Annotated in this window: 60 protein-coding genes (2 of these 60 running past the window's edge); 41 read left to right on the top strand and 19 right to left on the bottom strand. The window is 72.8% G+C overall.

Annotated features, from left to right (window positions below):
* Positions 1-1,029, bottom strand: partial view of an MFS transporter gene (locus ACKUB9_RS18630; RefSeq protein ID WP_407525244.1) — the 5' portion only. Its footprint begins 168 nt before the window's first position; only the first 1,029 of its 1,197 coding nucleotides appear in the window; its start codon is at positions 1,027-1,029; its stop codon lies beyond the left edge, outside the window.
* Positions 1,030-1,154: 125 nt separating this feature from the next.
* On the opposite strand from ACKUB9_RS18630, the gene ACKUB9_RS18625 reads away from it, so the two are divergent.
* On the top strand, positions 1,155-1,898 hold the full coding sequence (locus ACKUB9_RS18625) for an AraC family transcriptional regulator (RefSeq protein ID WP_407525242.1): 744 nt from the start codon (positions 1,155-1,157) through the stop codon (positions 1,896-1,898).
* Positions 1,899-1,936: 38 nt separating this feature from the next.
* Here the strand turns inward: ACKUB9_RS18625 and ACKUB9_RS18620 are convergent, their stop codons facing one another.
* Positions 1,937-2,209 (bottom strand): DUF2312 domain-containing protein, encoded by a 273-nt coding sequence (locus tag ACKUB9_RS18620; protein WP_407525239.1) that lies wholly within the window; start codon positions 2,207-2,209, stop codon positions 1,937-1,939.
* A gap of 179 nt (positions 2,210-2,388) precedes the next feature.
* Between ACKUB9_RS18620 and ACKUB9_RS18615 the strand changes: the two genes are divergently transcribed.
* Complete coding sequence (locus ACKUB9_RS18615) at positions 2,389-2,754, top strand: DUF1476 domain-containing protein (protein WP_407525236.1); 366 nt, start codon at positions 2,389-2,391, stop codon at positions 2,752-2,754.
* A 78-nt stretch (positions 2,755-2,832) separates the two neighbouring features.
* Positions 2,833-3,153, top strand: a complete 321-nt coding sequence (locus tag ACKUB9_RS18610; RefSeq protein ID WP_407525233.1) for a GYD domain-containing protein — start codon at positions 2,833-2,835, stop codon at positions 3,151-3,153.
* Positions 3,154-3,178: 25 nt separating this feature from the next.
* Here ACKUB9_RS18610 and ACKUB9_RS18605 read toward each other — a convergent pair whose 3' ends face one another.
* From ACKUB9_RS18605 to ACKUB9_RS18590, 4 genes are all read right to left on the bottom strand, one after another.
* The gene (locus ACKUB9_RS18605; RefSeq protein WP_407525230.1) at positions 3,179-3,337 is read right to left on the bottom strand and encodes a hypothetical protein; all 159 of its coding nucleotides are present in this window, start codon (positions 3,335-3,337) and stop codon (positions 3,179-3,181) included.
* A 17-nt stretch (positions 3,338-3,354) separates the two neighbouring features.
* Positions 3,355-3,555: a hypothetical protein gene (locus ACKUB9_RS18600; protein ID WP_407525228.1), complete on the bottom strand. Its 201-nt coding sequence runs from the start codon at positions 3,553-3,555 to the stop codon at positions 3,355-3,357.
* A 433-nt stretch (positions 3,556-3,988) separates the two neighbouring features.
* Positions 3,989-4,264 carry a hypothetical protein gene (locus tag ACKUB9_RS18595; protein ID WP_407525225.1) on the bottom strand — a complete coding sequence of 92 codons (276 nt, stop codon included), beginning with the start codon at positions 4,262-4,264 and terminating at the stop codon, positions 3,989-3,991.
* A gap of 106 nt (positions 4,265-4,370) precedes the next feature.
* Positions 4,371-5,132: a CDP-diacylglycerol diphosphatase gene (locus ACKUB9_RS18590; protein WP_407525222.1), complete on the bottom strand. Its 762-nt coding sequence runs from the start codon at positions 5,130-5,132 to the stop codon at positions 4,371-4,373.
* A 263-nt stretch (positions 5,133-5,395) separates the two neighbouring features.
* Between ACKUB9_RS18590 and ACKUB9_RS18585 the strand changes: the two genes are divergently transcribed.
* From ACKUB9_RS18585 to ACKUB9_RS18555, 7 genes are all read left to right on the top strand, one after another.
* Entirely contained in the window at positions 5,396-6,163 is a 768-nt protein-coding gene (locus ACKUB9_RS18585) for a GntR family transcriptional regulator (RefSeq protein ID WP_407525288.1), read from the top strand.
* 20 nt (positions 6,164-6,183) lie between these two features.
* Positions 6,184-7,020 carry a 5-dehydro-4-deoxy-D-glucuronate isomerase gene (gene kduI / locus ACKUB9_RS18580; protein ID WP_407525285.1) on the top strand — a complete coding sequence of 279 codons (837 nt, stop codon included), beginning with the start codon at positions 6,184-6,186 and terminating at the stop codon, positions 7,018-7,020.
* A gap of 11 nt (positions 7,021-7,031) precedes the next feature.
* Positions 7,032-7,787, top strand: a complete 756-nt coding sequence (gene kduD / locus ACKUB9_RS18575; RefSeq protein WP_407525219.1) for a 2-dehydro-3-deoxy-D-gluconate 5-dehydrogenase KduD — start codon at positions 7,032-7,034, stop codon at positions 7,785-7,787.
* Between the two features lie 11 nt (positions 7,788-7,798).
* A complete protein-coding gene (locus ACKUB9_RS18570; RefSeq protein ID WP_407525217.1) occupies positions 7,799-8,482 on the top strand; it encodes an amino acid ABC transporter permease in 684 nt (227 codons plus the stop codon).
* An 11-nt stretch (positions 8,483-8,493) separates the two neighbouring features.
* A complete protein-coding gene (locus tag ACKUB9_RS18565) occupies positions 8,494-9,153 on the top strand; it encodes an amino acid ABC transporter permease (protein ID WP_407525214.1) in 660 nt (219 codons plus the stop codon).
* Positions 9,128-9,856, top strand: coding sequence for an amino acid ABC transporter ATP-binding protein (locus ACKUB9_RS18560; RefSeq protein WP_407525210.1), 729 nt, complete (start codon positions 9,128-9,130; stop codon positions 9,854-9,856). The genes ACKUB9_RS18565 and ACKUB9_RS18560 overlap by 26 nt, the downstream gene beginning before the upstream one ends.
* 80 nt (positions 9,857-9,936) lie before the next feature.
* Positions 9,937-10,737: a transporter substrate-binding domain-containing protein gene (locus tag ACKUB9_RS18555; protein WP_407525207.1), complete on the top strand. Its 801-nt coding sequence runs from the start codon at positions 9,937-9,939 to the stop codon at positions 10,735-10,737.
* Between the two features lie 40 nt (positions 10,738-10,777).
* Here the strand turns inward: ACKUB9_RS18555 and ACKUB9_RS18550 are convergent, their stop codons facing one another.
* Positions 10,778-13,153 (bottom strand): penicillin acylase family protein, encoded by a 2,376-nt coding sequence (locus tag ACKUB9_RS18550; protein WP_407525204.1) that lies wholly within the window; start codon positions 13,151-13,153, stop codon positions 10,778-10,780.
* Between the two features lie 187 nt (positions 13,154-13,340).
* Between ACKUB9_RS18550 and ACKUB9_RS18545 the strand changes: the two genes are divergently transcribed.
* Positions 13,341-13,520: a hypothetical protein gene (locus ACKUB9_RS18545; RefSeq protein ID WP_407525201.1), complete on the top strand. Its 180-nt coding sequence runs from the start codon at positions 13,341-13,343 to the stop codon at positions 13,518-13,520.
* Here ACKUB9_RS18545 and ACKUB9_RS18540 read toward each other — a convergent pair whose 3' ends face one another.
* Positions 13,521-13,778, bottom strand: a complete 258-nt coding sequence (locus ACKUB9_RS18540; RefSeq protein ID WP_407525198.1) for a hypothetical protein — start codon at positions 13,776-13,778, stop codon at positions 13,521-13,523. It lies immediately after the preceding gene.
* A gap of 148 nt (positions 13,779-13,926) precedes the next feature.
* Here ACKUB9_RS18540 and ACKUB9_RS18535 point away from each other — a divergent pair, with 148 nt between their 5' ends.
* The 7 genes from ACKUB9_RS18535 (at position 13,927) to coaE (ending at position 21,388) form a co-directional block, all read left to right on the top strand.
* A complete protein-coding gene (locus ACKUB9_RS18535) occupies positions 13,927-15,549 on the top strand; it encodes an ABC-F family ATP-binding cassette domain-containing protein (protein ID WP_407525196.1) in 1,623 nt (540 codons plus the stop codon).
* A 206-nt stretch (positions 15,550-15,755) separates the two neighbouring features.
* On the top strand, positions 15,756-17,324 hold the full coding sequence (locus ACKUB9_RS18530; RefSeq protein ID WP_407525193.1) for a hybrid sensor histidine kinase/response regulator: 1,569 nt from the start codon (positions 15,756-15,758) through the stop codon (positions 17,322-17,324).
* Positions 17,325-17,807: 483 nt separating this feature from the next.
* A complete protein-coding gene (locus ACKUB9_RS18525; protein WP_407525190.1) occupies positions 17,808-18,638 on the top strand; it encodes a pyruvate, water dikinase regulatory protein in 831 nt (276 codons plus the stop codon).
* A 209-nt stretch (positions 18,639-18,847) separates the two neighbouring features.
* Positions 18,848-19,120 carry a hypothetical protein gene (locus ACKUB9_RS18520; RefSeq protein WP_407525188.1) on the top strand — a complete coding sequence of 91 codons (273 nt, stop codon included), beginning with the start codon at positions 18,848-18,850 and terminating at the stop codon, positions 19,118-19,120.
* Positions 19,121-19,260: 140 nt separating this feature from the next.
* Positions 19,261-19,875, top strand: a complete 615-nt coding sequence (locus ACKUB9_RS18515; protein WP_407525185.1) for a Maf family protein — start codon at positions 19,261-19,263, stop codon at positions 19,873-19,875.
* 17 nt (positions 19,876-19,892) lie between these two features.
* Positions 19,893-20,756, top strand: a complete 864-nt coding sequence (locus ACKUB9_RS18510) for a shikimate dehydrogenase (protein ID WP_407525182.1) — start codon at positions 19,893-19,895, stop codon at positions 20,754-20,756.
* Entirely contained in the window at positions 20,753-21,388 is a 636-nt protein-coding gene (gene coaE / locus ACKUB9_RS18505; RefSeq protein ID WP_407525180.1) for a dephospho-CoA kinase, read from the top strand. Before ACKUB9_RS18510 ends, coaE begins: the two co-directional genes overlap by 4 nt.
* Here the strand turns inward: coaE and ACKUB9_RS18500 are convergent.
* Both ACKUB9_RS18500 and dnaQ read right to left on the bottom strand, forming a co-directional pair.
* Positions 21,361-21,486, bottom strand: coding sequence for a hypothetical protein (locus ACKUB9_RS18500; protein ID WP_407525177.1), 126 nt, complete (start codon positions 21,484-21,486; stop codon positions 21,361-21,363). The two genes, coaE and ACKUB9_RS18500, sit on opposite strands and share 28 nt — an antisense overlap.
* A gap of 60 nt (positions 21,487-21,546) precedes the next feature.
* Positions 21,547-22,263, bottom strand: coding sequence for a DNA polymerase III subunit epsilon (gene dnaQ, locus ACKUB9_RS18495; RefSeq protein ID WP_407525175.1), 717 nt, complete (start codon positions 22,261-22,263; stop codon positions 21,547-21,549).
* Positions 22,264-22,400: 137 nt separating this feature from the next.
* On the opposite strand from dnaQ, the gene ACKUB9_RS18490 reads away from it, so the two are divergent.
* Positions 22,401-23,201 (top strand): GPP34 family phosphoprotein, encoded by an 801-nt coding sequence (locus tag ACKUB9_RS18490; RefSeq protein ID WP_407525172.1) that lies wholly within the window; start codon positions 22,401-22,403, stop codon positions 23,199-23,201.
* Positions 23,202-23,208: 7 nt separating this feature from the next.
* Here ACKUB9_RS18490 and ACKUB9_RS18485 read toward each other — a convergent pair whose 3' ends face one another.
* Positions 23,209-23,949 carry an SDR family NAD(P)-dependent oxidoreductase gene (locus ACKUB9_RS18485; protein WP_407525170.1) on the bottom strand — a complete coding sequence of 247 codons (741 nt, stop codon included), beginning with the start codon at positions 23,947-23,949 and terminating at the stop codon, positions 23,209-23,211.
* A gap of 225 nt (positions 23,950-24,174) precedes the next feature.
* On the opposite strand from ACKUB9_RS18485, the gene ACKUB9_RS18480 reads away from it, so the two are divergent.
* Entirely contained in the window at positions 24,175-25,107 is a 933-nt protein-coding gene (locus ACKUB9_RS18480; RefSeq protein WP_407525167.1) for an aldo/keto reductase, read from the top strand.
* Positions 25,097-25,807 carry an NADPH-dependent F420 reductase gene (locus ACKUB9_RS18475; RefSeq protein ID WP_407525164.1) on the top strand — a complete coding sequence of 237 codons (711 nt, stop codon included), beginning with the start codon at positions 25,097-25,099 and terminating at the stop codon, positions 25,805-25,807. The genes ACKUB9_RS18480 and ACKUB9_RS18475 overlap by 11 nt, the downstream gene beginning before the upstream one ends.
* A gap of 24 nt (positions 25,808-25,831) precedes the next feature.
* Here the strand turns inward: ACKUB9_RS18475 and ACKUB9_RS18470 are convergent, their stop codons facing one another.
* Positions 25,832-26,809 (bottom strand): Bug family tripartite tricarboxylate transporter substrate binding protein, encoded by a 978-nt coding sequence (locus ACKUB9_RS18470; RefSeq protein ID WP_407525161.1) that lies wholly within the window; start codon positions 26,807-26,809, stop codon positions 25,832-25,834.
* A 188-nt stretch (positions 26,810-26,997) separates the two neighbouring features.
* Here ACKUB9_RS18470 and ACKUB9_RS18465 point away from each other — a divergent pair, with 188 nt between their 5' ends.
* The 15 genes from ACKUB9_RS18465 (at position 26,998) to panC (ending at position 41,464) form a co-directional block, all read left to right on the top strand.
* Positions 26,998-27,654 carry a tripartite tricarboxylate transporter TctB family protein gene (locus tag ACKUB9_RS18465; protein ID WP_407525158.1) on the top strand — a complete coding sequence of 219 codons (657 nt, stop codon included), beginning with the start codon at positions 26,998-27,000 and terminating at the stop codon, positions 27,652-27,654.
* Positions 27,654-29,198: a tripartite tricarboxylate transporter permease gene (locus ACKUB9_RS18460; RefSeq protein ID WP_407525155.1), complete on the top strand. Its 1,545-nt coding sequence runs from the start codon at positions 27,654-27,656 to the stop codon at positions 29,196-29,198. Before ACKUB9_RS18465 ends, ACKUB9_RS18460 begins: the two co-directional genes overlap by 1 nt.
* A 120-nt stretch (positions 29,199-29,318) precedes the next feature.
* On the top strand, positions 29,319-30,659 hold the full coding sequence (locus ACKUB9_RS18455; RefSeq protein WP_407525152.1) for an NTP/NDP exchange transporter: 1,341 nt from the start codon (positions 29,319-29,321) through the stop codon (positions 30,657-30,659).
* A gap of 41 nt (positions 30,660-30,700) precedes the next feature.
* Positions 30,701-31,144, top strand: a complete 444-nt coding sequence (locus tag ACKUB9_RS18450; RefSeq protein ID WP_407525150.1) for a response regulator — start codon at positions 30,701-30,703, stop codon at positions 31,142-31,144.
* Positions 31,145-31,861: 717 nt separating this feature from the next.
* Positions 31,862-32,869 (top strand): AAA family ATPase, encoded by a 1,008-nt coding sequence (locus tag ACKUB9_RS18445; protein ID WP_410823550.1) that lies wholly within the window; start codon positions 31,862-31,864, stop codon positions 32,867-32,869.
* A gap of 101 nt (positions 32,870-32,970) precedes the next feature.
* Positions 32,971-33,819 (top strand): DUF58 domain-containing protein, encoded by an 849-nt coding sequence (locus ACKUB9_RS18440; RefSeq protein ID WP_407525283.1) that lies wholly within the window; start codon positions 32,971-32,973, stop codon positions 33,817-33,819.
* Complete coding sequence (locus tag ACKUB9_RS18435) at positions 33,806-34,267, top strand: DUF4381 family protein (protein WP_407525145.1); 462 nt, start codon at positions 33,806-33,808, stop codon at positions 34,265-34,267. The genes ACKUB9_RS18440 and ACKUB9_RS18435 overlap by 14 nt, the downstream gene beginning before the upstream one ends.
* A gap of 2 nt (positions 34,268-34,269) precedes the next feature.
* Positions 34,270-35,247, top strand: coding sequence for a VWA domain-containing protein (locus ACKUB9_RS18430; protein WP_407525142.1), 978 nt, complete (start codon positions 34,270-34,272; stop codon positions 35,245-35,247).
* A complete protein-coding gene (locus ACKUB9_RS18425; protein WP_407525139.1) occupies positions 35,244-36,164 on the top strand; it encodes a vWA domain-containing protein in 921 nt (306 codons plus the stop codon). The genes ACKUB9_RS18430 and ACKUB9_RS18425 overlap by 4 nt, the downstream gene beginning before the upstream one ends.
* The gene (locus ACKUB9_RS18420) at positions 36,164-37,063 is read left to right on the top strand and encodes a tetratricopeptide repeat protein (RefSeq protein ID WP_407525136.1); all 900 of its coding nucleotides are present in this window, start codon (positions 36,164-36,166) and stop codon (positions 37,061-37,063) included. The genes ACKUB9_RS18425 and ACKUB9_RS18420 overlap by 1 nt, the downstream gene beginning before the upstream one ends.
* Positions 37,064-37,326: 263 nt before the next feature.
* Positions 37,327-38,541, top strand: coding sequence for a hypothetical protein (locus ACKUB9_RS18415; RefSeq protein ID WP_407525134.1), 1,215 nt, complete (start codon positions 37,327-37,329; stop codon positions 38,539-38,541).
* A gap of 91 nt (positions 38,542-38,632) precedes the next feature.
* Positions 38,633-39,505: a class A beta-lactamase gene (gene bla, locus ACKUB9_RS18410; RefSeq protein WP_407525131.1), complete on the top strand. Its 873-nt coding sequence runs from the start codon at positions 38,633-38,635 to the stop codon at positions 39,503-39,505.
* A gap of 12 nt (positions 39,506-39,517) precedes the next feature.
* Complete coding sequence (gene ybaK / locus ACKUB9_RS18405) at positions 39,518-39,991, top strand: Cys-tRNA(Pro) deacylase (RefSeq protein WP_407525128.1); 474 nt, start codon at positions 39,518-39,520, stop codon at positions 39,989-39,991.
* 120 nt (positions 39,992-40,111) lie between these two features.
* On the top strand, positions 40,112-40,444 hold the full coding sequence (locus ACKUB9_RS18400; protein ID WP_407525126.1) for a hypothetical protein: 333 nt from the start codon (positions 40,112-40,114) through the stop codon (positions 40,442-40,444).
* A 159-nt stretch (positions 40,445-40,603) separates the two neighbouring features.
* Positions 40,604-41,464 (top strand): pantoate--beta-alanine ligase, encoded by an 861-nt coding sequence (gene panC, locus ACKUB9_RS18395; RefSeq protein ID WP_407525124.1) that lies wholly within the window; start codon positions 40,604-40,606, stop codon positions 41,462-41,464.
* A gap of 7 nt (positions 41,465-41,471) precedes the next feature.
* Here panC and dapD read toward each other — a convergent pair whose 3' ends face one another.
* From dapD to ACKUB9_RS18375, 4 genes are all read right to left on the bottom strand, one after another.
* Positions 41,472-42,317, bottom strand: coding sequence for a 2,3,4,5-tetrahydropyridine-2,6-dicarboxylate N-succinyltransferase (dapD, locus tag ACKUB9_RS18390; RefSeq protein WP_407525121.1), 846 nt, complete (start codon positions 42,315-42,317; stop codon positions 41,472-41,474).
* A gap of 116 nt (positions 42,318-42,433) precedes the next feature.
* Entirely contained in the window at positions 42,434-42,892 is a 459-nt protein-coding gene (locus ACKUB9_RS18385; protein WP_407525119.1) for a cyclic nucleotide-binding domain-containing protein, read from the bottom strand.
* An 86-nt stretch (positions 42,893-42,978) separates the two neighbouring features.
* Positions 42,979-43,665 carry a response regulator transcription factor gene (locus ACKUB9_RS18380; RefSeq protein ID WP_407525116.1) on the bottom strand — a complete coding sequence of 229 codons (687 nt, stop codon included), beginning with the start codon at positions 43,663-43,665 and terminating at the stop codon, positions 42,979-42,981.
* Positions 43,666-43,973: 308 nt separating this feature from the next.
* A complete protein-coding gene (locus ACKUB9_RS18375) occupies positions 43,974-44,636 on the bottom strand; it encodes a 3'-5' exonuclease (RefSeq protein WP_407525114.1) in 663 nt (220 codons plus the stop codon).
* 189 nt (positions 44,637-44,825) lie between these two features.
* Between ACKUB9_RS18375 and ACKUB9_RS18370 the strand changes: the two genes are divergently transcribed.
* Both ACKUB9_RS18370 and ACKUB9_RS18365 read left to right on the top strand, forming a co-directional pair.
* Positions 44,826-45,359 (top strand): L,D-transpeptidase family protein, encoded by a 534-nt coding sequence (locus tag ACKUB9_RS18370; RefSeq protein ID WP_407525111.1) that lies wholly within the window; start codon positions 44,826-44,828, stop codon positions 45,357-45,359.
* A 191-nt stretch (positions 45,360-45,550) separates the two neighbouring features.
* Positions 45,551-45,751, top strand: a complete 201-nt coding sequence (locus ACKUB9_RS18365) for a hypothetical protein (RefSeq protein WP_407525108.1) — start codon at positions 45,551-45,553, stop codon at positions 45,749-45,751.
* A 33-nt stretch (positions 45,752-45,784) separates the two neighbouring features.
* On the opposite strand, the gene ACKUB9_RS18360 is transcribed toward ACKUB9_RS18365, so the two are convergent.
* Entirely contained in the window at positions 45,785-46,468 is a 684-nt protein-coding gene (locus ACKUB9_RS18360) for a YggS family pyridoxal phosphate-dependent enzyme (RefSeq protein WP_407525105.1), read from the bottom strand.
* A 217-nt stretch (positions 46,469-46,685) separates the two neighbouring features.
* Here ACKUB9_RS18360 and leuS point away from each other — a divergent pair, with 217 nt between their 5' ends.
* The 3 genes from leuS (at position 46,686) to holA (ending at position 51,010) form a co-directional block, all read left to right on the top strand.
* The gene (gene leuS / locus ACKUB9_RS18355) at positions 46,686-49,268 is read left to right on the top strand and encodes a leucine--tRNA ligase (protein WP_407525102.1); all 2,583 of its coding nucleotides are present in this window, start codon (positions 46,686-46,688) and stop codon (positions 49,266-49,268) included.
* 169 nt (positions 49,269-49,437) lie between these two features.
* Positions 49,438-49,974 carry an LPS assembly lipoprotein LptE gene (locus ACKUB9_RS18350; RefSeq protein ID WP_407525099.1) on the top strand — a complete coding sequence of 179 codons (537 nt, stop codon included), beginning with the start codon at positions 49,438-49,440 and terminating at the stop codon, positions 49,972-49,974.
* A 7-nt stretch (positions 49,975-49,981) separates the two neighbouring features.
* Positions 49,982-51,010 (top strand): DNA polymerase III subunit delta, encoded by a 1,029-nt coding sequence (holA, locus tag ACKUB9_RS18345; RefSeq protein WP_407525097.1) that lies wholly within the window; start codon positions 49,982-49,984, stop codon positions 51,008-51,010.
* 10 nt (positions 51,011-51,020) lie between these two features.
* Here the strand turns inward: holA and ACKUB9_RS18340 are convergent, their stop codons facing one another.
* Positions 51,021-51,911 (bottom strand): ParB/RepB/Spo0J family partition protein, encoded by an 891-nt coding sequence (locus ACKUB9_RS18340; RefSeq protein ID WP_407525095.1) that lies wholly within the window; start codon positions 51,909-51,911, stop codon positions 51,021-51,023.
* A 39-nt stretch (positions 51,912-51,950) separates the two neighbouring features.
* Positions 51,951-52,591: the 3' portion of a ParA family protein gene (locus ACKUB9_RS18335; RefSeq protein WP_407525092.1), read on the bottom strand. 208 nt of this gene lie beyond the right edge of the window; only the last 641 of its 849 coding nucleotides appear in the window; its start codon lies beyond the right edge, outside the window — the gene reads right to left on this strand; it ends in the stop codon at positions 51,951-51,953.

Genomic DNA, 52,591 nt, shown 5'->3' with positions numbered 1-52,591 from the left:
CGTGAAGCCCAGGAAGTAGCGCACGCTGAACGCCTTGGCCCGGTGCCGGGCCGGCACGTAGCGCGCCACCATGGCGTCGTTCACGACGACCTGCCCGTAGATCGCCGCGGTGATCAGCACGAGGCCGGCCACGAGCGGCACCCCGGTCGCCGCCGCGGCCAGCCCCAGGCCGACCGGCTGGAGCACGGACAGCCCGACGAAGATCGTCGGCAGGCTGAACCGGTCGACGAGGCGGCCCATCAGCAGCTGCGTCAGCGCGCCGAACACGAAGACCAGCGTGGCGAGCGAGCCGGTCAGCACCAGGGGCAGGTCGAGCCCGAGCCGCTCGTCGAGAACCTTGGGCAGCGCGATCGTGGTCACGTTGAAGGTCATGCCGCCCGCGACCACCGCCATGGCGAACACCGCGAGCAGCACGAGCGGGCGCGCCACCGGGATGAGGGGCGCGCCGCCCGCCTTCTGCGCCGTCCCCTCCCCGTCGCCCGGCACCAGGGCGACGAACGCGGCCCCGGCGGCGAGGCAGACGAGGCCCGGCAGGATGAAGGCCGCCCGCCAGCCCAAGGCAGCGGCCACCAGGGCGGTGACGCCCGAGGCGGAGGCGGCGCCGAGATTGCCCCAGACGCCGTTGATGCCGAGGTCGCGCCCCAGGCGGCGCGCGTGCGTCACCAGCATGGTCGAGCCGACCGGGTGATAGATCGCCGAGGCCACGCCCAGCACCAGCAGCCACACCGCGAAGGCGGTGCGGCTTCCCGCCGAGGCGACGCCCAGGCACGACAGGCCGTAGCCGAAGAAGAACACCGCCAGCAGCGTGCGGCGCCCGAACCGGTCGGCGAGCCAGCCCATCGGCAGCGAGCAGAGCCCGAAGGCCACGAAGGCGCCCGTGGCGAGCCCGATCAGCGTGGCGTAGTCGAGCCCCGTCTCGGCCGCGATGGCGATCACCGCGGTCGGATAGATCAGCAGCACGAAGTGATCGAGCGCGTGCGCGATGTTGACGAACAGCAGCGTGCGGCGGGAGAGGCGGTCGGGACTCATCGAAAAAACTCGTCTGGGCCTTCGCGGGCGTCCGGACCCGCGTCGTGCGCCATCCTACCTTGACCCGTCCGCGCGGTCGGGCCGAAATTGCGCGCGATCGGGCCAAGGAGGAGGCTGAGGAGGCGATGCGCTCGGACTGCTCGGCGGATTATCAGGACGTGCCGCGCCCATTGGCGGTGATGCCCAAGACCTACCCGGCCGGCGCGACGACGGGCCCGCACAGCCATCCCCGCGCGCAGCTGCTCTACGCGACGGCCGGGCTGATGGTGGCCAGCACCGGGCTCGGCACCTGGGTGGTGCCATCGGGCCATGCCCTGTGGATTCCCCCGAACCTCCTCCACGACGTGACGATGTGCGGCCCGGTCGCGATGTCCTCCGCCTACATCGCGGTCGAGGGCACGGCGGCGGCGGAGATGGCGTGCCGGGTGCTGCGGGTCTCGCGGCTGCTGGCGGCGGCGCTGGCGGCCATCGCCGAGGAGCCGGTCCTGTACGACGAGGCCGGGCGCGGCGGCCTGCTCGCCGCGCTGGTGCTGGACGAGATCCGGCGCGCGCCCGAGACGCCGCTGACCCTGCCGATGCCGCAGGACCCGCGGCTGCGGCGGGTCTGCGCGGAGATCGTCGCCGATCCCTGCACGTCCCGCGACCTCGATGCCTGGGCGGGGCTCGCCGGCGCCAGCCGCCGCACGCTGACGCGGCGTTTCCGGGCCGAGACCGGCCTGAGCTTCGGCACGTGGCGGGCGCGGGCACGGGTGGCGCGGGCGCTCGCGCTCGGCGCGGAGGGCACCGCGCCGCACGCGGTCGCGGCGGCGGTCGGCTACGCGAACCCGCAGGTGCTGCGCACCGTCATGCGGCGCACCCTCGGGTCCTGAGCGGCCGCCCGCCGGCCGCGCCACATCATGCTGGCGAACTAGGCGGCCTGGGCGCTCGGCGCCGGCACCGGCGCGTCCATGGCCCGGAGATAGACGTCGAGCAGCGTCTCGTGCTCGTCGCGCTCGTCTTGGTCCTGCTTGCGCAGCTTGATGATCTCCTTGAGGATCTTCACGTCGAGCCCGTCGCTCTTGGCCTCCAGGAAGATCTCCTTCTTGGCCTCGGTGAGGTCCTTGATCTCCTCGTCGAGCTTCTCCACGCGCTCGATGATGGTGCGGATCCGGTCGCCCGGGATGCCGGCCGTGTCGCTCATGGTTGCTCCTTCCTCACAGCGGACGCGCAGGGTCGGGCATCGCGCTTAGCGAGGCGTTAAGCCGGCGCGGGCGGCGGCCCGCCGCACCCGTCCGGCCGAACCAATCAGCCCTCAGCCTAACAAATGTCATTGTAGAACCTTGTCGCGATCCTGAAGTCTGTCGTTCCAAGGAGGAAAGAATGATCAAAGCTTTTGAAGAGCGTGAGCGCGCCGCCGAGCTTTTGTTCGCCCGTTCCGAAGAAATGCGATTCGCTGCACACTGCTATGCGGTGCGGGCGCTGGCGGCTTATGCTGTTCGACAGCTCGGTGTGGACGATCAGACCTCCGAAGCCTATGCCCGAGTGCTGATCGCCGCGATGATCGGCGGCGTCGACGACGAGGCCTTGCTGGCGCGCGTCCGGGCCGATCTCGCGGCGAACGGGGTCGATGTCTCCCTGGCCGACCTCCGCACCGAGATGCTGCGCTCCACCGCCCAGGCCGCCGGCACGGCCGGCCTCGTGGCCGCGCGCATGACCCGCCGGCTCGCGGCCCGGGCGGCGGCCTGACGGCCGCGCCGGTCATCGACGTCCGTGCCTAGTCGTGGCAGACTGGCGCCCGGTCATTCCGTTCCGCGGAGGCTGGCGATGACCACCTACATCATGCTGGCGAACTGGACCGATCAGGGCGCGCGCGCGGCCAAGGATTCGCCCGAACGGCTCGACGCCGCCAAGGCGATGCTGGCCGCGATGGGCGGGCGCTTCCAGCAGGTCTTCCTGACCATGGGCGGCTACGACATCATCGCCGTCTACGAGGCGCCGGACGACGCGGTCGCGGCGCGGTTCAACCTGCAGCTCGGGATGCTGGGCAATGTCCGCACCCAGACGCTGAAGGCCTTTCCGGAAGCGGCCTTCCGGCAGATCGTGGCGTCCCTCAGCTACGAAGGGGCGCCGCGCTGGCGGAGCTGAGGATCGCCGCGCGCAGGCGTCCGCCTCACCCGGCCTCGTCGTCCCTCTCCAGGCAGTCGCGGCAGAGGCCGATGCGGTAGACGTCCCGCTGCTCCTCCTCGTCCTCCGGCGTGGCGCCGCACGCCTCGCACACGGCCGCCGGCGACGGACCGGAGCCGGCATGGCCCGGTCCGGCGCGGCCCATGGCGGGCGTCCTCGGCCTCAGGAAGGCCAGGACGTGCTTGGCGAGGGAGGAAATGGGTCGGCCTCGTCGTCGAGATAGTCCTCGAGCCATGCGGGCGTGAGGATCAGCCCGCCCGCGGTGATGATCCACGGGCTCGCCACCGGATCGCTCAGGGCGGCCGCCGCGGCCGCGAGCGCCTCGCGCACCGTCGCGAACTCGACCGGCAGCACGGCCTTCATGCAGTCCGGCCGGGACTGCCAGACGGTCAAGCTGGCAGGTCCGTCAAGGTCAAGGTTCGACAGGCGAGCGCGAGCCAAGATGGCGCCTCACGGTGGTGCCCCGGAGCGGTCCATCGCCAAGCACAGGCCATGCCAAACCGGAGAAAATCCCGTGTTCGGGCGCGTCCGAATAGTGCTGCGCCGAGCGGAAACTGTCGCACGCACCGCTTGAGCGCAGTCGAGACTGGCCTGTCGCAGGCGGCTGCGACGTGGGGAGCGGGCAGCGCCATGAACCGGCGGAGCTTCGGCGCGGCTTCCCCGGCCGTCGCCGCATCGTCAGGCAGGTTCTGTTGTCTCGGAGTTCAGGATCGTGCCTGCGCGACGGGCGCGGGAGCGCAGTGTTGCGGCCATAAGGATCGGGCAAGCAGGCCGCCAGCCCGCACAGGCCGGGCGGTCAATGCCGGGTCGGGCGCAGCCCCATCAGGTCGGTCCTGTGGCGCTCGTGCAGCTCGGCCAGCCGCAGCACGAGGGATTGGCGCTCGGCCCTGTAGCGCAGGTCGAGGAGGGCCAGGATCCGGTGCTTCAGCGCGTCGTCGGCATGGCTCTCACGGATGCGGCCACGCTCCACGTCGTAGCGCGTCTCCAGGTCGGCGAGACGCGCGAGCATGATCTGAAGGGGTTCAAGATCGCCGGGGTTCGACGGGTGATCGAGCAGCGCCTGAGCCTTCATGAGATCCTCCCTTCTTGTACCTTAGTACAAGACATCGGCCGACGGGCCGAAAACTGGAAGGGGCTAACGGTTAGCGCGAGGGCCGGGCCGGCGCTCCCGGCGCCCGTCAGCGCGCGGCGACCTGCGAGGCGATCTCGCAGCCATGGTCGAGGAGGGCCTCCGCGTGGGCGCGAGGAGCCTGCCGGGCGAGCACGAGGAAGCCCGGACGCGGGTCGTCCGCGGCCGTGGCCACAACGGCGACGCTCATCGCGCGCAGGCCGCCTCGCGTCGCCGGAAGGCGGGCCAGGGCCGCGAAGGGGTTGAAGTCCCGTGCGGACGCCGCGTCGATGCGCAGGGCGTCGTAGCGCCCGCCCTTGAGCGTGACGGGCAGCCGGGTCCAGGTGCTGCCGATGGCGCGCGCATGGGCATCGAGCGCGGCCCGCACGCCCGGATCCACGCAATCGAGGTGGATGTGGAGCTGGTCCTGCGAGCGACCGCCCTTCGAGTTCACCGCCATCGCGACGTCGTTCAGCGGCAGCCGGCCCTTCAGCGCCTCGACGACGAGGGGGCGGGCATCCAGGGCCGCGCGCCAATAGGCGCGGCCCGCCTCGCCCTGGAGCACCGGAGCCTCGATACCCGAGACGGGGGTGGTTGGCACCACGAGCAGGTGGCTGCGCGCTCCGGGCGGTCGCACCAGCGCGGTGCCGGGATCGGCCGCGCTCCCCGGGCTCACCCGGACGCAGGGAAAGGGCGAGCCCACCAGCCGCTCGGCACCGACGCAGGAGCGGACCACCAGCCAGAGCGCGTCGCGCGGCAGCGCCTCGACCGCGGTGGCGAGCGCCGCCAGCGCGGGCACGGACAGGAGCGTGGCGCGGATGTCGACGGGCACGCAGCCTCTCCGGTGAGCGGGGGCGCGTGATCGCTGCCGATCGCAGCGGCCACGCCGGACCATCCTGTCACCCGGGGGCCCTGCGCGTCCACTCCGGGCCGGGGCCGCCGCGGCGCCTGCCGCGACGGAGCCCGTCGAGAAGGGCGATCGCGGAGGCGCACGAAACGACCGCTTGCAAATCTAATATATCAGTTTACGGTGCGGATCAGGGAGGCCCTCCGGGACCGGCGCGCTGCAGCGTCGGCGGGAGAGGGACGATGGCGATGCCGGGCCGATCCACGCCGACGATGCGCAAGGCGCCGAACCGCATCCCATCCGCGCCGCGGCCGGGGCGGGCGCCGTCCGCCGCCACGGTGATCCGCCAGGAGCTGCGCGCCGAGATAGCCGCCCTCGCCCTGCTGCCGGGCCAGCCGATCAACGAGAAGGAGATCGCCGCCCGCTACGGCGTCAGCCGCACGCCGGTGCACGAGGCGGTGCTGCGGCTCGCCGACGAGGGGCTGGTGGAGATTTTTCCGCAGGCCGGCACCTACGTGGCGCGCATCCCCTATCGGGACCTGCCGGAGGTGATCGTCATCCGCCGCGCCCTGGAGGAGGCCAGCGCGCGGCTCGCCGCCGAGAACGCGGCGGCCGCCGATCTCGCGGCGCTCGACCGCAGCATGGCCGCGCTCGGCGAGGCGGCCCGCACCCAGGACCGCGCGGCGTTCCACCAGCACGACGAGGATTTCCACGCCGCCGTCGCCGCGGCGGCGGGCTATCCCGGCCTGTGGCGGCTCACCCAGCAGGTGAAGATCCAGGTCGACCGCTTCCGCCGCCTCACCCTGCCGCAGCCCGGCCGGTTCGCCCGCGTGCTCGACGAGCACGCGGCGGTGCTCGACGCGATCCGCGGGCGGGACGCCTCCCGGGCGGGGGCGGCGATGAGCGCGCATCTCGACGGCCTGCTCGCCGATCTCGGCGGCATCGCCGGACTGAACCCCGACTACTTCGACATGTCCGGGAGCGCCCCGCGCCCCGGCCCCGCGGAGGCCTCATGAGCACCGAGCCGACCAGCGACATCGCCATCGAGATCCGGCAGGTCGCCCATCCGGAGGCCGTGCGCGGCTTCGACACCGCGGCGCTGCGCCGCCACTTCCTGATCGAGCGCCTCTTCGCCCCGGGCGAGGTGCTGCTGACCTACAGCCACATCGACCGGCTCGTCGTCGGCGGCGCCATGCCGGTCGGCGGCCCCCTCGTCCTGCCGACCCCCCGCGCGGTCGGGACCGACGCCTTCCTGGCCCGGCGGGAACTCGGCACCATCAACGTCGGCGGCCCCGGCCGCGTGCGGGTCGCCGGACGCGCCCACGAGGTGGGGCCGCGGGACGCGCTCTACGTCGGGATGGGCGCGGGCGAGGTCGCGTTCGAGAGCCTGGATCCGGCCCGGCCGGCGAAGTTCTACCTCGTCAGCACCCCGGCGCACGCCGCCCACGAGACGGTGCTGATCCCGCAGGACCGCGCCCGGACCATGCAGGTCGGCGCGCAGGAGACCAGCAACCGCCGCACCATCCGCCAGTACATCCTGCCGGGCGTCTGCACCTCCTGCCAGCTCGTGATGGGCCTGACCCAGCTCGAACCCGGCAGCACGTGGAACACCATGCCCTGCCACACCCACGACCGGCGCTCGGAGGTCTACCTCTACTTCGACCTCGCGCCGGAGGCCCGCGTCTTCCACCTGATGGGCGAGCCGCAGGAGACCCGCCACCTCGTGGTGGCGGACGGGCAGGCGATCCTGTCACCCGGCTGGTCGATCCACTCGGGGGTCGGCACCAGCCACTACGCTTTCATCTGGGCGATGGGCGGCGACAACCAGGACTACACGGACATGGACATGGTCGCGATGGGCGACCTGCGCTGAGGGAGGGGACGATGACGCATCTCTTCGACCTCACCGGCCGCAAGGCGGTCGTCACCGGAGCCAATACCGGGCTCGGCCGGGGCATCGCGGTGGCGCTGGCTGAGGCCGGCGCCGAGATCGTCGCGGTCGGCCGCTCCGACATGGGCGAGACGAAGGAGGCGGTGGCGGCGACGGGCGCGCGCTTCCGGACGGTCGCCGCCGACCTGTCGAGCCTCGAACCCGTCCCCCGCATCGTCGCGGAGGCGAGCGAGGGCGGGCGCGTCGACATCCTCGTCAACAACGCCGGCACCATCCGGCGCGGGGCGGCGGTCGATTTCACCGAGGCCGACTGGGACGCGGTGCTCGATGTCAACCTGAAGGGGGTGTTCTTCCTCTCGCAGGCCTTCGCCCGCCCGATGCTGGCGGACGGAGCCGGCGGCAAGATCATCCACATCGCCTCGATGATGTCGTTCCAGGGCGGCATCCGCATCGCCTCCTACACGGCGTCCAAGAGCGGGCTGGCCGGCCTCACGCGCCTGATGGCGAACGAGTGGTCGGGCCACGGCATCAACGTCAACGCCATCGCGCCGGGCTACTTCGCCACCAACAACACCGCGCCCCTGCGGGCGGACCCGGAGCGCAACGGGCAGATCCTCGCCCGCATCCCGGCCGGGCGCTGGGGCGAGCCGCGGGATCTCGGGGGCGCGGCGGTCTTCCTCGCCTCGCCGGCCGCCGACTACGTGCACGGCATCCTGCTGCCCGTCGACGGCGGCTGGCTCGCGCGCTGAGGAGCGGATCCATGCGCTACCGCTTCGACTTCGAGGCCCTGGCCGAGTACTGGCCGGACTTCCTGATGGGGGCGCTGACCACGCTGGAGATGACGGCGGTCGCCACCGTGCTCGGCCTCGTCATCGGCATCCTGTGCGCCATCGGGCGGCGCAGCCCGCGCGCGTGGCTGTCGGCGGCCTGCGGCGCCTACGTCGAGGCGGTGCGCAACACCCCCTACCTGATCCAGATCTTCTTCATCTACTTCGGGCTCTCCAGCGTCGGCGTGCGGCTGCCGGTGCTCGCCGCGGCGATCCTCACCCTCGTCATCAACGTCGGAGCCTACACGGGCGAGATCGTGCGGGCCGGCATGGACACGATTCCCCACGGCCAGATCGAGGCCGCGGAATCGCTCGGGCTCACCCGCGCGCAGATCTACTGGGACATCATCCTGCGCCCGGCCCTGGAGCGGGTCTACCCGGCGCTCACCAGCCAGTTCGTGCTGATGATGCTCGCCTCCTCGGTCACCTCGCAGATCTCCGCCGAGGAGCTGACGGCGGTGGCCAACAACATCACGTCGATCACCTTCCGCAGCTTCGAGACCTACCTCGTGGTGGCGGTGCTCTACCTGCTGCTCGCGCTCCTCCTGAAGCTCGCCTTCCACGCCCTGGCGCAGGTGCTGTTTCCGCGCCGCCGCCGGCTCGGCACGGCGCTCTGAGGGAGGGACGGATGGACGGCTTCTCCCTCACCTACCTCGTCTTCATGCTGCAGGGCGTCGGCTGGACCATCGTGCTGTCGGCCCTCGCCTTCCTGCTCGGCAGCGTCGCGGGCTTCGGCGTGATGCTCCTGCGCACCGCCCGCTCCCGCTGGCTGCGCCGGCTCTCCTTCGCGTACGTGCAGGTGATCCAGGGCCTGCCGCTGCTGATCGTGCTGTTCCTGGTCTATTTCGGCCTCGGCGTCGTCGGGGTGGAGCTCCCCCCGCTCGCCGCGGCCGCGCTCTCGCTGATGATCTACTGCAGCGCCTTCCTGGGCGAGATCTGGCGCGGCTGCGTCGAGGCGGTGCCGCGCACGCAGAGCGAGGCGGCAGAATGCCTCGCGCTGTCGCGCTGGCAGGTGCTCGTGGACGTGATCCTGCCCCAGGCGGCCCGCATCGCCGTGCCGCCGACCGTCGGCTTCTTCGTGCAGGTGCTCAAGAGCACCTCGCTCGCCTCGGTGGTCGGCTTCGTCGAGCTGACGCGGGCGAGCCAGCTCATCAACAACTCGCTGTTCCAGCCCTTCCTGGTCTTCGGCCTCGCGGGCTGCCTGTACTTCGCCCTCTGCTACCCGCTCTCGCGCTGGAGCCGCAGGCTCGAAAGGAGGCTCAATGTCGGCCGTCGTCAGCCTGCGTGAGGTGCACAAGAGCTTCGGCGCCGTCGAGGTGCTGAAGGGCGTCAGCTTCGACGTCGCGGCCGGCGAGGTCGTCGCGGTGATCGGCCCGAGCGGATCGGGCAAGAGCACGGCGCTGCGCTGCATCAACCGGCTGGAGGTCATCCAGTCCGGCGCCATCGAGGTCTGCGGGCGGCGGGTCGACGATCCCGCGCTCGATCTGCGCGCGCTGCGCCGCGACGTCGGCATGGTGTTTCAGAGCTACAACCTCTTCCCGCACCTGACGGTGGCCGAGAACATCACGCTCGCGCCCCGCCGGGTGAAGCGCACGCCGACCGGCGAGGCGCGCCGCCTCGCCGAGGAGGCGCTGGCGAAGGTCGGGCTGTCGGAGAAGATCGACGCCTACCCCGAGCAGCTCTCGGGCGGCCAGCAGCAGCGGGTGGCGATCGCCCGCTCGCTCGCCATGCAGCCCAAGGTGATGCTGTTCGACGAGGTCACCTCCGCGCTCGACCCGCACCTCACCGGCGAGGTGCTGAAGGTGATGGAGGCGCTCGCCCGCGGCGGCATGACGATGATCTGCGTCACGCACGAGATGGGTTTCGCCCGCCGCGTCGCCGACCGGGTGATCTTCATGCACACCGGCCGGGTCTGGGAGACCGGCCCCGGCGCGATGCTGACCGCGCCGCAGACGCCGGAGCTGCAGACCTTCCTGGCCTCGGAGCTGTGAGGAGGGCGCATGGCCGAAAACCGCGCCGGCGCCCCATCCAGTCCACCACAGTCCCAACCACGATACGAGGAGGAACGCCGATGACCAAAATGACCCGCCGCACCGCCACGCTGGCGCTGGCCGCCGCCTGCCTGACCGCCACCACGCCGCTCGCCCGCGCGGATTCCCTCGCCGACATCCGCAAGGCGAAGAAGGTCCGCATCGCGGTGGCGATCGGCATCCCGCGCTTCGCCTTCATCGACCGGGACCTCAAGCCCACCGGCTCCGACGTCGAGACCGCGCGGCTCATCGCCCAGGATCTCGGGGCCGACCTCGACCTCGTCCAGATCACCAACGCGGCGCGGGTGCCGACCATCCAGACCGGCAAGGCCGACATCCTCGTCGCCAGCCTCGCGGTCACGCCCGAGCGCAAGAAGGTCATCGACTTCACGGTGCCTTACGCCACGCTCAACATCATCGTGGCGGGCGTGCCCGGCCTCGCCGTGAAGGGCTATCCCGACATCGTCGGCAAGCGCATCGGCGTGACCCGGGCCACCGTCAACGACATGCTGGTGAGCCAGAACGCCAAGGGCGCCGAGATCGTGCGCTTCGAGGACGATGCCACGCTCATCACCGCCGCGGTCTCGGGGCAGGTCGATCTCGTCTCGACCCAGGAGGCCGTGGTCGGCGTGATGAACGAGAAGCGCCCCGACCGGCCCTTCGAGACCAAGTTCGTGCAGAGCGAGCTGAACCTCGGCATCGCCCTGCCGAAGGGCGAGGACGCGTTGAAGCAGTGGCTCAACGACTGGGTGCGCAAGAACATGCAGGACGGGCGCCTCAACGCCGTCTTCCGCAAGTTCCACGGCCGCGACCTGCCGGCGGATCTCGTCGAGCGGAGCTGACCGGCCCTCGTCCTCGCCCGCGACCGCCGCGCGGCGAGACTCAGGCGGAGCGCAGGCGGATGACCTGCGCGCTCGCCGCATCGACCGCCTCGCGCGTGAAGAGGAGCGGCACGTAGCCCCGCTTCGCCCAGGTCCCGGCGAGGTCGTCGTAGTGCGGCGAACGCGGGTCGCCGGACTGGCCGGGGGCGTTGACGAACACGCTGGCGTCCCAGTTGCCGACATCCACCACCATCCGGAACGAGGCCCCGACCGTGAGGCGGAAGCTGTCGGGCCGGTAGGTGGTGTTCATCACCGTCGCGCCCGAGCCCCCGACCGGGAGCGGGCCGACGTCGGGCAGGCCTTGGCGCAGGCCTTGCGCGACGCCGGAGAGCGGGTGGGCGAACAGGGCGTGGTGCAGCCGGCCCCAGGCCCAGGCCGCCGGATCGTCGCCGAGGCGGACCCGGCAGTCGCGCTCGGCCGCCGCCAGGGTCTCGGCGAGGAGGCGGTCGCGGGTCCCGGCGTCGAGGGGCGGGCGCGGCGCCGTCAGGAGGTCGAGGAGCGCCTCCGGATCGCCGGGGGCGAGCAGCGCGCGCAAGGGCGCCGCGGGCGCGAGGTGCCGCATCAGCGCCGGGCGCAGGTGGTGCATCCACCACACCTCGACGAGGGCGGCGGCCGGGCTGTTTTCGTGCAGGCGGCCGTCGAACTCCGCGAGCAGGCGGACCGCCTCCCCGGACAATGCGAGTCCGGCGGCGAGCCCGGCGGCGAGGCGGGCGAGGCGCGCAGCCGGCAGCGAGAGGTCGTCGCCCTGCAGCGCCATCGAATCCGCGAGGGTGTGGCGCGGCTGCGCCTCCAGCACCGCCTGGATGCGCTCGGCCCGCCACGGCTCCAGCCACTCGAAGCCGAGGCCGCGCTCCTGCGCCGGATAGTCCGGCGGCAGGTTCATCTCGTTGGCGGTGGCGACGAAGCCCCGCGGCGGATCGATCGCCCGGGGCAGATCCTCGGCCGGGTGGAAGCCGTCCCAGTCGTATCGCCCGTCGCCCGGCACCGGCATCAGCCCGTCGCCGGCTCTCCGCCGCGGCGCCTTGCCGGCCATGAACCACGCGATGCGGCCGTTCGCGTCCGCGTAGACTTGGTTCACGGAGGGGGCGGACCAGTGCCGCAGCGCCGCTCCGAAGGCCTCCGGCGTGGCGGCGTCGAGGTAGGCGAGGCTCGCGAGGTAGGCCGCACTGCCGGGCTCGCTCCAGACGCTGCGCAGCGCGAAGGCGCGCCGCGCCGCCCGGTCCTCCCGGATCACCGGCCCGTGGCGGCTGAAGGCCAGAGACACCGGCTCGTCCGGGCCGCCGCGGACCGGAATTACCTCCGTGACGCGGCGCATCCGCTCCCAGGCCCCGCCGTAGCGATAGAGGTCGGGATCGTCCGGATGGGTCTCGTAGACGCAGAGATCCTCCTGATCGATCGGCGCGATGGTGAGCGAGAAGGCGGCGCGGCCGTTATGCCCGATGGAGATGCCGGGGATCGCCGGCTCGCCCGCCCCGATCACGTCGAGGCCCGGCGCGGTGAGGTGGACGACGTAGCGCAGGGACGGCAGCCCGTAGGCGCGGTGAGGATCGCTCGCCAGGATCGGCCGCCCGGTCGCGGTGCGCCCCGGCCCGACCGCCCAGTTGTTCGAGCCCTCCGGCAAGGCCTGCGGCGGGGCGGGCTGCCGGGCCTGGGTCACCACCTCGCCGTGCTCCGTGACCTTGCCCCAGCGCCACGCCTCGCTCCGCGGGGCGGCCAGCCGCTCGGCCGTGAAGCCGACGCCCGCAGTCCCCAGGCGCACCAGATCGAGCACGTCGGCCGGGATCACCGCCGGATCGAGGCCCTCGGGCACGCGCAGGGGATGCGGGGGCGCCAGCACCTTGCGGATCGGGTCGAGGGCGAGCGCCCCCTCGGCCGCCACCCGGGCGCGGGCCACCTCCGAGAGGGCGTTGCGCACGAGCGCGTGGCTGCGGATGCGCACAACGTCCTCGGCCTGCCACCGCTCCGGCCGTGTTTCCATCCGGACGAACTCGGGCGGCAGCCGGGCCGGCTCGGCCTCGGTCAGCGCCACGAAGGCGTTCAGGCCGGCGACGAAGGCCTCCACGATCGCCCGCGTCTCGGGATGCCCGTAGGCCGCCCATTCCGCCGCCATGTCGCCGCGGTAGAGGAAGAGGCGCGCGGCGCGGTCCTGCGCGAGGTAGCCCGGCCCGAAATCGCCCGCGAGCCGCCCGAGGCCGCGCTTGCGCCAGAGATCGAGCTGCCAGAGCCGGTCGCGGGCCGCGTTGAAGCCCTGGACCCGGAAGGCGTCGAGGCGGGTGCCGGCCCGGATATGCGCGACACCCCAGCGGTCGATGCGGATCTCGGCAGGCGCCGTGAGCCCGGGCAGGGCGAAGGTGAGGTCACCGGGCGGTGTCGTCATGCTGGCTCCTCCGCGGGCGCCGGCCCTGCCTCGCCGGGCGGGAAGGCCGGAACGGCTACGTCGAACCGCCTGGCCTTGCAATAAATATCTTCACGAAGGCGTGAACATTGCCCCCACTCACCAGTTGACGCCATCAGATCGGCAGCTCACGCCCTCCATGCGGCGTTGCTGTTGCGCCGCGGGGGGCATGATGGATGACAGGATCCGCCTGAAAGAGCAGAAGAATGGGACGTATGTGCTGATCAGCAGCGGCCGTAAACTTGTCTATGGCCTGTCTCCCACGCAGGCCCGGCGTCTGGCCGGCAGCCTCGACGGCGAGATCGAGCCGGCCGTCCGGCCCGAGCGCTCCGGCCCGGATCGGCATTGACTAATCGGGCGGAGTGCGGTCGCCGCGGCGGCCCGACACGAAGACCCTGACGGCGTCGAGCACCTGCGCGGTGGTCTCCCGCGCGATCGCCAGCGCCTCCTGCGCCTGGTGGTAGGCCTGCCGGGCCGCCTGCAGGTCGCGCGCGTTCGCGGCGGCGGACGCTGACCGGTAGAGGTCGAGAATCCTGTCGTTGTGCGCCCGGCACGCCTGGGTGACGCGCTCACTCAGCTCGACCGCATCGGCGATCCGGTCCTTCATCGCGGCGGCTCCGACCTCACGGCCCGATCGTCGCCGCTGGCGGCGGATCTGGCAACCGTCGCCGTTGCCCCTCAGGGCTCGCCGCCCTTCCGTTGGCGCGCCCGATGGCCTAAGGGCGCGGGGACTTCCCCGACGCCCCCGCGGACGCATGATACGCCTCGACAGAATCAGCAAGCAGAACGGCAAGCAGATCCTCTTCATCGAGGCCTCCGCATCGCTCCAGCGCGGCGAAAAAGTCGGGCTCGTCGGCCCGAACGGCGCCGGCAAGACGACGCTCTTCCGGATGATCACCGGCGAGGATCAGCCCGACGAGGGTCAGGTCGCGACGGATCGCGGCGTCGTCATCGGCTACTTCAGCCAGGATGTGGGCGAGATGTCCGGCCGGAGCGTCGCCGCCGAGGTCATGGACGGCGCCGGCGCCGTGAGCGCGGTGGCGACCGAGCTGCATGCGCTGGAGACGGCCCTCGCCGATCCGGACCGGGCGGACGAGCTCGATGCGCTGGTGGCCCGCTACGGCGAGGTGCAGGCGCGCTTCGAGGAACTCGACGGCTACGCGCTCGAAGGCCGGGCGCAGGAGGTGCTGGCGGGCCTCAGCTTCAGTCGGGAGATGATCGAAGGCGACGTCGGCGCCCTGTCGGGGGGCTGGAAGATGCGCGTGGCCCTCGCCCGCATCCTCCTGATGAACCCGGACGTGATGCTGCTCGACGAGCCGAGCAACCACCTCGACCTCGAGAGCCTGATCTGGCTGGAGGCCTTTCTCAAGAACTACGAGGGCGCGCTGCTGATGACCTCGCACGACCGCGAGTTCATGAACCGCATCGTCGGCAAGGTGGTGGAGATCGACGGCGGCACCCTCACGACCTATTCGGGCGACTACGCCTTCTACGAGCAGCAGCGCGCGCTGAACGAGACCCAGCAGCAGGCGCAGTTCGAGCGCCAGCAGGCGATGCTCGCCAAGGAGATCAAGTTCATCGAGCGCTTCAAGGCGCGCGCTTCGCACGCCGCCCAGGTGCAGAGCCGGGTGAAGAAGCTCGACAAGATCGAGCGCGTGGAGCCGCCGCGGCGGCGCCAGAGCGTGGCGTTCGAGTTCCAGCCCGCGCCGCGCTCGGGCGACGACGTCGTGAGCCTCAAGGGCGTGCACAAGCGCTACGGCAGCCGGTCGATCTACGCCGGGCTCGACTTCGCGGTGCGCCGCAAGGAGCGCTGGTGCGTGATGGGCGTCAACGGGGCGGGCAAGTCGACGCTGCTGAAGCTGGTGACCGGCACGACGCCGCCCGACGACGGCACGGTGGCGCTCGGCGGCAGCGTCAAGCTCGGCTACTTCGCGCAGCACGCCATGGACCTCCTCGACGGCGAGCGCACGATCTTCCAGTCCCTGGAGGAGGCCTTCCCGCAGGCGGGCCAGGGTTCGCTGCGGGCGCTGGCCGGCTGCTTCGGCTTCTCGGGCGACGACGTCGAGAAGCGCTGCCGGGTGCTCTCGGGGGGCGAGAAGGCCCGGCTGGTGATGGCCATGATGCTCTACGACCCGCCGAACTTCCTGGTGCTGGACGAGCCCACCAACCACCTCGACATGGACACCAAGGCGATGCTGATCGCGGCCCTCTCGCGCTACGAGGGCACGATGCTGTTCGTCTCCCACGACCGCCACTTCCTTGCCGCCCTGTCCAACCGCCTGCTCGAACTCACGCCCGAGGGCATCCACCAGTACGGCGGCGGCTACACGGAGTACGTGGCGCGGACCGGCCGGGAGGCGCCCGGCCTGCGCGGCTGAGCGGGGGCGTGCGGGGCGAGGCGCCCCGCTTCCGCCCCCGGTGCGCGGCCCGACCGTTGCCCGGCACGGTTCCGATTGTGCACGTTCCAGTTGATATTCGTGCCGTTTGTGAGTGAGATCGCCCCAACCCGGCCGCGGCACGACGATGCCCTCAGCGAGGCCGGACAGGCGGTGATCGTGCCCGCGCGCCGCCGGGGAGGACGGCGATGCTGGGTGATCTCGGCAGGATCTTCGACGGCGGCGGCCTGTCCCCGCGCGGAGCCTGTCTGCTCTGGCGACCGGAGCTGGTCTGGACCAACGCCCTCTCGGACGCGGTCACCGGACTGTGCCTCCTCTCGCTCCTCGTCGCCTTCGCGATCCTGGCGGCCACGCGCCGCGACCTCGGGCTCCGGGGAACGCCGCTGGGGGTCGCGGCCTTCCTCGCCGCGGGCACTGCCGCCCACCTCCTGGCGGTCTGGGGCCTCTGGGAGCCCGTCCAGGGGCTCGAGACGGCCGCCAGGGCCGTGACCGCGGTCGCGGCGGTCGCGGCCGCCGCGCTGCTCTGGCGGCGCCTGCCGCTCGCCGTCGCGCTGCCCTCGCCGACGGGGTGGCTGCGGCTGCGGCGCGAGCTTGCCGCCCGCACCCGGGAGCGGGACGCGGCGGTCACGGCGAGCGCGGCCAAGAGCGCCTTCATGGGCCGGATGAGCCGCGAGATCCGCACGTCGCTGAGCAGCATCCTCGGCTACACAGACCTTCTGCTCGACGCCAAGACTCGCAGGCCGGACGAGCAGCGCCGGCTCGACCTGATCCACGCCTCCGGCTCCTCGCTGCTCGCGGTGGTCGACGGCATCCTCGACATCGCCACGATGGAGGCCGGGCAGCTCGTACTGAACCCGGTGGTCTTCTCGCCGCGCCGCCTCGCGGAGACGAGCGTGGCCACGGTGCGGCCCGCCGCCGAGGAGAACGGCACGGCGGTGAGCGTCGCGGTCGATCCGGAGGTGCCTGCGCGCCTGCGCGGGGACGAGGCGCGGATCGGCCAGGTGCTCCTCAACCTCCTCACCAACGCGATCAGGGCGGCCGGGGCGGGCACCGTGACGGTGCACCTCCAGGCCGAGGAGGAGGCCGGCCGGCCATGGCTGCGGGTCGCCGTCAGGGATTCGGGGCCGGGTATTTCCCGCGCACAGCAGGACCGGCTGCGCGAGCGGCTCGGCCGCGCCGAGGCAGCCCGGCCCGTCGATGGCGGCGGCCTGGGCCTCGCCCTCTGCCGCCGGCTCGTGGCGCTCATGGACGGGGAGATCGGTTTCGAGAGCTTCGAGGGCCACGGCGCGACCTTCTGGGTCCGCCTGCCCCTGGAGCGGGTCCCGGAGGAGGCGCCCGCCCCGTCCCGCCCGGCCGCCGAGGCGGTGTCCGCCACCCCGCGCATCCTGCTCGTCGAGGACATGCCGGCGAACCAGGAACTGGTGCGCCTGATCCTGGAGGAGGAGGGGTTTGCGGTCGACACCGCCTCGGACGACGCCGAGGCGGTGGCGAAGGTCCGCACCGCCCCCTACCGGGTCGTCCTGATGGACGCGCAGATGCCCACGATGGACGGGCTCACGGCCACCCGCCGGATCCGCGCGCTGGAGGGCGCCGCGGGGCGCGTCCCGATCATCGCCATGACGGCGAACGTCATGCCCGACCAGCTCGACACCTACCGCGAGGCCGGGATGGACGACGTGATCGCCAAGCCGTTCCGGCGCGCGCAGCTCATGGACGTGATCGCCCATTGGACGCTGATCGAGGCCGCGGGCGGCTGAGCCTCAGGGAGGCGTCGTCCGGTTCGCCCGCGATCCGGTCCGGCGGCCGGACGGAGCTCATCCCGTCCCGCGCCCAAAGATAAGGAAAGAGAGATTCTTAGATCTGTTTTTTCTGCTGGAGGGCCGAATCCCGGGGCCGCAGGCGCGTCCACAGCCCGTCCCCACGGCCACGGCGTTAAGAGGGCTTTAACGGGTTCGCTCTAGTTTCGGGTTTCACCCTGAGGGGCGAAGCGCTTGGCGCTCATGCCCCCGTCGGCCGGGCATCCGCGTCCTGGATTCCCCCACCGGCCCGTGCCGGCGCCGCGCGCCCGCACGCCTGTTGAGGGCGGAGTCGATGGATCGACCCGCCGCGGCGCCTGGACCTCGTGCGCCGGCAAGGTTATCCACATTCGTCGACTCCTCAGGGGCGCCCGCCGTGGACAAGCCCTCCGGGGTCCGCATGCCGGGCCGGCCCTGCGCCGTCGGCCCGGCCGGGGAGCCACCGTGGTCCGCAGCTACTTCCACCTCCATCTCGTCTCGGATTCGACGGGCGAGACCCTGATCAACGTCGGGCGCGCCGCCGCCGCGCAGTACGAGGGCGTCTCGGCGATCGAGCACGTCTACCCGCTGGTCCGCTCCTCGGCGCAGCTCGAACGCGTGATCAGCGAGATCGAGCAGGCGCCCGGCATCGTGCTCTACACCCTGGTGGAGCAGGACCTCACCGAGCGTCTGGAGGTGGCCTGCCGGGCCACCGGCTCGCCCGCCCTCTCGGTGCTCCAGCCGGTGCACAGCCTGCTGCAATCCTATCTCGGCGCGCACTCGACCGCCCGGCCGGGGGCGCAGCACATGCTGAACGCCGAGTACTTCAAGCGCATCGACGCCATGAACTTCACGCTCGCCCACGACGACGGCAACCTGCCGCTCGACCTCGACGAGGCGGACGTGATCCTGCTCGGCGTCAGCCGCTCGTCGAAGACCCCGACCTCGATCTACCTCGCCAACCGCGGCCTCAAGACCGCGAACATCCCGCTCGTGCCCGGCATGCCGCTGCCGCCCGCGGTGGAGCGCGCGCGCAAGCCCCTCGTCGTCGGCCTGCTCGCCTCGCCGGAGCGGATCGTGCAGATCCGCCAGAACCGCCTGCTCAGCCTCAAGGCCGACGATTCGTCCTCCTACGTCGACCGCGAGGCGGTGGCCAACGAGGTCGCGGCCTCGCGAAAACTCTTCGCCAAGCACCGCTGGCCGGTGATCGACGTCACCCGCCGCTCCATCGAAGAAACCGCCGCGGCGATCGTCGAACTGCATCGCGAGCACCGCCTCAAGTTCATCGCCGTCTGATACGGTCTTCGCTTGATCAAAGCGGAGACCGTATCAGCAAGCCGGCGCGGCGATTGAGCGAAGCCCAAATCCGCCATCCCGAAGGGATCAAGCGGATTTGGTATGAGCGTGGCCGTAAGGCGAGGTGATCCGTCGGGGGGCGGTTGCCATCGGGCGGCCATCTTCGGCATGTTCCGTCGCGGTGAACCACTGCACGGGATCGTCGCGCGATGACCGTCCTCACCGGCACCCTGTTCTCACCCGCCCTTCGCACCTCCGGCCGGGCGGGCTGCCCGGCGCAACTGCGCAGCGTCGAGGAGGCGCGCGCCTTCGTGGAGCGCGAGCGGCTCCCGGTGGTGCGCTCCGGCTACCACTGGCTCGACGTCCACAAGCGCCTCGTCCTCGCGCAGGCGACCCGGACGGCGCCCGACGTGGCCGCGGCCCGCGCGGCGCTGGCCGAGGCCCTCGCGCGCGACGGAGAGGCGGGCTCGCTCGCGGCCTGACCGGGTCCGGGTCGGCGCCCGCCCCGGTCTTGCCAGTCCCAGTCTTGCGCCCCCAGTCTTGCGCGGCGCGGCGAAACCGGCATTGGTGCGGGCATGGCCCAGCTCTTGGCCCGGCCCTCGGCCCAGCCCCTTTCCGCCGCATGACCGCTTCGCTCTGGCGCGCGCCGGCGCCGCTCCTCCTCGCCTCGGCGAGCCCGACCCGGCGCGCCCTGCTCGAAGCCGCGGGCCTGCCCGTCGAGACGCGCTCGCCCGGCATCGACGAGCGCGCCCTGGAGGCGGAGGCGGGGGCCGAGCGCCCGCAGGATCTGGCCCGACGGCTCGCGGCCGCGAAGGCCCTGGCGGTCGCCGCCGCGGCGCCCGAACGGGTGGTGATCGGGGCCGATCAGGTGCTCGACCTCGACGGGGAGGTGTTTCACAAGCCGGCCGACCTGCGCGGCGCGCAGGCCCACCTCGCCCGGCTCCAGGGCCGCACCCACGCGCTGCACGCGGCGGTGGCCGTGGCGGTGGACGGGCGCCTCGCCGACAGCTTCGTCGAGACCGCCCGGCTCGCCATGCGCCCGCTCGACGCGCCCGCCATCGAGGCCTACCTCGCGGTGGCGGGGGCGCGGGTGCTGGGCAGCGTCGGCGCCTACCAGCTCGAAAGTGTCGGTATCCACCTGTTCGCCCGCATCGAGGGCGACCACACGACGATCCTGGGCCTGCCGCTGCTCCCGCTGCTGGCGCGCCTGCGCGCGCACGACCTTCTGGCCTTCTGACGACCGGACCCGCGACCATGACCTCCCCGCGCAAGGCCTTCGTGGTCGGGCATCCCATCGCGCATTCGCGCTCGCCGCTGATCCACGGCCACTGGCTGTCCGTCCACGGCCTGCCCGGGTCCTACGAGCGCATCGACGTGGCGCCCGAGGCTTTTCCGGCCTTCCTGCGGGGCCTGAGCGAGGCCGGGTTCGTCGGCGGCAACGTGACGATCCCGCACAAGGAAGAGGCCTTCCGCCTCGTCGATCGGCGCACCCCCCGGGCCGAGCGGATCGGGGCCGTGAACACGCTGAGCTTCGACGAGGCCGGCCGGCTCGTCGGCGACAACACCGACGCGCCGGGCTTCGTCGCCCATCTCGACGCCACGCTCGGCGCGGACTGGCTCGACACGACCGGGATCGCGGCGGGGCGCCCCGCGCTCCTCCTCGGCGCGGGCGGCGCGGCGCGCGCCGTCGCGGTGGGGCTGCTCGACCGCGGCGTGCCACGGCTCCTGATCGCCAACCGCACGGCGGAGCGCGCCGAGGCGCTGCGCGCCCTCGACCCGCAGCGCATCGAGACCCTGGCCCTCGCGGCCGTGCCCGGCCGCCTCGCCGAGGTCGGGCTCCTCGTCAACACCACCTCCCTCGGCATGGCCGGCGCGTCCGATCTCCCCGTCGACCCCGCCCCGCTGCCGCCCGAGGCGGCGGTGGCCGACATCGTCTACGTGCCCCTCGACACGCGGCTCCTCGCCGCGTCCCGCGCCCGGCATCTGCGGACGGTGGACGGGCTCGGCATGCTGCTGCACCAGGCGGTGCCGGGTTTCGCCCGCTGGTTCGGGGTGACGCCGCAGGTCACGCCGGAGCTGCGCGCCCTGATCGTCGCCGACATCGAGGGGCGGCGATGAGCCGGCCGTTCATCCTCGGCCTCACCGGCTCGATCGGCATGGGCAAGAGCGCCACCGCGGCGATGTTCCGCGCCCGCGGGGTGCCGGTGCACGATGCCGACGCCTGCGTGCACGCCCTCTACGGCCCCGGGGGCGCCGCGGCGGCGCGGATCGGGGCGGCCTTCCCGGGCACGCTCGCCCCCGACGGTTCGGTCGACCGCGACCGTCTGCGCGCCGCGGTGATCGGCGATCCCGAGCGCCTGGCGCGCCTGGAGGGCCTGGTCCACCCGCTGGTGCGCGAGGCCGAACAGGCCTTTCTCGCCGCGCACGCGGAGGCGCCGCTGGTGGTGCTCGACGTGCCGCTGCTGTTCGAGACCGGCGGCGAGGCACGCTGCGACGCGGTCGCGGTGGTGACAGCCCCGGCCGAGGTGCAGCGCGCCCGCGTGCTGGCGCGGCCCGGCATGACCGAGCCGACCTTCGCGGCGATCCTCGCCAAGCAGATGCCGGACGCCGAGAAGCGCCGCCGGGCGGACGCGCTGATCGAGACCGGCCGCGGCTTCCCCCATGCCGAGGCGCAGGTGGAGGCGCTGATCGCTGCGGCGCGGCGTGGCGCGCTGCCGGGGGCTCAGCGCGGGAAGAAGCCGACCGCGTAGGCCAGCAGCGCGACGGCGAGCACCAGGAGGGCGATGCCGAACAGCGCCGGGCGCAGGGTATTGGTGGTTCTCTCGGGCTTGTGGCTGGGCGGGGCCATGACAGGTCTCCGGCAGGGGGACCGGCCCAACGCCCCGCGCGTCCCCGGGGTTCACGCCGCTCAGCCGGCCGTCTCGTCCGAGACGTAGTCGCGCCAGATCGCCGAGGCGCCGAGGCTCGCCGTGAAGGCCGCGTGCGCGGCCCGCTCGGCCTCGCTCAGGCGGCTCCTCACCGCCCGCGGTCCGATCGCCGCGGGGGCCGCGTGGCTCGCCACCCGCACCGGGCTCGCGCTCTCCAGGGTGAGCCCGAGGGTGGTCTGTTTGCCGCCGAGCAGCTCGATGTAGACCTCGGCCAGGATCTGCGCGTCGAGGAGCGCCCCGTGCTTGACGCGCTTGGTGTTGTCGATGCCGTAGCGGGCGCAGAGCGCGTCGAGGTTGTTGGCCGCGCCCGGATGCTTGCGGCGGGCGAGCGCCAGCGTGTCGACCACCCCCGCGAGGTCGATGGACGGCGGCGCCCGCTCGCCGAGCCGCGCGTACTCGGCGTTGAGGAAGCCCACGTCGAAGGCCGCGTTGTGGATCACCAGGGTGGCGTCGCCGCAGAAGTCGAGGAAGTCCGGCAGCACCGCCGCGAAGACCGGCTTGTCGGCCAGGAAGGCGTCCGAGAGCCCGTGCACCGCGAAGGCCCCCTGCGAGACCGCCCGCTGCGGGTTGATGTAGCGGTGGAACTCGTGGCCCGTGGGGATGTGGTTGAGCAGCTCGATGCCGCCGATCTCGATCAGCCGGTCGGTCTTGGCGTCCGTGCCGGTGGTCTCGGTGTCGAGGACGATCTCGCGCAGCACGCCGGCGGCTCCCTGGCGGTTGAAGGCGGGCCGATCCCGCCCTCTCTCGTTAAGATGGAAACCGTTAACCGGCCCTGAGCCCGCGATGAAGGGCGCAGGGTTGCCGATTCCCCGAAAATTCCGTCGAGGCCGTGCCCATGCCGCCCGCCCCGCCCCTCTCCGCCGCGGAAGCCCTGGTGCTCCTCGATCCCGGGGGCGCCCAGGGCCGCGAGGCGCTGAAGCTCACCCTGATGACGCTGATCCTGCAGGGCTACGTCCGGATCGTCCCATCGCCGCCTAGCTGGTTCGGGGGCCGGCGGCCTCCCAACCTCGTCGCGGCCGGGCGGGACGAGGCCGGCCTCCCGCCCCCCGCCGCCGCCGCGATGCGCTTCGTGCGCGAGGCGAGCGGCCGGCAGGGCCGGCTGCAGGAGGTGGTGCGGCTCGCGCGCCTCGATCACGGCGCCGGCCTCAAGGGCTTCGTCCGGGATCTGGTGCGGCCCGCCCTGATGCGCCGCGGCCTTCTGGAGCCCACCCGGGAGCGCGTGCTGTTCGTCCCGGTGGAGCGCCATCGCCCGACGCCGGCGGGCGAGGCCGAGCGGCGGCGCCTCGCCGACCTGATGGCGCGCGCCGCCGACATCCCGACGTGGCTCGACCGCGATCCGGCCCAGGCCGCCGCCCTCGCGGTCGCGCTCGGCGGCGCGATCCTGCTCGTGCCCGCCCTGCGCCCGCATCTCGATCAGATCGCCGGAATGCTGCGGATGCAGCGGGATGCGGGCGGCGACGGCGGGTCCGGCGGCACCGGCGACGAGGCCGCCTGCCGGGATGGCGATCTCGCGGGCTTCGATGCCGCGCTATCGGACGCTTTCGACGGCCTCGACGCCTTCGAATCCGGCTTCGACGGCGCCGCCGACGGCGGCCGGGGCGACGGCGGGGGCGACGGGGGCGGAGGCGGCGACTGAGCCGTCGTCAGAACGGCTCCCGGAACGGCCGCAGGTCGATCTCCTGCGTCCAGGCGGAGCGGTGCTGGCGGTGGAGCTGCCAGTAGGTCTCGGCGATGGCCTCGAGCGACAGGAGCCCGTCCTCGCCGCGGGCCTCGGCCAGGGCGGGGGCGCGGGTGAACTGGCGCTCGCCCGCGATGCCGCCGTCGATCACCACGTGGGCGACGTGCAGGCCCTGGGGGCCGAACTCGCGCGCCATGCTCTGGGCCACCATGCGCAGGCCCGCCTTGGCGGCCGCGAACTGGGCGAAGCCGGGCTTGCCGCGCAGGCTCGCCGAGGCGCCCGTGAACAGGATCGTGCCGCGCCCGCGCGGGGCCATCAGACGCGCGGCCTCGCGGCCGACGAGGAAGCCCGCGAGGCAGCCGACCCGCCAAAAATCCTCGAACTCGGCCCCCGCGAGGTCGAGGAAATCGATGCGGCGGTTGTTGCCGGCGTTGAACGCCACGAGGTCCGTGGGCTCCCGTCCGGGGCCGGGCGCCGCCGCGCGGGCGAAAAGCCGCGCCACCTCCGCCTCGACGGTCGCGTCGGTGGGTACCGCCTCGGCGCTCCCGCCGGAAGCCGAGATGCCGGCCGCGATCCCCTCGATGCGCGCCGCCGTGCGGCCGGCGACCAGCACGTGGTGGCCGCCCCGCGCGAAGCGGCGGCAGAGGGCGGCGCCGAGGCCCAGCTCGGCTCCGACTCCCACGACGACGGCGGTGGGTGTGGTCATGCGCGTCTCCCGGTCGGCCCGCCGCATCGTTCGGTGTTTCGCCAAGGTCGGTATGTCACCAAGCGATGCGGGATCGATCAGATGAAGGTGGACCGACACGGTTGAGCCGCGCCGATCCCACTGCGCGAGATAGCGCCTCAAGCAGATTTGTCCGCGAAGCGCCGGTTCGCCGCCGAAGACTGCCCTAGATCGACCCTGCTGCCCGGAACCCGGAGGAGACCGCCGATGAGTTTGACCCGCCGCGCCGTCCTGGCCGGAGCGACGGCCGCGTCGCTGAGCCCCCTGGCCGGCCGCGCTCAAGGACCGGACCCCCGAGGATCCGACTCCAAGGACCTGCTGCAGCGCCCGATCCCGTCCTCGGGCGAGCAGGTGCCGGTGATCGGGATCGGCACCTCGCGCCGCTACAACGTCGAGCCCGGCTCGGAAGGGTTCGCGCCCCTGCGGGAGGCGGTGGTGCGCTTCCTCGACCTCGGCGGGCGCGTCATCGACACCGCGCCCGATTACGGCCGCGCCGAGGAGGTGACGGGCGCGATCATGGCCGAGGGCGACCTGCGCAAGCGGGTTTTTCTCTGCACCAAGGTGGCGGCGCAGGGGCGGGAGGCCGGGCAGGCGCAGATCGCGCAGTCCTTCCGCCGCCTGCGCACCGACCGCATCGACCTGATCGCGGTCCACAACCTCATCGACACGGACACGCAGCTCGCCGCGCTCAAGGCCCTGAAGGAGGCCGGGCGGATCCGCTACCTCGGCGCCACCACCTGGGTCGAGCGCCAGTACGGCGACCTCGAGGACCTGATGCGGCGCGAGCGCCTCGACGTCATCCAGGTCAACTACGCCCTCGACGCGCGCGAAGCGGCGGCGCGCATCCTGCCGCTCGCCCGCGACCGCGGCACGGCTGTGATGGTCAACGTGCCGTTCGGGCGCGAGCGCCTGTTCAACCTCGTGAAGGGCAAGGACCTGCCTCCCTTCGCGGCGGAGTTCGACTGCGCGACCTGGCCGCAATTCTTCCTGAAATACGTCCTCTCGCACGAGGCCGTGACCTGTCCGGTCCCCGGCATGGCCCAGCGCCGCTACGTGGAGGACAACCTGGGCGCCGCCCGCGGGCGCCTGCCCGACGCCGCGCAACGCCGCAAGATGGAGGAATGGATCGATGGCCTCTGATCTCACCCGCCGCACCCTGCTGGTGGCCGGCGCCGCCCTCGCGCTGCCCGCCCGCGCCCAACCCTCGGGCAAGATTCCGGTGGGGGTGATTGGGGCGGGCAACATCGGCAGCACCCTCGGGGGGCTGTGGGTGAAGGCCGGGCACCCGGTGCTGTTCGCCTCGCGCCACCCGGAAGAACTCGCCGGGCTCGTCGCGGGGCTGGGCCCCCTCGCCAAGGCCGGCCGCGTCGCCGAGGCGCTGGCCTTCGGCGAGGCGGTGCTGATCGCGGTCCCCTACAAGGCCTATCCGGAGATCGGGCGCGAGCACGCCGCCGCGCTCAAGGGCAAGATCGTGCTCGATGCCGGCAACGCCACGAAGGCCCGCGACGGCGACCTCGCGGCGGAGGCGGAGGCCGCCGGCATCGGCGCGGTCTCGGCCAAGTACCTGCCCGGAGCGCGCCTCGTGCGGGCGTTCAACGCGGCCAATTACCGGGTCTTCCAGAAGAACGCCCACCGTGAGGGCGCCCGCATGGCGGTGCCGCTCGCGGGCGACGACCCGCAGGCGGTCGCGGTGGCGGAGGGGCTGGTGCGCGACGCCGGCTTCGATCCGGTGGTGGTCGGACCGCTCGACGCCGCGCGCCGCTTCGCCATGGGCAGCCCCGGCTTCGGGCTCGACGTCACGGCGCCCGAGGCGCGCAAGGCCTTCGGACTGTCGCCGTGACGGGCTTGCCCGTCACGGGACGGATCAATCGAGCTTCGCGCCCGAGAACTCGACCACCTTCTTCCACTTCTCGGTCTCGTCGACGATCACCTTGCCGAACTCCTCGGGCGTGAGGCGCAGCGGCGTGCCGCCGAGGTTGGCGAGCTTCTTGCCGGTCTCCGGGTCGGACAGGACCTCGTTGATCTCCCGGTTCAGGCGCGCGATCAGTTCGGGCGGGGTGCGTTTGGGCGCCCCGACCCCGAACCACGCGCTCGCCTCGTAGCCCGGCACGGTCTCGGCGACCGTCGGCACGTCGGGCAGCGCCGGGGAGCGCTCGGCCGTGGTGACGGCCAGCGCCCGCAGGCCGCCCGCGCGGACGTGCTCGATCGAGGAGGGCAGGTTGTCGAACAGCACGTGGGCCTGCCCCGAGAGCATGTCGGTCAGCGCGGGGCCCGCCCCGCGATAGGGCACGTGCACCATGTCGACGCCGGTCATCTTCTTGAACAGCTCGCCCGACATGTGCACCGAGGTGCCCAAGCCCGAGGAGGCCATGTTCACCTTGCCGGGATTGGCCTTGCAGTAGGCGATGAACTCCGCGACCGTCTTCACCGGCAGGCTCGGCGTCACCTCCATGATGTTGGGCGAGCGCGTGATGCCCGCCACGGGGGCGATGTCCTCCACGAAGTTGAAGTTCAGCTTCTTGTAGAGCGTCGCGTTGATGCCGTTCGCCGGGTTGACGAGCAGGATCGTGTAGCCGTCCGGATCGGCCTTCACCACGGCGTCGGTGCCGATGTTGTTGCCGGCCCCGGGCCGGTTCTCGATGTAGACCTGCTGGCCGAGGCGGCGGCTCAGCGGCTCGGCGATGAGGCGGGCCAGGACGTCGGTGGTTCCACCCGGCGGGTAGCCGACCACCCAGCGGATCGGCCGCGTCGGGTAGCCCTGCTGGGCGCGCGGAAGGCGGCTTCCCAGGGGTGCGAGCGCGGCGGCGCCGAGCAGCGCACGTCGTGACAGACCGAACGTCATCCAAGAGCCCTCCCTCGGCCGGCCATCCTGTCCGTGGCCTGTTACCGGTGCCGCATTCTAGGCAGAAACCCAGGGGCATGGCGAGACGAGGACGGCGGACCCGCTTGATCGTTCGCCGAGCCATCGTGCACAAACGTCGGCAAGGCGGGATCCGGAACCATCGGCCCGACAGCCAGGGAGGACCCGCCATGCCGGCCAGTTCCGACACCGCTACGCGCGGGCCGATCCGCGGTCCGCGCAGCCTCGTGGGCGGCCTGCTCCTCGTCGGGCTGGCGGCGCTCGCGCTCTACCTCACCCGCGACCTGAGCCACGGCACCCTGCGCAGCATGGGGCCGGGCATGGTGCCGCGCGCGCTGGCAATCGGCCTCGGCCTGAGCGGCCTCGCCCTCGTGGGCGTGGGCCTCGTGCGCAGCGGCCACCCGCTCGAACGGTTCTCCTTGCGCGGCCCCGTGGTGATCCTGCTCGCGATCGCCACCTTCGCGCTCACGATCCGGCCCTTTCCGCTCGGCGGGATCACCACCCCGGGGCTCGGCCTGCTCGGCGCCGGCCCGCTCACCGTGCTGATCGGCGGCTTCGCCTCGCCGGAGGCGCGGCTGCGCGAGAACCTCGCCCTCGGGCTCGGCCTCACCGCCTTCGCCATGCTGCTGTTCGGCGACCTCCTCAACCTGCCGATCCCGATGTTCCCGGAGGCCTACGCGGCCCTTTTTCCGGCCGGCTGGTCGCAGGACGGGCGCCTGCGCGCCACCGCCGGGCTGCTGGCCGGAATCGCCGTCGCGCTGCTCCTCATCGGGCCGCGCCGGTCGACCGCCCGCATCGACGTCGCCGGCCATTCCGGGGGCGCCTGATGGGTGATCTTCTCGCCAACCTCGCTCTCGGCTTCGGCACCGTCCTGCAGGTCGTGCCCGTGGAGGTGCCGGGCCTCGGCCCCGTGCCGCTGCCGATGAACGTCGTGCTCTGCTTCGTCGGCTGCCTCGTCGGCACCCTGATCGGGGTCCTGCCGGGGGTGGGACCGGTCGCGACGATCGCGATGCTCCTGCCCATCACCTTCAAGTTCGACCCCACCGGCGCGCTCATCATGCTGGCGGGCATCTATTACGGGGCGCAGTACGGCGGCTCCACCACGGCGATCCTCGTCAACATCCCGGGCGAGGCGACCTCCGTGGTCACCACGCTCGACGGCCACCAGATGGCCCGCCAGGGCCGCGCCGGGGTGGCGCTCGGGATCGCGGCGATCGGCTCCTTCGTGGCGGGCTGCGTCGCCACCGTGCTGATCGCGGCTCTGGGCGCGCCGCTCACCCGCCTCGCCCTGGTGTTCGGGCCGGCGGAATATTTCTCGCTCATGGTCATGGGCCTCGTCTTCGCGGTGGTCCTCGCCCGCGGCTCGATCCTCAAGGCCGTGGCGATGATCCTGCTCGGCATCCTGCTCTCGACGGTGGGCGCCGACCTGGAGACCGGCCAGGAGCGCATGACCTTCGGGCTGCCGTTCCTCTCCGACGGGATCGACTTCCCGGTGCTGGCGATGGGGCTGTTCGGCATCGCCGAGATCCTGCGCAACCTCGACCACACCGAGGCCCGGGACGTGGTCCGGCAGAAGATCGGGCGGCTGCTGCCGGGCCGGGACGACCTGCGCCAGTCGGGCCTGCCGATCCTGCGCGGCACGGTGATCGGCGCGGTGCTCGGCATCCTGCCGGGCAACGGCGCGGTCCTCGGCCCCTTCGCCTCCTACACGCTGGAGAAGCGGCTGGCGCGCGACCCGCGCCGCTTCGGCACCGGCGCGATCGAGGGCGTGGCGGGGCCGGAGAGCGCCAACAATGCCGGGGCGCAGACCTCGTTCATCCCGCTCCTCACCCTCGGCATCCCGCCGAACGCCGTCATGGCGCTGATGGTGGGCGCCATGACGATCCACGGCATCGTGCCGGGGCCGCAGGTGATGACCAAGAACGCCGGCCTGTTCTGGGGCATGATCGCCTCGATGTGGGTCGGCAACGTCATGCTGCTCGTCATCAACCTGCCGCTGATCGGGCTCTGGGTGCGGCTCCTGAAGGTGCCCTACCGGCTGATGTTCCCGGCGATCCTGCTGCTCTGCTGCGTCGGCATCTACTCCATCAACTCGCTGCCGACCGACATCCTGTTCATCGGCCTGTTCGGCGCGGTGGGGTACGCGCTGATCCGGCTCGACTTCGAGCCCGCCCCGCTCCTGCTCGGCTTCGTGCTCGGCAAGCTGATGGAGGAGAACCTGCGCCGGGCGCTCATCATCTCGCGCGGGGAGATGACCACCTTCATCGAGCGGCCGATCTCCGCGGGCCTCCTGCTGGTCGCGGTGATGCTGCTCGTCGTCGCCCTGCTGCCGGCGATCCGCCGGAGCCGCGACGAGGTCTTCGTCGAGTAGCGGTCGCGGGACGGTGATCGGACGGCCGATCCGCGCGTCTTGCGGGCGGCGCGCGCCTCCGCCAAGCACAGCGCACGTCCCGGTTGCGGGCGCCGGGGTTGCGGGCGCGAGGAGTGGCGGATGAGCGAGAGTGAGGCCATTCCGGCCGCGCGGGAGGCCGGGCTGCGGGTCCCGGCCTGGCTGCGGCGCCTGATCGACGTGCGGCCCGAGGAGGTGCCGGCGCTCGGCTGGTCCTGGCTCTACATCTTCTCGATCCTGTCCGCGTACTACGTGATGCGGCCGATCCGCGACCAGATGGGCCTCGCGGGCGGGCTGGAGAACCTGCCCTGGCTGTTCACCGCCACGCTCGTCGGCATGCTGCTCATCAACCTGCCGTTCGGCTGGCTGGTGCGCACCCTGCCGCGCGCCCGCTTCGTGCCCCTCACCTACCGCTTCTTCTCGGCCAACATCCTGCTGTTCGCGGGCGCCATCGCGCTCTCGGAGGGCGAGCAGACCGTGTGGATCGGGCGGGTCTTCTTCGTCTGGCTCTCGATCTTCAACCTGTTCGTGGTGTCGATCTTCTGGGCCACCATCGTCGACGTGTTCGACACCGAGCAGGGCAAGCGGCTGTTCGGCTTCATCGCGGCGGGCGCGACGCTCGGGGCCATCACCGGCTCGGCCTTCACGGCGGTGCTGGCGCGGAGCGTCCCGACCGCCTTGCTCCTCATCGCGGCGGCCCTCCTGCTGGAGGTCGCGGTGTTCAGCATGCGCGGCCTCGCCCGGCTCTCGGACGCGCTGCGGCGCGAGCCGGGGGCGAGCACGGAGGCGATCGGCGGCAGCATGGTCGCGGGCATCACCCGGACCCTGCGGTCGCCCTACCTTCTCGGCATCAGCCTCTTCCTGGTGCTTTTCTCCATCACCTCGACCTTCCTGTACTTCGAGCAGGCGGCGATCGCCAAGCGCAGCTTCCCCGACCGGGGCGCCCAGACGGCGTTCTTCGCCAGCGTCGATCTCGCGGTGAACGTGCTGACGCTCGGGGTGCAGCTCTTCCTCACCGGGCGGATCGTGCGCAGCCTCGGGGTCGGCCTCACGCTGGCGATCCTGCCGCTCGTGAGCGTGCTCGGCTTCGGGCTGCTCGCGGCCACGCCGACCATCGCGGCCGTGGTGGTGTTCGGGGTGCTGCGCCGGGCCGGCAACTTCGCCATCGCGCGGCCGGTGCGCGAGGTGCTGTTTACGGTGCTGCCGCGGGAGGACCGCTACAAGGCCAAGAGCTTCATCGACACGGTGATGTACCGCCTCGGCGACCAGGTCGGCGCGTGGTCCTACGCGCTCGCCGGATTCCTCGGCCTCGGTCCCACCGCGCTGCCGGTCGTGGCGGTGCCGCTCTCCGTCGCGTGGCTCCTCAATGCCCTCTGGCTCGGCCGCCGCCAGGAGGCCCTGGCGAAGGCCGCGAAGGCGCGGGAGGGCGGCCTGGCCGCCTGACCGAACGGAACCTCGGCCGCACCCGCTCGTTGGCCTGCAGCATGAGCACGCCCTCGCCCGACGCCGAAGACCGCACGATCCTCGTCGTCGAGGACGAGGTGCTGATCCGTCTCGTCATCGCCGATTACCTGCGCGATTGCGGCTACCGGGTGCTCGAAGCCTCGCAGGCCGACGAGGCGATGGCGATCCTCGATACCCCGGACCTGCGCATCGACATGGTTTTTTCCGACGTCGAGATGCCCAAGGGCTCGATGGACGGCTTCGGCCTCGCCCAGTGGGTGCGCGCCCACCATCCGGGCATCCCCGTGATCCTCACCTCCGGCGCGGCCCGCTCCGCCGAGATCGCCGCCGACCTGTGCGAGACCGGGCCGCTCATGGACAAGCCCTACGAGCCCGGCCACGTCGCCGACCGCATCCGGCGCCTGCTGGCGCAGCGGCCGGCCCCGGGCGCCGCCGGCTCCGAGCCCGCGGCGCGCTGCGCCTGACGCTCAGAGTGGCCCTCTACGACGTCATGTCCCCCGACGATCTCGACAAGACCCGGTGGGCCACCGGGCGGATGCCGATGCGCGGGCGCGTCCTCCTGCTGACGGCCTCTGGCGGCCACCCTGCGGAGTGCGGCCTTCCGGTCCGGCGGAGGGTGCCTCCACCTCGTCGCCCGCTATCTCGTCGTGAGCTGGGCTGCGTGAACGTGGCGGAAGGCTGCTGGCGTCACGCAAGGGATGCCGATGTCAGCTCCGGGTTGAGCAGAGCCACGGGCACTCTGTCGCACGATCGGACCGTCAACGATGTCAATTCGCCGGCAAAATAAATTTGCGTAGCCGCGCACGGATGAGTGGCCGCCGCATCGCCTGCGTCGGCATCGTCGGCACCGGCAGGCAGGATCACTCCGACGAACGCGCCTGCCTATCCACGCCTTGTCTTCCGGCACTCGGGAGAACGCGTTGTGTCAGAAGCTTCCGCTCCGTTCTAAAGTGAGGCGTGGGAACCCCTCTCCTACCCGGCACAGGGCTTTCCGCACCGGCAGAGGTCTCGTGCCCCGCTCGCCGTCCGGGCGATTCTCCCGTTGGACCCCTGTTGGGATTGACGCTCGTTTCAAGCTGCGGCCACATCCCCCGGACGCGGGACATCTAGAAGAACCCGCCCGAGGAGACGCGGACGATGGCGTGGTGCGCACGGCCGACAGGGCCAAGGATCCCGGCGCGATGAGAACGGCGGATCTCGCCGAGCCGTCGACGGCGGCGGCGGTGCCCGACGACGCGCTGCGCGCCCGGGTGCTGCGGCTGCGCGACGGGCTGGCCGAGGGGCTGATCGGCTGCGACGGCCTCGTGGAGCGGCTGCTGATCGGCCTGCTCACGGGCGGCCACCTGCTCATCGAGGGCGCGCCGGGCCTCGCCAAGACCCGGGCGGTGAAGCGGCTCGCGGACGGGCTCCATACGGGCTTCGCGCGCGTGCAGTGCACCCCCGACCTGATGCCCGCCGATCTCACCGGCACCACGGTCTGGCGGCCGGACGGCGGGCGGTTCGAGTTCCTGGCCGGCCCGCTCTTCCACTCGCTGGTGCTCGTCGACGAGATCAACCGCGCCCCGCCGAAGGTGCAGTCGGCCCTGCTCGAAGCCATGGCCGAGCATCAGGTGACGATCGCCGGCACCACCCACCCCCTGCCCGACCCGTTCATGGTGGTGGCGACCCAGAACCCGATCGAGCACGCGGGCACCTATCCGCTGCCGGAGGCGCAGCTCGACCGCTTCCTGCTCCACGTCGTGGTGGAGATGCCCGACGAGGCCTCCGAGCGGCGCATCCTCGACCTCGTGGAGGGCGAGATGAACGCCGACACCGCCCCGATGCCGCTGCGGCTCACCGCCGAGGACCTGCGGGCCGCCCGGGCCGCGGCGCTGCGGACCTACGTCTCGCCGGCCCTCAAGGACTACCTCGTGCGCCTCGTGGCGGGCACCCGCAACGACACCACGGCGCCGGATCTGCGGGCCGCGATCGAGCACCCGGTCTCGCCGCGCGGCACGCTGGCCCTGATGCTGGCCGGCAAGGCGCGGGCCTACCTGCACGGGCGCGACCACGTGGTGCCGGAGGACGTGACGGCGCTGGCGGCCGACGCCCTCTCGCACCGCCTCGCCGTCACGTGGCGGGCCGCCGCCGAGGGGCGGACCGCGCGCCACCTCGTCGCCGGCCTGCTCGAACGGGTCCGGCCCCTCTGAGCCGCGCCGTGGCCCGCCCCGCTCCGTCCAGGGATCCCGCCGACCTCCCCGAGGGCGATCCGCTCGCCGCGCCCGGCGTCGGGCTCGACGCCGGGGCGCTGATGGGCCTGCGCCACCTCGCCCGGCGGGGGGCGGGGCTCGCCTCGCGCAGCTTCGTCGGCCTGCCCGGCGGCATCGTCACGCGGCGGCGCGGGCGCGGCTCGGAGCCCGACGACGTGCGGCCCTGGGCCGAGGGCGACGATGTGCGCCACATCGACCGCAACGCCACCGCGCGCACCGGCACGCTCCACGTGCGCACCCACCACGAGGAGCGCGACCGGGCCGTGGTGCTGCTGGCGGATTTCCGGCCCTCGATGCTGTTCGGCACCCGCCGGGCGCTCCGCTCGGTCGCCGCCGCCGAGGCCCTGGCTCTGCTCGGCTGGCGCATCGTCGGGGATGGCGGGCGCATCGGCCTCGTCGTGGCCGCCGCCTCCCCGGAACCGATCGCGCTGCGGCCCACCGGCGGCGGGCGCGGCATGGGGGCGATGGCGGGGGCGCTCGCCCGCGCCCACGCGCTCGCCCTCGCGGCGCCGCTCGGGGCCGATCCGCCCCTCACCCCCGCGCTGGAGCGCGCCCGGGCGCTGCTGCCCGCCGGCGGCCATCTCGTGATCGCGAGCGCCCTCGACCAGCCGGGCGAGGGGTTCGAGGCGGCGCTGACGGCGCTGGCCGAGCGGGTGTCGCTGAGCCTGATCCTGGTGAGCGATGCCTTCGAGCGCGAGCCGCCGCCCGGGCTCTACCCCTTCGCGACGCCGGAGGGCCGGCGCGGCACCGCGCAGGTACGCCGCAAGCCGCCCGCCGACGACCGGCTCGCCCGCTGGGCGCGGGTGGGGCTGGAGGGCGTGCGCCTCGACAGCGAGGGGGGCCCTGAGTCCTTCGCACCCCTGATGGAGCGGCTCGATGCCGTGCTGTGAGGGCGCGCTCACGCCGGCCGCCCAGGCGGCGCTCGCGGACCTGCGCGGCCTGCACCCGCCGCCCGATCCGGGATCCTTGCGCCTCGACGTGCTGGCGGCGATCGGGCTCGGCCTCCTGCTCGCGGCCCTGATCCTCGTCCTGCGCGGCCGGCTCGCGCGCCGCCGCGTCTCGGTGCGCCGTGCGGCACTCGCCGATCTCGCCGCCTCGCGCGGCCTCGACCCGGCCGCCCGGCTCCTGGCACAGGCCCGCCTCGTCGCGCGCCTCGCCCGCACCCTCGGGGCCGAGGGCGCCGACCGGGCCGCCTCCCTCGACCGGCTGTTGGCCACCGACTTCTTCACCGCCGGGCCGGGCCGGGCGCTCACCCGCGACCTCTACGCGCGGTCCGTGTCCGACACCGAGGCGATCGATGCCGGGCTCGTCCGGCTCCTCGCGCGGGTCAGGACCTGACCATGGGCGCGCTCGGCCTCTCAGGGTTCGATCTGGCGGCGCCGCTCGCGCTGCTGCTGCTGCCGCTGCCGCTGCTCGCGCGCCGGTTCCTGCCGCCGGAGCGCGCGGGCGGCAGCGGCGCGCTGGTGGTACCGGGCACGCTGGTCGCGGGCGTGGGGCGGGCCGAGGCGCTGGCGGCGCGCGCCCGCCGCCGCACCCTTCTCGGCTGGCTGCTCTGGATCTGCCTCGTGACAGCGCTCGCGGGGCCCCGCCTCGTGCTCCCGGCCGCGGCGCTGCCGGCTTCGGGCCGCGAGATCATGCTGGCGCTCGATCTGTCCGGCAGCATGGAGCGGATCGACTTTTCGCTCGACGGCCGCAACGTCGCCCGGCTCTCCGCCGTGAAGCGCGTCGGGGCGGACTTCATCCGGCGCCGGGCCGGCGACCGCATCGGCCTCGTGATCTTCGCCGATCAGGCGGACGTGGCGGCGGCGCTCACCTTCGACACCGCCGCGGTGGCGCACGCCCTGGAGGAGGCGCAGATCGGCCTCGTCGGCCGCTCCACCGGGATCGGCGACGGGCTCGGCCTCGCGCTCAAGCGCCTCGACGCCGCGCAGGCCCGCGAGAAGGTGGTGGTGCTGCTCTCGGACGGCGCCAACAATGCCGGCCAGACCACGCCGCACGACGTGGCGGTGCTGGCCCGGGACCTCGGCATCAAGGTCCACACCATCGCGCTCGGGCCGCGCGACACCGCCGACGTCCAGGGCGACCCGGACGTGGTCGACGCGGAGGCGCTGCGCGACGTGGCCGAGACGAGCGGCGGACGCTTCTTCCGCGTGCGCACCACCGACGACCTCGCCGCGGTGGCCGAATCCATCGACGCGATCGAGGGCGGCCGCGCCAAGGCGCCGCCGGTGCCGCTGCGCCGCGACCTCTGGCCCTGGCCGGGCGGGCTCGCCCTCCTCACCGCCCTGGCGCTGATCGTGGCGAGGCGCACGGCATGATCGAGGCCGTCACGCTCCTTCGCCCGTGGTGGCTGCTCGCGCTCCCGGTCATCGCGCTCGTGGCGTGGCGGGCGGTCTTCCGGGCCGCGCCGCTCGGCGACTGGCCGCGGGCGGTGGAGCCGCGCCTGCTCGCGAGCCTCAAGGCCCGCGGCGCCGTGCTGCCCGGGCGGCGGCAGGCCCAGGGCGCCCTCGTGGCCGCGGCGGCTGTTTTGGCGCTTGCGCTCGCCGGGCCGGCCTTCGAGCGCAGCGACGCGGCGAGCTTCCGCACCCTCGACGCCACGATCCTGGTGATGGACCTGTCGCGCTCCGTCGCCGAGGGCGGGCGGCTCGACGAGACGCGGGGCGTCGCCCAGAGCGTCGCCGAGGCGGCGGGCACCCGGCAGGTCGCCCTCGTGGTCTACAGCGGCGACGCCTACGTGGCGGCGACGCCCACCACCGACCGGGACGCCCTCGGCACGGTGCTGTTCGCCCTCGACGGCGCGACGGTGCCGGACCGCGGCAGCAGCCCGGCCCGCGGGCTCGCGCTCGCCCGCCGGATCCTGGCCGAGATGGGCGCGGTGGCGGCCGACGTGGTGCTGCTCTCGGACGGCGGGGGCATCGACGATCCGGCGCGGCGGGAGGCGGCGGGGCTCGCGGGCGACGGGCACCGGCTCCACACCCTGGCGATCCCCACGCCTGCCCTGCCGGCGGAGGCGCCGCGGGGCGACCGCGCCGCCCTCGACCGGCTGGCGCGCACGGGCGGCGGCGCGGCGGGCGAGATTGACGCCCCCTCCCCCGTGCTCGCGGCGGTGGCCGAGACCGGCGCCGGCCACCTCGCGGCCGGCAGCTACGCGGTGCTGGCGTGGCAGGATGTCGGGCGCTGGCTGGTGCTGCTCGCCCTGCTGCCGGCCCTGCTGCTGTTTCGGAGGCCCGCCTGATGCCGGGCGCCCGGTCTCTCCTGCCGGCGCCGCCGTCCTGGCGCCTCCCGCGCCCCGGCGCGGGATCGCTCGCCGCCGGGCTCGCGCTCCTCGGCCTCTGCGTCCTGGCGGTGCCGCGCGCCACGGTCGGGCGGGCGCTCCTCGCGGTGGGCCTGCCCGGCCCCGCCGCGCAGGTCTCCGACGATCCGGGCTGGCGCGGCACCGCGCTCTACGCCGCGGGCCGCTACGCGGAGGCCGCCGCCGCCTTCGGGGAGGCGAAGGGCCGGGCCGCCGCCTACAACCGCGGCAACGCGCTCGCCCGGGCCGGCGACCTCACGGGCGCGCTCGCGGCCTACGAGGCCGTGCTGGCGCGCGATCCCGGTAACGAGGATGCGCGGGCGAACCGCGACCTCGTCGCCCGCCTCCTCGACGAGGCGCTGACGCTCGGCGGCACCGCGGCCGGCGAGGCCAACGCCCGGGCCGACCAGACCACCCGCTACAACCCCAAGGCCAGCGCCGACCCGAACGACCCGGGCATCGCCTCCTTCGGCGAGGGCCTCGCCGGCAGCCTGGAGGCGTCGTCGGCCTCCGATGCCCCCGGCACCTCGAAGGCCTCGCGCACCGGCAAGGCCGAGCAGCGCTCCATCGATCCCGGCCGGGGGCAGGCGCGCGGCTCGGCGAGCGACGCGGAGGGCGGCGGGCGCAGCGGCGGCGGCATCGCGGCGGCCACTCAGGCCTACGAGCGCGAGGCGCGCCGGATCTCCAAAAGCTTCGAGGCCAAGGAGATCCGCGCCGACCGGCACTGGCTCGCCACCATGACGGACGATCCCGGCCGCTTCCTCAAGCGCCGGATCGAGGCCGAGCACCTGCGCCGCAAGGAGGCCGGCACCGCCGTTCAGCCGGGGAGCAACCCGTGGTGAGACGATCGGATGTTCGGATGAGGCGCAGGACGGAGGTCCCCTCTCCCGTGCGGGAGAGGGGCAGGGGTGAGGGTCCCGGGAGGGAGCAGCAAGGACCCGGAACGCTGCCGCTACCAGCACTGAGGCTGATGGCTAGTCCTGACCTGTTCCGCTCCCCTCACGACGCTTCCAGGGTCTCAATGGCTCCACCTGGACCCTCACCCCTACCCCTCTCCCGCACGGGAGAGGGGATCCCGCGGGTCTGCCGGCGGCGGGTGCACCTCATGGCCCTCGCGGCGCTGCTCCTTCTCCCGGGGACGGCCCTCGCCCTCGACGAGGGCGACCTCACCCTCACCGTCACGCCGGAGGTCGGCGGCAACGCCGTGCCGTATCCGCGCGAGATGATCCTGCTGCGCATCCGGGGAACCTACCGGACGCAGATCACCCTGGAGGAACTGCGCCAGCCGCCGCTGCAGAATTTCAGCTGGACGCAGCTCGGCCGCGACCGCTGGTTCAAGACCAGCGTCGATGGCCAGGAGGCGCGCGGCTTCGAACGGGTGGTGGCGGTGTTTCCCCAGGCGGCCGGGCGCCTCACCATCGATCCCTTCGTGCACCGCCTGACCGTGGTGGACGGGGGCGGACGGCGCGTCGTCGACGTGCGCTCCAGCCCCGTGCCGGTGGAGGTGAAGGCCTGGACCGGGCCCGGCGGGCCGGACGTCAAGGAGCCGTGGTGGCTGCCGGCCTCGTCCGTGACGGTGACGGATATTTGGTCTCCCGAGCCCGAGACCCTGCGGGTCGGCGAATCCGCCCGCCGCACCGTCACCATCGAGGCCAAGGGCCTGACCGGCGACGGCCTGCCGCCCCGCCCGATCATGCGCACCCGCGGCGTGCTCACCTTCGCCGGCCCGATCGACCGGCAGACCACCATCACCCCGTCCGGGCCGGTGAGCCGGGCGACCTACCAGTGGGACGTGCGGCCCGGCGTGGCCGAGCCGGTGACCCTCTCGGCCATCACGGTGCCGTGGTTCGACACCGTGACGCGCACGATGCGCGAGGCGGAGATTCCAGCTCGCATCGTCGGCAGCCGCGCCAAGGCCGAGCCCGACGAGGCCGATGCCCCGCCTCCGGGCTCCCCCTGGCTGGCCGCGCTCGCCGGGATGGGCGCCTTCGCGCTCGGGCTCGTGGCGTTCGGGCGCGCCGGGCGGGCGCCCGGTCCGCGCGAGGCGCTGCTGCGCCGGCTGGCGCGGGCCGCGCGACGGAGCAATGCCGCCGCCTTCCGGACTCACCTCGCCGGGGCCGATCCGGCGCTCGCGGCCCATTGGCGCGGCGATCCGCACACGGCCCCCGGCCTTCGCGCCCTCGACCGGGCGCTTTTCGGCGAGGGCGAGGCCCCGGTGCCGGACCTGCGCCGTCTCGCCCAGGCGCTCGCCCGCCACACGCCCGCGCCGCAGCCCACAGCGGCCGATCCCCTCGCCGCCCTGGACGGGGCCGCGCGCTGAGGCCGCGCCCCGGTTCCGTCACGAGGGCAGCCCGAAAGGGCCAAGGTTCTCCACGATCGTCCGCGCCCGGAATCACAACCGGAGCGTGCTCATGATGCAATTTACCCGCCGTGCGATGCTGGTCGGCACCGCGCTGGCCGCCTGCCGCGCCGTCGCGGCGGAGGGTCCGGAGGAGGCCGTGGCGCGGCTTGCCGCCCTGGAGCGGCAGGAGGGCGGACGCCTCGGCGTCTGCGTGCGCGACACCGGCACCGGCCGGGTCCTGTCCTACCGGGCGGACGAGCGCTTCGCGCTGTGCAGCACCTTCAAGGCCGTGGCCGCCGCCGCCGTGCTGGCGCGGGTGGACCGGGGCGAGGAGCGGCTGGAACGGCGCATGGCCTTCGGCCCCGCCGACCTCGACACCTACGCGCCCGTGGCGGCCAAGCACGTGGCCGGGGGATCGATGAGCCTCGGCGAGGCTTGCGCCGCCGCGGTGGTGTGGAGCGACAACACCGCCGGCAACCTGCTGCTGCAGGCGCTCGGCGGGCCGGAGGGTTTCACCGCCTACGTGCGCTCCGAAGGCGATACGGTCACGCGGCTCGACCGCACGGAGCCGACCCTCAATACCGCGATCCCGGGCGACCCGCGGGACACCACGACGCCCGCGGCGATCACCGGCCTCCTGGAGCGCATCCTGCTGGGGCCGGCCCTCTCGCCCGCGAGCCGCGCGCGGCTCCTCGGCTGGATGACGGATAGCCCGACCGGTGCCAAGCGCCTGCGCGCCGGGCTGCCGGCGGAGTGGCAGGTCGGCGACAAGACCGGGACCGGCGAGAACGGCACGGCCAACGTCGTGGCGATCATTCGCCGGCAAAACAGTGCGCCGCTCATCGCGGGCGTCTATCTCACGCAGTCGCCCGGCTCGCCGGAGGCCCGCAACGCCCTTCACGCCGAAGTCGGGCGGCTCGTCACCCGCACCTTCCCGGCCTGATCCCAATCGCTGATGTCGAAGACCACCCGTGCCACCCTCGTCCTCGCCAAGGCCGGCATCGCCCACAGCGTGCATGCCTACGCGTACGATCCCGGCGCGGAGCGCATCGGGCTCCAGGCCGCGGAGGCGCTCGGCGTTCCGCCCGGGCGGTTGCTGAAGACGCTGATGGCGCAGGTGGACGGCAAGCCGGTCTGCGTGCTGGTGCCCTCCGACCGCGAGGTGTCGCTGAAGAAGCTGGCGGTGGCCTTCGGCGGCAAGACGGCCGCCATGATGCGGCCGGCCGAGGCCGAGCGCCTGACGGGATATCATGTCGGCGGCATCTCGCCGCTCGGCCAGAAGCGCGCCGTGTCGACGCTGGTCGAGGCCGACGCGCTCGGGCACGCACAGGTTTTCGTCAATGGCGGACAGCGCGGGCTGCAGATCCTGCTGGCGCCCGCGGACCTCGTGGCCGTGCTGGGCGCCCGCACCGGGGCCGTGACGGGATGAAGCGTTAACCATCCGGCCGCAGAGTATTGCCCGATTCTCAGGCGTGGCGGGATCGTGCGGCGGGATAGACGACAGCAGGGTCCGGGGTCGACGACCCCGGCGGGTCGAGGGCGGAGCCCCGTGGGGTGCGGGGCAACGCCCCGCGGCGCAGCCCTGCTGTGGCTGCTGCTCTCGGCGCCGTCCGCCCTGGCGGCAGATCTTCTTGAGCCGGCTTACAATCCAGTCATCCGCTACTTTCCCCGCAGCGACGAGGTGGTGCGGCCCCCTCCCCCACCCCCTCCCCTTCCGCCCCCGGTCTGTCCGCCCGGCTACGGCCGGGTGCCGACGAACGCCCTCGACGATCCGAGCTACGTCGGCTCGGCCTACGGGCTCGGCAAGCCGAGCAAGTACGGCTTCACGCCGCCGCTCGGGACGGACGATCCCTACGGCCGGCGGCTGCGGGTCTGCCGGTGAGTCGGGAGGTGGCGCCATCGCGTTCGCCGACTCTGGAGGCAGCGCTCGGGGCCATGCTTCCCGAGCGCCTCCTTTCGCATCATTCTCACCGCCGAACCGGTGACCACTTCGGCGAATGATGCTTAGGGTCGCGGCGAGTCCGGTGCCTGGAGCCGTCCGATGTCGACCCAACCCCCCTCCCCCGTCGCGCGCCTGACGGACCTGCCGACGCTGCGTGCGCAGGTCGGCGCGTGGCGCGAGGATCGGGAGAGCGTCGGGCTCGTGCCGACGATGGGGGCCCTGCACGAGGGCCACCTGATGCTGGTGCGGCAGGCCCGCCGCACCTGCGCGCGGGTGGTGGTGAGCATCTTCGTCAACCCGACGCAATTCGGCCCGGCCGAGGATTTTTCGCGATATCCGCGCGACACCGAGCGGGACCTGGCGCTGCTGGCGCAGGAGGGCGCGGATGCAGCCTACCTGCCGGACGTGTCCACCATGTACCCGCCGGGCTTTTCCACGACGGTGAGCGTCGCAGGATTGACCGATGGTCTGTGCGGCCCCCTGCGGCCCGGCCATTTCGCGGGCGTGGCGACGGTGGTGACGAAGCTGCTGCTGCAGGCCCTGCCCAACCGGGCGCTGTTCGGCGAGAAGGATTACCAGCAACTCCAGGTGATCCGCCGCTTCGTGCGCGACCTCGACATCCCGGTGGTGATCGAGGGCGTGGCGACCGTGCGGGAAGCGGACGGGCTCGCGCTGTCCTCGCGCAACCAGTACCTCTCGGCGGAGGAGCGTGCCGTGGCGCCGCAGCTGCACGCGGTGCTCACCCGCGTCGCCGAGGCGGTGCGCGGCGGGGCCGAGACCGCGCCCGCGCTGGCGGAGGGCCGTGCGGCGCTGGAGGCCGCGGGCTTCGGCCCGGTGCAGTACCTCTCGGTGAACGACGCGGAGTCGCTCGCACCCCTCGACCGGGTGGATGGCCCGGCCCGGGTGCTCGCGGCGGCCTATCTCGGCCGCACGCGGCTCATCGACAACATCGCCGTTTAGCAGTGCTTCAGTCGCGCAGCAGCTCGTTGATGCTGGTCTTGGCCCGGGTGCCGGCATCGACGCGCTTGACGATCACCGCGCAGTAGAGCGAGGGGCCGGGGGTGCCGTCCGGCAGCGGCTTGCCGGGCAGCGAGCCCGACACCACCACCGAGTAGGGCGGCACGCGGCCGAGCATCACCTCGCCGGTGGCGCGGTCGATGATCTTGGTCGAGGCGCCGAGATAGACGCCCATCGAGAGCACGCTGCCCTCGCCGACGATCACGCCCTCGGCCACCTCGGCCCGGGCGCCGATGAAGCAATTGTCCTCGATGACGACCGGGTTGGCTTGGAGCGGCTCCAGCACGCCGCCGATGCCGGCGCCGCCGGAGATGTGGCAATTCTTCCCGATCTGCGCGCAGGAGCCGACGGTGGCCCAGGTGTCGACCATCGTCCCCTCGCCCACGTGGGCGCCGAGGTTGACGAAGGAGGGCATCAGCACGGCGCCCGGCGCGATGTAGGCGCTGCGGCGCACCACGGCGCCCGGCACGGCCCGGAAGCCCGCCTCGCGGAAGCGGTCCGCGTCCCAGCCCTCGAACTTGGACGGGACCTTGTCCCACCACGCCGCCCCGCCGGGGCCGCCCGGGATCACCGCCATGTCGTTGAGGCGGAAGGACAGGAGCACGGCCTTCTTGAGCCACTGGTTGACCTGCCAGTCGCCAGTGCCGGCTTTCTCGGCAACCCGCGCCGTGCCGGAATCGAGCAGCGCCAGCGCCGCTTCCACGGCCTCGCGCACGGTCCCCTGCGTGGACGCGCCGATGGTCGCGCGGTCCTCCCAGGCGGCTTCGATGGTCCGGGCGAGTTCGGCGTGCGACATGGCGGGATCCTAACGGAATGAGGTCGGGCGTCTGCTTAGAGCAGCACCCGATCGCGTTGCAATCCGGCGCTGCCCGCATTCCTCGGGCCGGCGTGCCGGCCGAGGCACGGGTGCCGTCAGCCGGGGGTGTCGGGGCGTGCGGCGCGGCTGCCGGACAGGTCCCGGGTCAGGCTCGCAAGATCCTCCGCGAGTTCGTCGTGAATCGCCGCGGCCGCGTCTGGGAAGACTTCGAGGACGCGGCGCATCAGGGCGCGCGTGATCACCATCACCTCGGCGGCGGTGGCCGCGCGGGCGGTGGTCGGGCGCGTCTGGGTCAGAAACAGGGCGGTGCGGCCGATCAGGCTCGACGGCCCGGCCTCGACGGCCGGGGCGGAGGCGGGGCGCGGATCGAGGCGGATCGTGCCGCGCAGGACGACGTAGCCGCCATCCGCCGCGTCGCCGCGGGCGAACAGCACCGCGTCCGGGTCCAGGCTGCGGTGCTCGGCCGCGAACGAGATCAGCCGCAGGGCATCCCGGTTCATCAATCCGAACAGCGGGGCGGCGGCCAGAATCGCGATGTCGTCGTCGAGCGCCAACGGCCCCGGTCTCCCCCAGCCGCCCGGGGGCGGTCGAGCGCCTGCTTAACCGATCCGCCTGGGCCGCACCACGCCGCGGTTGGGGGTCAGGGCAGCAGCTTGTAGCCGCCGCCTTCGGTCACGAGGATCGAGGCCGCGGCGGGGTTGGGTTCGATCTTCTGGCGCAGCCGGTAGATGTGGGTCTCCAGCGTGTGGGTGGTGACCTGCGCGTTGTAGCCCCACACCTCGGCGAGCAGCGTGTCGCGCCCGACCACCTGGCGGCCCGCGCGGTAGAGGAAGCGCAGGATCGCGGTCTCCTTCTCGGTGAGCTTCAGCTTGGAGCCGCGCTCGCCGACGAGCAGCTTCGCGCCGGGCCGAAAGGTGTAGGGGCCGATCTGGAAGATCGCGTCCTCGCTCGCCTCGTACTGGCGCAGCTGCGCCCGGATGCGGGCGAGCAGCACCGCGAACTTGAACGGCTTCGTCACGTAGTCGTTGGCGCCCGCATCGAGACCCATCACGGTGTCGATCTCGGAGGTCTGGGCGGTGAGCATGATGACCGGGCTGCGAAAGCCGTTCTGGCGCATCTGCTTCACCGCGTCGCGTCCGTCCATGTCGGGCAGGCCGACATCCATCACCACGAGGTCGACCCGCTCCGCCCCCACCCGCGCCACGGCGCCGAGCGCGGTCTCCTCCGTCACCACCTCGAACTCGGCGTGGAGTTCAAGCTGCTCGGTGAGCGTCTCGCGGAGCGAGGGGTCGTCATCGACGACGAGCAGGCGATGGGCGTTCGACATCGGAACGGCACTCTCGGGACGCGATCAGGCGGACGCCGCCGGCTCTCTTGAGCAGGCCCGCGACGGCATGCCGATGCGTCGCCCGATCGGGGGGTTTGACGTGGCGCAGGGTCTCGTCGGGCAATCGCGGGGCACTTCCTACGGAACCTGCTCGGAACCCGCTCCCGCCGGACGGCCGCCCCGGCCGGCAGTGAACGTGCGGCACGAGACCACCACTTGGCAGAACGCAGAGTAGCGGAGCGCGGTGCGGCGGCAAGAGCCGGCGGCTTCGTGTCCACGGTTCGACGTCCGGCGATGGCCGGGCATCCTTACCCTGAGGCGCGCGGGGGCAGCGGACCCTCCGGTCGCGGCGGCGCCGCGCGCAGGTTCGTCGGCAGGCCGATCACCGGCCGTGCCACGGCCACCGGGCAGGCCTGCAGCCAGAGATAGACCCGCAGCGCCAGCCACGCATCCTCCAGCGCGCCGTGACGATGGGTCGTGCGCCGCACGCCGACCCGGCGGCAGACGGCGTCGAGGGAGGCCGAGCCCGCCTCGCCGCGGCGGCGATAGGCCTCCATCGTGCAGTAGGCCCGCCCGGCGACGGCGGGGTGCCCGGCGGCGGCGAGCTCGCGGTTGAGGAAGCCGAGGTCGAAGGCGGCGTTGTGGGCGACGATCAGGTCGGTGTCGGCGAGGAGCCCGGCGAGGGTGCCGAGATGGGCGGCGGCGGGCTCCTGGTGGCGCAGCAGCCAGTCGTCGTAGCCGTGCACGGCCTCGGCCCGAGGATGGCTCGCGCGCTGGGGATCGAAGATCAGGTGATGGCAGGTCAGGGCCGGGCGCGGATCGAGGAGCGAGCGGCTCTCGAGGGCGACGGCGCCGAAGCTCACGACGCGGTCGCGGTCACCCAGGCCCGTGGTCTCGACATCCACGACGAGGATCCGCGGCGGCAGCCAGCCGAGCCAGTCGGGGGTGTCGCCGGGGCGGTGCTGCGTCATCGGTGCCTCGCGAGGAGCAGGATAGAGCATTGTCCGACGAAGTGGATGCCGGTTCGCCGTAGAAAATGCGACAAATCAAGGGCTTAGAGCAGTGCCCGATCGCAACGCGATCGGGCACTGCTCTCGTGGCGGCGCGCTCCTGTCACGCTCGCGCTGGAGCCGCGGCGGCGCCCGCCCTATGAGAGGCGGATGAAGCGCCTCACCCTCCCGCTCCTGCGCGTGCGCGCCAGCGTGCGCGACCGCTCCCGCGGCACCCTGATCGCCGGGCCGGCGCAGTGTCCCTGCGCGCTCGGCAAGACGGGGCGCACCCGCACGAAGCGCGAGGGCGACGGCGCCTCGCCGTACGGCCGCTTCCGCCTGCGCGGTGGATTCTACCGCCCCGACCATTTCGGCGCCCGCCCGCCGGCCGGCCTCGCGCTGCGCCCGATCCGGCCGGGGGACGGCTGGTGCGACGACCCGCGGGACCGGCGCTACAACCGCCCGATCCCGCTGCCCGCGGCCGGGATCAGCGCCGAGCGCCTGTGGCGCGAGGACGGGCTCTACGACCTCGTGGTCGATCTCGACTACAACCGCGGCCCGATCCGCCGCGGGCGCGGCAGCGCGATCTTCCTGCACGTGGCGCGCCCGGGCTTCCTGCCGACGGAGGGCTGCGTGGCCTTGCGCCGGGCCGACCTGATCCGCCTGCTGCGCCGGCTCGGACCGCGCACCCGGCTGCTGATCTGACCCACGCGTCTTCGCAGACGCACACAGATCTTCGGAGAATTTTCTTCCTCTCATCGCGTGTTGTGCTGCGGCGCAACGCACCTTCGCCCAAAAGGCGAAACATTGGTAACGCTGCCATACTCGCGCGGCCCCTGGACGTTCTGTATGGTCCGCTCCAGTTCACAGCGAAATCAGACTCCAGGGAGGCGCCCATGCTGCTCGACGCCTACACCGCGACCGAGATCGTGCGGGCCCGGCAGATCCATGCGGCAGAAGGCCCGAAGAACACGCTGTGGGATCACGGCGTCCGCTACCGCGGTGACGGGGCGGATCCGGAGGCGCTGACCGACGACGACCGCCTGCGCTTCCTGGAGCAGGCCCGGGCCGAGATCCATCACCTTCGCATGAACTGAGGCGCACGAACCGAGGCGGCCGCGCCGCTTCCCTCAATCCACCGCCGGCCGCGTCCCGAAGATCGCCGTACCGACCCGGACCAGGGTGGCACCCATCTGGATCGCCGCCGGAAAATCCGCACTCATCCCCATCGACAGCCGCGTCAGGCCGTGCCGGGCTGCGATCGCGCGCAGCAGCGCGAAATGCGCCGAGGGCGGATCCTCGGCCGGCGGGATGCACATGAGCCCGTCGACCGTGAGGCTGTGCTCATCGCGGCAGGCTGCCAGGAAAGCATCGACCGCCGCCGGCGACACGCCGCCCTTCTGCGGCTCGTCCCCGGTGTTGACCTGCACGAGGAGCACCGGACGGCGCCCGAGCCGCTGCATCTCCCGGGCGAGCGCCGCGGCGAGCGAGGGCCGGTCGAGGGAGTGGATCACGTCGAACAGCTCCACCGCCTCCCGCGCCTTGTTGGATTGCAGCGGGCCGATGAGGTGGAGTTCGACGTCGGGGTAGCGCGCCCGCAGGGCCGGCCACTTGGCCTTGGTCTCCTGCACGTAATTCTCGCCGAAGAGCCGCTGGCCGGCCTCCAGCGCGGGCACGATGCCCTCGGCCGGGATCGTCTTCGAGACCGCGACCAGGGACACGGAGGCCGGGTCGCGCTCGTGGTCGACGGCCGCGCGGGCGATCTCGGCCCGCACCGCTGCGAGGCGGGCGGCAACCCCATCAGGCTCGATCATGGGACCTCCTCGTCGACCCAGCGCGTCGCCGGACATCGCCAGACTTGGCGCCAAATCCGGGGGGGCCGGCAGAACCGTTGACCCCGGCTGGCAAACCGTGTCCTAGTCCCGCGGCGCCGGGCCCGGCAAGCTCAACCGTTTGCCGCCGCGACGGTTTCCCCTTGCCCCTCTGACGCCGGGTCCCCGCCGGCGCCGCATGGTCCGAAAAGACGTCCCCATGGCCGAACGTTACAACGCGAAGGAGTCCGAGCCGCACTGGCAGGCGGTGTGGGCCGAGCGCGACCTCTTCCGCACCCGCAACGACGATCCGCGCCCGACCTACTACGTGCTGGAGATGTTCCCCTACCCGTCGGGGCGCATCCACATGGGCCACGTGCGCAACTACGCGATGGGCGACGTGGTGGCGCGCTACAAGCGCGCCAAGGGCTTCAACGTCCTGCACCCGATGGGCTGGGACGCCTTCGGCCTGCCGGCCGAGAACGCCGCCATGGAGCGCAAGGTCAACCCGCGCGAGTGGACCTACGCCAACATCGCGACGATGCGGGCGCAGTTGCAGTCGATGGGCCTCTCGCTCGACTGGAGCCGGGAGATCGCGACCTGCGACCCGTCCTACTACAAGCACCAGCAGCGGATGTTCCTCGACTTCCTGCAGGACGGGCTGGTGACGCGGCGCACCGCCAAGGTGAACTGGGACCCGGTCGACCACACCGTGCTGGCCAACGAGCAGGTGATCGACGGGCGCGGCTGGCGCTCGGGCGCGCTGGTGGAGCAGCGCGAGCTGACCCAGTGGTTCTTCCGGATCACCGACTACGCCCAGGATCTCAGCGACCGGCTCGACACGCTGGAGCGGTGGCCGGAGAAAGTCCGGCTGATGCAGAAGAACTGGATCGGCCGCTCCGAGGGGCTGGAGCTGCGCTTCGCCCTCGACGCGCCGCCGGCGGGCCTGCCCGAGGAGGTCAAGGTTTACACGACCCGCCCCGACACGCTGTTCGGCGCGAAATTCTTAGCGGTCGCGGCCGACCACCCGCTGGCCGGGGCGCTGGCCGAGAACTCACCCGCGCTGCAGGACTTCATCGCGGCCTGCCACCGCATGGGCACCGCCCAGGAGGCGATCGACACCGCCGAGAAACTCGGTTTCGACACCGGCCTGCGGGTGCGCCATCCGCTCGATCCCGCCTGGACCCTGCCGGTCTACGTCGCGAACTTCGTGCTGATGGAGTACGGCACCGGCGCGGTGTTCGGCTGCCCGGCGCACGACCAGCGCGACCTCGACTTCGCCAACAAGTACGGGCTCGGCAATACCGCGGTGGTCTGCCCGCCCGGCCAGGACCCCGCCACCTTCACGATCACCGACACCGCCTATGACGGCGATGGCCGGATGATCAATTCGCGCTTCCTCGACGGGATGACGGCGCAGCAGGCCTTCGCGACGGTGGCGGACCGGTTGGAGGCCGAGACCCTCGGCGGCGCGCCGGTGGCTCAGCGCCGGGTGCAGTTCCGCCTGCGCGACTGGGGCGTCTCGCGCCAGCGCTACTGGGGCTGCCCGATCCCGGTGATCCATTGCGAAACCTGCGGCGTGGTGCCGGTGCCGGTGGCCGACCTGCCGGTGACGCTGCCGGAGGAGGTCTCGTTCGACCAGCCCGGCAACCCGCTGGAGCGCGACCACGCGTGGCGCCGGGTCCCCTGCCCTACCTGCGGCGGAGCGGCGTTGCGCGAGACCGACACGATGGACACCTTCGTGGATTCGTCGTGGTACTTCGCGCGCTTCACCGCGCCGTGGCTGACGGAGGCACCGACCGATGCGGCCACGGTCGACCGCTGGCTGCCGGTGGACCAGTATATCGGCGGCATCGAGCACGCGATCCTGCACCTGCTCTACTCGCGCTTCTTCGCCCGGGCGATGCGCAAGGTTGGATGGGGCGGCGCCGACGAGCCCTTCGCGGGCCTTTTCACCCAGGGCATGGTGGTCCACGAGACCTATAAGGACGCGGCCGGTGCCTGGGTTCAGCCGGCCGAGGTGCGCATCGTCGCGGGCGATGGCGGCCGGCAGGCGTTTCACGTGAAAACCGACGCGCCGGTCACGATCGGCCCGATCGAGAAGATGTCGAAGTCGAAGCGCAACGTCGTCGATCCCGACGACATCATCGCGTCCTACGGCGCCGATACGGCCCGCTGGTTCATGCTCTCCGACTCGCCGCCCGAGCGCGACGTGATCTGGACCGAGGACGGGGTTCAGGGCGCTTCCCGCTTCGTCCAGCGCGTCTGGCGCATCGTCAACGAGATCGCCGAGCGTACCGACACGGGCAACGCCCCGCCCGCCGACCTCGCCGTGCGCAAGGCGGCCCACAAGGCGCTGGCCGCGGTCGAGGAGGACATCGAGCGCCTGCGCTTCAACCGCTGCGTGGCGCATATCTACGAGCTCGCCAATACCCTGCAGGACGGTCTCGCCGGGGCGGGACGCGCCGCCCTCGCCGAGGCCGCCGGCATCCTGGTGCAGCTCCTCGCGCCGATGATGCCCCACCTCGCAGAGGCCTGCTGGGCGGTGCTGGGGAGACCCGGGCTCGTCGCCGAGGCCGCGTGGCCGAGCGTCGAACGCGACCTCCTGGTGGAGGACAGCGTGACCCTGCCGGTGCAGATCAACGGCAAGAAGCGGGCGGACGTCACGGTGCCGCGGGAAGCGGATGCGGCAGCCGTAGAGGCGGCGGTGCTCGCCCTCGACGCCGTGCAGCGCGTCCTCGACGGAAAGGCCCCGCGCAAGGTCATCGTGGTGCCGCAGCGGATCGTGAACGTGGTGGCCTGACGCCCACCACGGTCTCGCCGCAGAGCTTCCTTAAGGAGGAGCCGGTACGCTGGTGGCGACCGCGGACCCGCCGCGGTCGGCTGGCCGAAACGGGCCTGTGAAGAAAACCTTGGCAGTCGGCGAGCGCCCCGCTATGCGGCGGGGTGCTGGCGAGGCAGGACGGACCGGAATGGCAGGCAGCACGGCGAGGACGGCGCGGCGGCTCGCGCTGGCGGCAACCCTGACGCTCGGGCTCACGGCCTGCTTCCGGCCGCTCTACGGACCGACCGCCTCGGGCGCTCCGCTGAGCGCGGTGCTCGCCGCGATCCAGGTCGATCCGGCGACCACGCCCTCGGGGCAGGAACGCCTCGGCCATTACCTGCGCAGCGAGCTGGTGTTCGACCTCGACGGCGCGGGCCTGCCCACTGAGAAGCGCTACCGCCTCCAGCTCGCGGTGAGCGAGTCGGTGCAGACGCCGATCGTCAGCTCGGTCACCGGCCGGGCCGAATCCGCGACCCTGTTCGGCACCGCCACCTACAAGGTGACCACGCTGGACGGCAGCCGGGTGCTGACGGACGGCACGGCGACCGGCTCGGCCACCTACGACCGGTCGGTGCAGCGCTTCGCCAGCGTGCGGGCCGCGCGCGACGCCGAGATCCGGCTGGCCAAGCTGCTCTCGGACCAGATCAAGGGACGCGTCGCGGCGATCCTGGCCACGCAGCCCTGAGGCGGCGATGACCGCCATCCGTCCTGGCGATGTCGAGGGCCTGCTGCGGCGCGGGCCCGATCCGCGCATCGCCGTCATCCTCGTCTACGGCCCCGATACCGGTCTGGTGGCCGAGCGCGCGCGGCGCCTTGCCGAGAGCGCGGTGCCCGACCCCGCCGATCCTTTCGCCCTGGTGAAGCTCGACGGCGATGCTCTCGCCGCCGATCCCGGCCGGCTCATCGACGAGGCCGGGACGGTGGGCCTGTTCGGCGGTCAGCGCGCGATCTGGGTTCGCTCCGGCAGCCGCAACTACGCGCCGGCCATCGAGGCGGTGCTGAAGGGCGGCTCCGCCGCCAGCCGGATCGTCGTGGAGGCCGGCGATCTCGCCAAGTCGGCGCCGCTGCGCGTGCTCTGCGAGCGCTCCTCCGAGGCGCTCGCCGTTCCATGCTATCCGGACGATGCCCGTGCCCTGGCGGAGCTGATCGACAGCTGCCTGAGGGAGGACGGCCTGCGCATCAGCCGGGAGGCCCGCGAGACCCTGGCGGCGAGCCTGGGCGGCGATCGGCGGGCCAGCCTCGGCGAGATCGAAAAACTCGCGCTCTACGCCCGCGGCACGGCCGAGATCGGGCTGGAGGATGTGGAGGCGATCGCGAGCGACGTCTCGGCCTCGGCGCTCAACATGGTGGTCGACGCGGCCTTCGCCGGCCATGTGAGCGAGGTGGAGCGTCTCTATCGCCGCTTCCAGACCGAAGGGCTCGACGCCTCGGTGATGCTGGGCACGGCCCTGCGCCACGCCCTGACGCTGCTGGCGATGCGCCTCGACGGCGAGGGCAAGAGTCCGAGCGCGCTGGTGGCGGGCTGGCGCGGTCTACATTTTCGCCGGCAAAAGATTGTCGAGACCCACTTCGCCCGCTGGTCGCCCGACGCGCTGCGGCGCGCCGTGTCGCGCCTTCAGGCGGCAGTGCTGGCCTGCCGCCGCGCGGGCGGCGTATTTTCGCACGCGCTCGCGGCCGACCTGCTGGTGCGCCTCGCCCTCGACGCGGCGCGCCGCTCCTGATCCGGTCGGGTCACTGCACGTCGAGCCGGCGACAGAGCCCGTCGAGCTGGTCGAGGCTGCCGTAGCGCAGGCGCACCTCGCCACCGTCGCCGCGATGCTCGATCGACACCGTGACGCCGAGAACGTCCTCCAGTCGCCGCTCGAGGGCGCGGGTGTCCGCGTCCTTCACGGGCGCCGGCTTGCGTGGCCGGCCCGGCCGCGGGCCGCCGTCAGCCGGCTGCTCGGCCGCCGCCAGGGCCTCGACTTCGCGGACGGTCATGCCTTCGGCCACGACCCGGCGCGCCACCGCCTCCGGATCCCGCACAGCCAGGAGTGCGCGAGCATGCCCGGCCGTCAGTGCGCCGGCCACGACCTGCTCCTGCACGCCGGGCGGCAATTGCAGCAACCGCAGGGTGTTGGCGAGATGGCTACGGCTCTTGCCGATGATCTCGGCCAGTTCGGTCTGATTGTAGCGAAATTCGCTCATCAGCCGCTCATAGCCGGCCGCTTCCTCGATGGCGTTGAGGTCGGCGCGCTGGACGTTCTCCAGGATGGCGTATTCGAGCGAGGTGCGGTCGTCGATCTCGACCACCACCACCGGTACCTCGTGCAGGCCGGCGCGCTGGGCCGCGCGCCAGCGCCGCTCGCCTGCCACGATCTCGAAGGCGTCCGGAACCTTGGCGACGCCGCGCACCACGATGGGCTGGATCACGCCGCGGGTACGGATCGAGGCGGCGAGTTCCTCCAGCTCGGTCTCGGCGAAGTGGCGGCGCGGGTTGCGCGGGTTCGGGCGCAGGAACTCGATCGGAACCCGGCGCTGGCCCTTGCGGTCGGCGGAGGCAGGGGTGGGATCGTCCCCGACATCGCCGATCAGTGCCGCGAGCCCCCGCCCGAGCCGCGGGCGGGCCGTCTCGTCCGCCATGTGTCTATCCTCGTCTCGTCATGTCGCGCCGGTTCGGGCTCATGCCGCGGCCGGGAGACGCCCCTCGCGCTGGATGATCTCGGAGGCGAGGCGCAGGTAGGCCTGGGAGCCGGCGCATTTCAGGTCGTAGAGCAGCACCGGCTTGCCGTGCGACGGCGCCTCGGAGACGCGGACATTGCGCGGGATCATGGTCTCGTAAACCTTGTCGCCCATGAACTCGCGCACGTCGGCGACCACCTGGGCCGAAAGATTGTTGCGCGGGTCGAACATCGTCAGGACGATGCCCTGGATGGCGAGGCGCGGGTTGAGCGCACCCCGGACCTGCTCGACGGTGCGCAGGAGCTGGCTCAGCCCTTCGAGGGCGAAGAACTCGCATTGCAGCGGCACCAGCACGGCGTGCGCCGCCGCGAGCGCGTTGATGGTGAGCAGGTTGAGCGAGGGCGGGCAGTCGATCAGCACGTAGGTGAAGCGCTCCTCCTCGGGCCGCTCGTCGTTCACCACCGGTTCGAGGACGCGGCGCAGGCGGTGCGCGCGGTCCTGCGCGCTCGCCATCTCCATCTCCAGGCCGAGGAGGTCCATGGTGGAGGGCGCTACCGAGAGGCGCGGCACCGCGGTGGCCTGCACGGCCTGCAGCAGCGGGATCTCGCCCGCCAGGACATCGTAGGTGGAGAGGCGGCGCT

Source organism: Methylobacterium oryzisoli (assembly GCF_046557895.1).
GTDB lineage: Bacteria > Pseudomonadota > Alphaproteobacteria > Rhizobiales > Beijerinckiaceae > Methylobacterium > Methylobacterium oryzisoli.
This window is presented reverse-complemented; position numbering and strand designations above follow the sequence as displayed.

Coding starts and splice junctions, on each gene's coding strand:
- ACKUB9_RS18625 (WP_407525242.1), top strand. CDS start 1,155: ATGCGCTCGGACTGCTCGGCGGATTATCAGGACGTGCCGCGCCCATTG.
- ACKUB9_RS18620 (WP_407525239.1), bottom strand. CDS start 2,209: ATGAGCGACACGGCCGGCATCCCGGGCGACCGGATCCGCACCATCATC.
- ACKUB9_RS18615 (WP_407525236.1), top strand. CDS start 2,389: ATGATCAAAGCTTTTGAAGAGCGTGAGCGCGCCGCCGAGCTTTTGTTC.
- ACKUB9_RS18610 (WP_407525233.1), top strand. CDS start 2,833: ATGACCACCTACATCATGCTGGCGAACTGGACCGATCAGGGCGCGCGC.
- ACKUB9_RS18605 (WP_407525230.1), bottom strand. CDS start 3,337: ATGGGCCGCGCCGGACCGGGCCATGCCGGCTCCGGTCCGTCGCCGGCG.
- ACKUB9_RS18600 (WP_407525228.1), bottom strand. CDS start 3,555: ATGAAGGCCGTGCTGCCGGTCGAGTTCGCGACGGTGCGCGAGGCGCTC.
- ACKUB9_RS18595 (WP_407525225.1), bottom strand. CDS start 4,264: ATGAAGGCTCAGGCGCTGCTCGATCACCCGTCGAACCCCGGCGATCTT.
- ACKUB9_RS18585 (WP_407525288.1), top strand. CDS start 5,396: ATGCCGGGCCGATCCACGCCGACGATGCGCAAGGCGCCGAACCGCATC.
- kduD (WP_407525219.1), top strand. CDS start 7,032: ATGACGCATCTCTTCGACCTCACCGGCCGCAAGGCGGTCGTCACCGGA.
- ACKUB9_RS18570 (WP_407525217.1), top strand. CDS start 7,799: ATGCGCTACCGCTTCGACTTCGAGGCCCTGGCCGAGTACTGGCCGGAC.
- ACKUB9_RS18565 (WP_407525214.1), top strand. CDS start 8,494: ATGGACGGCTTCTCCCTCACCTACCTCGTCTTCATGCTGCAGGGCGTC.
- ACKUB9_RS18560 (WP_407525210.1), top strand. CDS start 9,128: ATGTCGGCCGTCGTCAGCCTGCGTGAGGTGCACAAGAGCTTCGGCGCC.
- ACKUB9_RS18555 (WP_407525207.1), top strand. CDS start 9,937: ATGACCAAAATGACCCGCCGCACCGCCACGCTGGCGCTGGCCGCCGCC.
- ACKUB9_RS18550 (WP_407525204.1), bottom strand. CDS start 13,153: ATGACGACACCGCCCGGTGACCTCACCTTCGCCCTGCCCGGGCTCACG.
- ACKUB9_RS18545 (WP_407525201.1), top strand. CDS start 13,341: ATGATGGATGACAGGATCCGCCTGAAAGAGCAGAAGAATGGGACGTAT.
- ACKUB9_RS18540 (WP_407525198.1), bottom strand. CDS start 13,778: ATGAAGGACCGGATCGCCGATGCGGTCGAGCTGAGTGAGCGCGTCACC.
- ACKUB9_RS18535 (WP_407525196.1), top strand. CDS start 13,927: ATGATACGCCTCGACAGAATCAGCAAGCAGAACGGCAAGCAGATCCTC.
- ACKUB9_RS18530 (WP_407525193.1), top strand. CDS start 15,756: ATGCTGGGTGATCTCGGCAGGATCTTCGACGGCGGCGGCCTGTCCCCG.
- ACKUB9_RS18520 (WP_407525188.1), top strand. CDS start 18,848: ATGACCGTCCTCACCGGCACCCTGTTCTCACCCGCCCTTCGCACCTCC.
- ACKUB9_RS18515 (WP_407525185.1), top strand. CDS start 19,261: ATGACCGCTTCGCTCTGGCGCGCGCCGGCGCCGCTCCTCCTCGCCTCG.
- ACKUB9_RS18510 (WP_407525182.1), top strand. CDS start 19,893: ATGACCTCCCCGCGCAAGGCCTTCGTGGTCGGGCATCCCATCGCGCAT.
- coaE (WP_407525180.1), top strand. CDS start 20,753: ATGAGCCGGCCGTTCATCCTCGGCCTCACCGGCTCGATCGGCATGGGC.
- ACKUB9_RS18500 (WP_407525177.1), bottom strand. CDS start 21,486: ATGGCCCCGCCCAGCCACAAGCCCGAGAGAACCACCAATACCCTGCGC.
- ACKUB9_RS18490 (WP_407525172.1), top strand. CDS start 22,401: ATGCCGCCCGCCCCGCCCCTCTCCGCCGCGGAAGCCCTGGTGCTCCTC.
- ACKUB9_RS18485 (WP_407525170.1), bottom strand. CDS start 23,949: ATGACCACACCCACCGCCGTCGTCGTGGGAGTCGGAGCCGAGCTGGGC.
- ACKUB9_RS18480 (WP_407525167.1), top strand. CDS start 24,175: ATGAGTTTGACCCGCCGCGCCGTCCTGGCCGGAGCGACGGCCGCGTCG.
- ACKUB9_RS18475 (WP_407525164.1), top strand. CDS start 25,097: ATGGCCTCTGATCTCACCCGCCGCACCCTGCTGGTGGCCGGCGCCGCC.
- ACKUB9_RS18470 (WP_407525161.1), bottom strand. CDS start 26,809: ATGACGTTCGGTCTGTCACGACGTGCGCTGCTCGGCGCCGCCGCGCTC.
- ACKUB9_RS18465 (WP_407525158.1), top strand. CDS start 26,998: ATGCCGGCCAGTTCCGACACCGCTACGCGCGGGCCGATCCGCGGTCCG.
- ACKUB9_RS18460 (WP_407525155.1), top strand. CDS start 27,654: ATGGGTGATCTTCTCGCCAACCTCGCTCTCGGCTTCGGCACCGTCCTG.
- ACKUB9_RS18455 (WP_407525152.1), top strand. CDS start 29,319: ATGAGCGAGAGTGAGGCCATTCCGGCCGCGCGGGAGGCCGGGCTGCGG.
- ACKUB9_RS18450 (WP_407525150.1), top strand. CDS start 30,701: ATGAGCACGCCCTCGCCCGACGCCGAAGACCGCACGATCCTCGTCGTC.
- ACKUB9_RS18445 (WP_410823550.1), top strand. CDS start 31,862: ATGAGAACGGCGGATCTCGCCGAGCCGTCGACGGCGGCGGCGGTGCCC.
- ACKUB9_RS18440 (WP_407525283.1), top strand. CDS start 32,971: ATGGGCCTGCGCCACCTCGCCCGGCGGGGGGCGGGGCTCGCCTCGCGC.
- ACKUB9_RS18435 (WP_407525145.1), top strand. CDS start 33,806: ATGCCGTGCTGTGAGGGCGCGCTCACGCCGGCCGCCCAGGCGGCGCTC.
- ACKUB9_RS18430 (WP_407525142.1), top strand. CDS start 34,270: ATGGGCGCGCTCGGCCTCTCAGGGTTCGATCTGGCGGCGCCGCTCGCG.
- ACKUB9_RS18425 (WP_407525139.1), top strand. CDS start 35,244: ATGATCGAGGCCGTCACGCTCCTTCGCCCGTGGTGGCTGCTCGCGCTC.
- ACKUB9_RS18420 (WP_407525136.1), top strand. CDS start 36,164: ATGCCGGGCGCCCGGTCTCTCCTGCCGGCGCCGCCGTCCTGGCGCCTC.
- ACKUB9_RS18415 (WP_407525134.1), top strand. CDS start 37,327: ATGGCCCTCGCGGCGCTGCTCCTTCTCCCGGGGACGGCCCTCGCCCTC.
- bla (WP_407525131.1), top strand. CDS start 38,633: ATGATGCAATTTACCCGCCGTGCGATGCTGGTCGGCACCGCGCTGGCC.
- ybaK (WP_407525128.1), top strand. CDS start 39,518: ATGTCGAAGACCACCCGTGCCACCCTCGTCCTCGCCAAGGCCGGCATC.
- panC (WP_407525124.1), top strand. CDS start 40,604: ATGTCGACCCAACCCCCCTCCCCCGTCGCGCGCCTGACGGACCTGCCG.
- dapD (WP_407525121.1), bottom strand. CDS start 42,317: ATGTCGCACGCCGAACTCGCCCGGACCATCGAAGCCGCCTGGGAGGAC.
- ACKUB9_RS18380 (WP_407525116.1), bottom strand. CDS start 43,665: ATGTCGAACGCCCATCGCCTGCTCGTCGTCGATGACGACCCCTCGCTC.
- ACKUB9_RS18375 (WP_407525114.1), bottom strand. CDS start 44,636: ATGACGCAGCACCGCCCCGGCGACACCCCCGACTGGCTCGGCTGGCTG.
- ACKUB9_RS18370 (WP_407525111.1), top strand. CDS start 44,826: ATGAAGCGCCTCACCCTCCCGCTCCTGCGCGTGCGCGCCAGCGTGCGC.
- ACKUB9_RS18365 (WP_407525108.1), top strand. CDS start 45,551: ATGCTGCTCGACGCCTACACCGCGACCGAGATCGTGCGGGCCCGGCAG.
- ACKUB9_RS18360 (WP_407525105.1), bottom strand. CDS start 46,468: ATGATCGAGCCTGATGGGGTTGCCGCCCGCCTCGCAGCGGTGCGGGCC.
- leuS (WP_407525102.1), top strand. CDS start 46,686: ATGGCCGAACGTTACAACGCGAAGGAGTCCGAGCCGCACTGGCAGGCG.
- ACKUB9_RS18350 (WP_407525099.1), top strand. CDS start 49,438: ATGGCAGGCAGCACGGCGAGGACGGCGCGGCGGCTCGCGCTGGCGGCA.
- holA (WP_407525097.1), top strand. CDS start 49,982: ATGACCGCCATCCGTCCTGGCGATGTCGAGGGCCTGCTGCGGCGCGGG.
- ACKUB9_RS18340 (WP_407525095.1), bottom strand. CDS start 51,911: ATGGCGGACGAGACGGCCCGCCCGCGGCTCGGGCGGGGGCTCGCGGCA.